51 protein-coding genes (1 of these 51 only partly in view) are annotated in these 56622 nt (G+C 73.7%); 27 read left to right on the top strand and 24 right to left on the bottom strand.

All coding sequences use genetic code 11. The features are described from left to right. The 5 genes from ACI79W_RS06755 to ACI79W_RS06735 form a co-directional block, all read right to left on the bottom strand. Positions 1-63, bottom strand: the beginning of a protein-coding gene (locus tag ACI79W_RS06755; protein ID WP_456561309.1) for a hypothetical protein. Its footprint begins 1845 nt before the window's first position; only the first 63 of its 1908 coding nucleotides appear in the window; it begins with the start codon at positions 61-63; the stop codon falls past the left edge of the window. After that, on the bottom strand, positions 60-1043 hold the full coding sequence (locus ACI79W_RS06750) for a PD-(D/E)XK motif protein (RefSeq protein ID WP_456561308.1): 984 nt from the start codon (positions 1041-1043) through the stop codon (positions 60-62). Before ACI79W_RS06750 ends, ACI79W_RS06755 begins: the two co-directional genes overlap by 4 nt. Then, positions 1044-3644: a Z1 domain-containing protein gene (locus tag ACI79W_RS06745; RefSeq protein WP_456561307.1), complete on the bottom strand. Its 2601-nt coding sequence runs from the start codon at positions 3642-3644 to the stop codon at positions 1044-1046. A 187-nt stretch (positions 3645-3831) separates the two neighbouring features. After that, positions 3832-4821, bottom strand: coding sequence for an HNH endonuclease (locus ACI79W_RS06740; RefSeq protein WP_456561306.1), 990 nt, complete (start codon positions 4819-4821; stop codon positions 3832-3834). Between the two features lie 406 nt (positions 4822-5227). After that, complete coding sequence (locus ACI79W_RS06735; protein ID WP_456561305.1) at positions 5228-5428, bottom strand: hypothetical protein; 201 nt, start codon at positions 5426-5428, stop codon at positions 5228-5230. A 68-nt stretch (positions 5429-5496) separates the two neighbouring features. Here ACI79W_RS06735 and ACI79W_RS06730 point away from each other — a divergent pair, with 68 nt between their 5' ends. The 3 genes from ACI79W_RS06730 to ACI79W_RS06720 all read left to right on the top strand — a co-directional run bounded on the left by ACI79W_RS06730 (position 5497) and on the right by ACI79W_RS06720 (position 7832). Then, the gene (locus ACI79W_RS06730) at positions 5497-5757 is read left to right on the top strand and encodes a hypothetical protein (RefSeq protein WP_456561304.1); all 261 of its coding nucleotides are present in this window, start codon (positions 5497-5499) and stop codon (positions 5755-5757) included. A gap of 2 nt (positions 5758-5759) precedes the next feature. Then, on the top strand, positions 5760-7076 hold the full coding sequence (locus tag ACI79W_RS06725) for an ABC1 kinase family protein (RefSeq protein ID WP_456561303.1): 1317 nt from the start codon (positions 5760-5762) through the stop codon (positions 7074-7076). Between the two features lie 135 nt (positions 7077-7211). After that, positions 7212-7832 carry an antibiotic biosynthesis monooxygenase gene (locus tag ACI79W_RS06720; RefSeq protein ID WP_456561302.1) on the top strand — a complete coding sequence of 207 codons (621 nt, stop codon included), beginning with the start codon at positions 7212-7214 and terminating at the stop codon, positions 7830-7832. 73 nt (positions 7833-7905) lie between these two features. On the opposite strand, the gene ACI79W_RS06715 is transcribed toward ACI79W_RS06720, so the two are convergent. Beyond that, positions 7906-8133: a hypothetical protein gene (locus ACI79W_RS06715; protein WP_456561301.1), complete on the bottom strand. Its 228-nt coding sequence runs from the start codon at positions 8131-8133 to the stop codon at positions 7906-7908. 310 nt (positions 8134-8443) lie between these two features. On the opposite strand from ACI79W_RS06715, the gene ACI79W_RS06710 reads away from it, so the two are divergent. After that, entirely contained in the window at positions 8444-8932 is a 489-nt protein-coding gene (locus ACI79W_RS06710; RefSeq protein ID WP_456561300.1) for a VanZ family protein, read from the top strand. A 120-nt stretch (positions 8933-9052) separates the two neighbouring features. On the opposite strand, the gene ACI79W_RS06705 is transcribed toward ACI79W_RS06710, so the two are convergent. Continuing rightward, entirely contained in the window at positions 9053-12619 is a 3567-nt protein-coding gene (locus tag ACI79W_RS06705; protein ID WP_456561299.1) for a TM0106 family RecB-like putative nuclease, read from the bottom strand. A gap of 362 nt (positions 12620-12981) precedes the next feature. Here ACI79W_RS06705 and ACI79W_RS06700 point away from each other — a divergent pair, with 362 nt between their 5' ends. Then, on the top strand, positions 12982-13605 hold the full coding sequence (locus ACI79W_RS06700) for an antibiotic biosynthesis monooxygenase (RefSeq protein ID WP_456561298.1): 624 nt from the start codon (positions 12982-12984) through the stop codon (positions 13603-13605). Between the two features lie 118 nt (positions 13606-13723). On the opposite strand, the gene ACI79W_RS06695 is transcribed toward ACI79W_RS06700, so the two are convergent. Next, the gene (locus ACI79W_RS06695; RefSeq protein WP_456561297.1) at positions 13724-14476 is read right to left on the bottom strand and encodes a hypothetical protein; all 753 of its coding nucleotides are present in this window, start codon (positions 14474-14476) and stop codon (positions 13724-13726) included. Between the two features lie 356 nt (positions 14477-14832). On the opposite strand from ACI79W_RS06695, the gene ACI79W_RS06690 reads away from it, so the two are divergent. The 3 genes from ACI79W_RS06690 to ACI79W_RS06680 are packed head-to-tail and all read left to right on the top strand — an operon-like array spanning position 14833 to position 15619. Then, positions 14833-15081 (top strand): hypothetical protein, encoded by a 249-nt coding sequence (locus tag ACI79W_RS06690; RefSeq protein ID WP_456561296.1) that lies wholly within the window; start codon positions 14833-14835, stop codon positions 15079-15081. A gap of 51 nt (positions 15082-15132) precedes the next feature. Beyond that, complete coding sequence (locus ACI79W_RS06685) at positions 15133-15366, top strand: hypothetical protein (RefSeq protein WP_456561295.1); 234 nt, start codon at positions 15133-15135, stop codon at positions 15364-15366. Positions 15367-15412: 46 nt separating this feature from the next. Then, a complete protein-coding gene (locus ACI79W_RS06680) occupies positions 15413-15619 on the top strand; it encodes a 2-hydroxymuconate tautomerase (protein ID WP_456561294.1) in 207 nt (68 codons plus the stop codon). Between the two features lie 21 nt (positions 15620-15640). Here ACI79W_RS06680 and ACI79W_RS06675 read toward each other — a convergent pair whose 3' ends face one another. Next, the gene (locus ACI79W_RS06675) at positions 15641-16027 is read right to left on the bottom strand and encodes a hypothetical protein (RefSeq protein ID WP_456561293.1); all 387 of its coding nucleotides are present in this window, start codon (positions 16025-16027) and stop codon (positions 15641-15643) included. 177 nt (positions 16028-16204) lie between these two features. Between ACI79W_RS06675 and ACI79W_RS06670 the strand changes: the two genes are divergently transcribed. From ACI79W_RS06670 to ACI79W_RS06650, 5 genes are all read left to right on the top strand, one after another. After that, entirely contained in the window at positions 16205-16966 is a 762-nt protein-coding gene (locus ACI79W_RS06670; protein ID WP_456561292.1) for an alpha/beta fold hydrolase, read from the top strand. 53 nt (positions 16967-17019) lie between these two features. Further along, complete coding sequence (locus tag ACI79W_RS06665; RefSeq protein WP_456561291.1) at positions 17020-17907, top strand: alpha/beta fold hydrolase; 888 nt, start codon at positions 17020-17022, stop codon at positions 17905-17907. 123 nt (positions 17908-18030) lie between these two features. Beyond that, on the top strand, positions 18031-19281 hold the full coding sequence (locus tag ACI79W_RS06660; RefSeq protein WP_456561290.1) for an MFS transporter: 1251 nt from the start codon (positions 18031-18033) through the stop codon (positions 19279-19281). Positions 19282-19365: 84 nt separating this feature from the next. Further along, positions 19366-21120, top strand: a complete 1755-nt coding sequence (locus ACI79W_RS06655) for a putative bifunctional diguanylate cyclase/phosphodiesterase (RefSeq protein ID WP_456561289.1) — start codon at positions 19366-19368, stop codon at positions 21118-21120. 119 nt (positions 21121-21239) lie between these two features. Further along, positions 21240-22478: a polyhydroxyalkanoate depolymerase gene (locus tag ACI79W_RS06650; RefSeq protein WP_456561288.1), complete on the top strand. Its 1239-nt coding sequence runs from the start codon at positions 21240-21242 to the stop codon at positions 22476-22478. Between the two features lie 19 nt (positions 22479-22497). Here ACI79W_RS06650 and ACI79W_RS06645 read toward each other — a convergent pair whose 3' ends face one another. The 4 genes from ACI79W_RS06645 to ACI79W_RS06630 form a co-directional block, all read right to left on the bottom strand. Beyond that, positions 22498-23460, bottom strand: a complete 963-nt coding sequence (locus ACI79W_RS06645) for an aromatic ring-hydroxylating oxygenase subunit alpha (RefSeq protein ID WP_456561287.1) — start codon at positions 23458-23460, stop codon at positions 22498-22500. A gap of 163 nt (positions 23461-23623) precedes the next feature. Continuing rightward, complete coding sequence (solA, locus tag ACI79W_RS06640; protein WP_456561286.1) at positions 23624-24775, bottom strand: N-methyl-L-tryptophan oxidase; 1152 nt, start codon at positions 24773-24775, stop codon at positions 23624-23626. Between the two features lies 1 nt (position 24776). Then, complete coding sequence (locus ACI79W_RS06635; RefSeq protein ID WP_456561285.1) at positions 24777-27206, bottom strand: GcvT family protein; 2430 nt, start codon at positions 27204-27206, stop codon at positions 24777-24779. Between the two features lie 155 nt (positions 27207-27361). Continuing rightward, entirely contained in the window at positions 27362-28135 is a 774-nt protein-coding gene (locus ACI79W_RS06630) for an IclR family transcriptional regulator (protein WP_456561284.1), read from the bottom strand. Positions 28136-28244: 109 nt separating this feature from the next. On the opposite strand from ACI79W_RS06630, the gene ACI79W_RS06625 reads away from it, so the two are divergent. Beyond that, positions 28245-28466: a FitA-like ribbon-helix-helix domain-containing protein gene (locus ACI79W_RS06625; RefSeq protein ID WP_456561283.1), complete on the top strand. Its 222-nt coding sequence runs from the start codon at positions 28245-28247 to the stop codon at positions 28464-28466. Continuing rightward, entirely contained in the window at positions 28463-28846 is a 384-nt protein-coding gene (locus tag ACI79W_RS06620; protein ID WP_456561282.1) for a type II toxin-antitoxin system VapC family toxin, read from the top strand. The genes ACI79W_RS06625 and ACI79W_RS06620 overlap by 4 nt, the downstream gene beginning before the upstream one ends. A 34-nt stretch (positions 28847-28880) precedes the next feature. On the opposite strand, the gene ACI79W_RS06615 is transcribed toward ACI79W_RS06620, so the two are convergent. Then, entirely contained in the window at positions 28881-32099 is a 3219-nt protein-coding gene (locus ACI79W_RS06615) for a DEAD/DEAH box helicase (RefSeq protein ID WP_456561281.1), read from the bottom strand. An 88-nt stretch (positions 32100-32187) separates the two neighbouring features. Between ACI79W_RS06615 and ACI79W_RS06610 the strand changes: the two genes are divergently transcribed. From ACI79W_RS06610 to ACI79W_RS06600, 3 genes are read left to right on the top strand one after another with little or no spacing between them, the layout of a single operon-like run. Further along, positions 32188-33549, top strand: coding sequence for a phytoene desaturase family protein (locus ACI79W_RS06610; RefSeq protein ID WP_456561280.1), 1362 nt, complete (start codon positions 32188-32190; stop codon positions 33547-33549). A gap of 12 nt (positions 33550-33561) precedes the next feature. After that, positions 33562-34668, top strand: a complete 1107-nt coding sequence (locus ACI79W_RS06605) for a hypothetical protein (RefSeq protein ID WP_456561279.1) — start codon at positions 33562-33564, stop codon at positions 34666-34668. A 60-nt stretch (positions 34669-34728) separates the two neighbouring features. Next, entirely contained in the window at positions 34729-35001 is a 273-nt protein-coding gene (locus ACI79W_RS06600; RefSeq protein ID WP_456561278.1) for a hypothetical protein, read from the top strand. A gap of 7 nt (positions 35002-35008) precedes the next feature. Here the strand turns inward: ACI79W_RS06600 and ACI79W_RS06595 are convergent, their stop codons facing one another. The 3 genes from ACI79W_RS06595 to ACI79W_RS06585 all read right to left on the bottom strand — a co-directional run bounded on the left by ACI79W_RS06595 (position 35009) and on the right by ACI79W_RS06585 (position 38070). Continuing rightward, positions 35009-35491, bottom strand: a complete 483-nt coding sequence (locus ACI79W_RS06595; protein ID WP_456561277.1) for a hypothetical protein — start codon at positions 35489-35491, stop codon at positions 35009-35011. A 131-nt stretch (positions 35492-35622) separates the two neighbouring features. Beyond that, a complete protein-coding gene (locus tag ACI79W_RS06590) occupies positions 35623-37422 on the bottom strand; it encodes an EAL domain-containing protein (RefSeq protein ID WP_456561276.1) in 1800 nt (599 codons plus the stop codon). A 114-nt stretch (positions 37423-37536) separates the two neighbouring features. Continuing rightward, positions 37537-38070 carry an NUDIX hydrolase family protein gene (locus tag ACI79W_RS06585; protein WP_456561275.1) on the bottom strand — a complete coding sequence of 178 codons (534 nt, stop codon included), beginning with the start codon at positions 38068-38070 and terminating at the stop codon, positions 37537-37539. A 116-nt stretch (positions 38071-38186) separates the two neighbouring features. On the opposite strand from ACI79W_RS06585, the gene ACI79W_RS06580 reads away from it, so the two are divergent. The 3 genes from ACI79W_RS06580 to ACI79W_RS06570 all read left to right on the top strand — a co-directional run bounded on the left by ACI79W_RS06580 (position 38187) and on the right by ACI79W_RS06570 (position 45034). Further along, positions 38187-40112, top strand: coding sequence for a primary-amine oxidase (locus tag ACI79W_RS06580; RefSeq protein WP_456561274.1), 1926 nt, complete (start codon positions 38187-38189; stop codon positions 40110-40112). Positions 40113-40278: 166 nt separating this feature from the next. Beyond that, positions 40279-40488 carry a tautomerase family protein gene (locus tag ACI79W_RS06575; protein ID WP_456561273.1) on the top strand — a complete coding sequence of 70 codons (210 nt, stop codon included), beginning with the start codon at positions 40279-40281 and terminating at the stop codon, positions 40486-40488. Between the two features lie 55 nt (positions 40489-40543). Then, entirely contained in the window at positions 40544-45034 is a 4491-nt protein-coding gene (locus tag ACI79W_RS06570) for an HAD-IC family P-type ATPase (RefSeq protein WP_456561272.1), read from the top strand. 128 nt (positions 45035-45162) lie between these two features. Here the strand turns inward: ACI79W_RS06570 and ACI79W_RS06565 are convergent, their stop codons facing one another. The 4 genes from ACI79W_RS06565 to ACI79W_RS06550 form a co-directional block, all read right to left on the bottom strand. Next, complete coding sequence (locus tag ACI79W_RS06565; protein ID WP_456561271.1) at positions 45163-45657, bottom strand: hypothetical protein; 495 nt, start codon at positions 45655-45657, stop codon at positions 45163-45165. Positions 45658-45872: 215 nt separating this feature from the next. After that, positions 45873-47282, bottom strand: coding sequence for a DUF4407 domain-containing protein (locus ACI79W_RS06560; RefSeq protein ID WP_456561270.1), 1410 nt, complete (start codon positions 47280-47282; stop codon positions 45873-45875). Positions 47283-47390: 108 nt separating this feature from the next. Continuing rightward, positions 47391-47699, bottom strand: a complete 309-nt coding sequence (locus ACI79W_RS06555; RefSeq protein ID WP_456561269.1) for a hypothetical protein — start codon at positions 47697-47699, stop codon at positions 47391-47393. 112 nt (positions 47700-47811) lie between these two features. Beyond that, positions 47812-48429: a TIGR03086 family metal-binding protein gene (locus ACI79W_RS06550; protein WP_456561268.1), complete on the bottom strand. Its 618-nt coding sequence runs from the start codon at positions 48427-48429 to the stop codon at positions 47812-47814. A gap of 21 nt (positions 48430-48450) precedes the next feature. Here ACI79W_RS06550 and ACI79W_RS06545 point away from each other — a divergent pair, with 21 nt between their 5' ends. Genes ACI79W_RS06545 through ACI79W_RS06535 form a run of 3 tightly spaced genes read left to right on the top strand, consistent with a single transcriptional unit; the run spans position 48451 to position 50452 of the window. Further along, entirely contained in the window at positions 48451-48870 is a 420-nt protein-coding gene (locus tag ACI79W_RS06545; RefSeq protein WP_456561267.1) for a DUF1810 domain-containing protein, read from the top strand. Positions 48871-48912: 42 nt separating this feature from the next. Then, entirely contained in the window at positions 48913-49947 is a 1035-nt protein-coding gene (locus ACI79W_RS06540) for a glutathione S-transferase family protein (protein ID WP_456561266.1), read from the top strand. A 49-nt stretch (positions 49948-49996) separates the two neighbouring features. Further along, positions 49997-50452 carry a hypothetical protein gene (locus tag ACI79W_RS06535; protein WP_456561265.1) on the top strand — a complete coding sequence of 152 codons (456 nt, stop codon included), beginning with the start codon at positions 49997-49999 and terminating at the stop codon, positions 50450-50452. On the opposite strand, the gene ACI79W_RS06530 is transcribed toward ACI79W_RS06535, so the two are convergent. The 3 genes from ACI79W_RS06530 to ACI79W_RS06520 are packed head-to-tail and all read right to left on the bottom strand — an operon-like array spanning position 50415 to position 54191. Next, on the bottom strand, positions 50415-51566 hold the full coding sequence (locus ACI79W_RS06530; RefSeq protein ID WP_456561264.1) for an acyl-CoA dehydrogenase family protein: 1152 nt from the start codon (positions 51564-51566) through the stop codon (positions 50415-50417). The genes ACI79W_RS06535 and ACI79W_RS06530 overlap by 38 nt on opposite strands. Continuing rightward, positions 51563-52612: an LLM class F420-dependent oxidoreductase gene (locus ACI79W_RS06525; RefSeq protein ID WP_456561263.1), complete on the bottom strand. Its 1050-nt coding sequence runs from the start codon at positions 52610-52612 to the stop codon at positions 51563-51565. Before ACI79W_RS06525 ends, ACI79W_RS06530 begins: the two co-directional genes overlap by 4 nt. A 46-nt stretch (positions 52613-52658) precedes the next feature. Continuing rightward, a complete protein-coding gene (locus tag ACI79W_RS06520) occupies positions 52659-54191 on the bottom strand; it encodes a class I adenylate-forming enzyme family protein (RefSeq protein WP_456561262.1) in 1533 nt (510 codons plus the stop codon). A gap of 153 nt (positions 54192-54344) precedes the next feature. Between ACI79W_RS06520 and ACI79W_RS06515 the strand changes: the two genes are divergently transcribed. The 3 genes from ACI79W_RS06515 to ACI79W_RS06505 all read left to right on the top strand — a co-directional run. Then, the gene (locus ACI79W_RS06515) at positions 54345-54929 is read left to right on the top strand and encodes a DUF6318 family protein (RefSeq protein ID WP_456561261.1); all 585 of its coding nucleotides are present in this window, start codon (positions 54345-54347) and stop codon (positions 54927-54929) included. Between the two features lie 428 nt (positions 54930-55357). Beyond that, entirely contained in the window at positions 55358-55846 is a 489-nt protein-coding gene (locus ACI79W_RS06510) for a hypothetical protein (RefSeq protein ID WP_456561260.1), read from the top strand. A gap of 93 nt (positions 55847-55939) precedes the next feature. Next, a partial coding sequence (locus ACI79W_RS06505; RefSeq protein WP_456561259.1) for a DUF222 domain-containing protein occupies positions 55940-56622 on the top strand: 683 nt, incomplete at its 3' end.

Here is a 56622-nt window from a genome sequence, read left to right as displayed (position 1 = left end):
ACCTTCACCGGCGAGACCGCCATGTGCGGCCCGCGGCTCAGCAAAATGGTCCAGCGTTATCACGTGGCAGCCATCTCCTTGAGGATATCCGACCGTGCCTCCGCCTCCAAGGGCACCGGCTCAGGGCCCGTGAGATCCAGACGGTAGCTAAGGGACAGGATTCCCTCAGGAACTCGACCACCGAGGAACGAGTCGGGGATGATGCGGGGAAAGCTGTCGCGGACGGTGAACCACCGTTCCTCGATCACTTCATACGACGGACTGTTGAGGTCTAACGGGACGCCGGCGGCGTTCAGACGCCCCCGCAGACTGACGGGGTCGACGCCTTGCGCTTCCAGACTTGTCACTAGTTTCCTCAAGTTGATGCCTTCCGACGCTTCACGGACTCGGAGGTAGACGAGGATCAACTTGTCCGAAGCGGCCACGGCAAGTTGATCAGCGCCATGGATCTCGACGATGCGCCCGTTCCGAGTGGTGGACGTCTTGACTTCTACGGCCACACGGCCACGCCGGAAATCATGCACGGCGTTGTCCGGACCCACCCAGTGATCCACGCGCCTCAGTGGGTCCTCGGCGACCATCTCTCTAAGCACCCAGAGCTCCCCGAAGAGACCTACCACCTGTCCGGGAGTGAGGGGTTCCTTGCCCGCCTCCAGAAGCTGCCGCCACCGCGACAAGGTTCGTCCCGGAATGACGAGGTAGTCCTCGGGTTCTGCAGCCACGCGCTCGCAGATCTCGACAGCTAGCCGCTCGAAGAGATCGTTCAAGGCCGGTTGCTGGCAGGCCACGTCGATGAACCAGCAGCGTTCGCCGTCGACGATCAGTTCACGGCGCTCAATGGTCACCGACCTGGAACGCCGGTCGGTCGCCACGGGCGTACCGATGGGGATCGGCAACAACAGGTGGCGCGTCCCGTCGTGGTCCACGGCAGCCGCAATTTTCCCCGCGGCCGTGTCCACTGACAGGTGCGACAACATGAGCAGCTGGCTCGCGGCGTGATACTGCGATAGCGCGTGAAAGGCAGCTGAAAGGTCGTCGCGCACTCAGGCCTCAATGCCGTCGAGGCTGGACTCCGTGTCCATGCTTTCGATGTCCGTGACCTCTGCCTCATCCACATCATCGAACTCCTCGACGTCCCCAAGCGGCAGACCGACCGCCTTGTAGGACACCGCCGAGTCCTTGACCGTTGCCTCGGGGAAGACGAATCCGACCCCCATGACATCCTCAACGGCGTCGAGGTCCGTCCGGACCTGCGGCTTGTCGGACGCTTGGGCCCTCTGTCTCGGCTTCGAATCCTTGTCGATGGGGTACAGGACAACGAGTCCCACCCCTGCCGGTCGAGACTCCTGTAGCTCAGCGTCCGACATCGCCTTTACCTTGGCGGCATCCATGTGGAGGTCGGCCACCCGATCCTCGTGTGACATCAACGACTTGATGTTGGCATGGGGCTTAGCGACGATCTTCATGGCCGCCCGATTAATGAGCCCAACGGGCGGCAAGCCACCGCCGAGATCGATCAGGCGACCGCCGTAATTCGGCCCTCGAGTCACGACTACGACGTTCCATTCCTTAAGCTCCCCGTATTCGTGCTGCCTGTGGATGTAGTCCGCGATGCGGTCAGACACGAGATCTTGGGCGTCTTGGTGGAACCTGTACTCACTCAGGAACTTAAGGATGAGCTCTGCGGGAACGCCGTCGTAGACGTACCGGTTGCTTCCCGTCTCCCGAGGCGCCGTGCCGATTGCGCGATGAGCCGCGGCCATGAGGTGACGGCTTGCTCGAAGATTATCGGCGAGCCAGTCACGGTCGCGGTGGTTGAACAGAATCGTCTGGATCCGCCTGCCGCTGTACGACACCGCGACGTCTTCGGCGGCTTTCATCTTGAGAGCCGAGGTGATCGCCAACTGGGGATGGGTCCGAACGCGGACAGCGAATTCGCTAGGCGTGAGGTCCTCACGCTCATACCGAGAAATATCCAGCCTTATCTCCGCTTCAACCGTGGCTAGGAACTGGAAATACTCGGCCAGGTCCTCGGTCATCCAGATGCGGGGTAGGTCCGAATAGCCGGGACGGTAACCGAACCACCGCCCCATCTGGAGGAGCGTGTCGTAGGCACTTGCCGTACGTAGGAAGTAGCTGACCACGAGGCCCTCGAGGGTCAAACCTCGCGACAGAGTGTTCCCGCCCAGGACGATGACTACCTGTGGGGTGTCCCCGTAGTCGAGTCGATCGGAACTCTGAAAGTTGTCGACCACAACCTTGACGTCGTCGAGCACTCCTTCGATCTCGGCGGCAACCTGCTCGAAATTGAGAGGAACCTCTCCGAGCTCCTCCGCAGGAACGCGAGCGACCTGCCTTTCCCAGACCTCGCGGAGCGCCGTCTGGGCGTCGGGGCGCCGGAGGCCTAAAACGACCTCCTCGATAGGGGCGCGGTAGCGGAAGTGGATCGACGACAACTGTGTGGTATGGATCAGCATCGATGAGTGCCGATTGACGTGTCCCCGGACACGGCGAGCGGCGGTCGCAAGTATGAACCAGCTGATTGCCTCTGCGAGAGTTGGCGTGATCTTGGGGTGCCAGGAGTCTCGATCGGCCTTCTTGCGCGGGGGCCGCAAATCCGCCGCCTCCTCCATCGGAACCGGCGATACCACGTCGAGCCCGTCCGACCCGGCCTCTGCCTCTTCCTCTGTCAACGGTTCGCGACCGAACAGGCGCTCGGCTCCGAAGTAGGCATCCGGACGAGGAAGGTCGACGATGAAGTCGCTGGGATAAAGGTCCTCAGGGACCGAGGGGTCGATGAAAATATTGGCAAAGGGTGTTGCCGTGTAGCCGACGTAGGCGGCCTTTGGCTGGTTTAGCAGCCGAAGGATCAGCTTGTTGATCGCCGCTCGGTCGGCTCCCCTGGTGTTCACGCTCGCCTGATCAGCCTCATCATCGATGATCAGGATTGGACAGTTCTGGCGTGTCGACTGTGACGCCGTCTCCAGCCACTCACACAGGTTGGTCAAGCGAGTCTTGTTCTTCTTGACCACGGCCAGCACTCGGAGCTGGTCCTGCGCCAGGAGCGCATCGGCATTGCCGGGATTGCCGAAGTCGGCAGCATTATTCGTCAGACCGATCCAGCGCTTGGGGTTAAGTGCCACGAGCTGCTCGTCCAGGCGTACCTGCGTCTGACGGCGGAGATTGTTGTGGATGCCCGAGAGGACGATGAAAAGGCGATACCCCGCGTCGGCCGCCTTGGAGATGACGGCGGTGAAGTTGGACGTCTTGCCGCTCTGCACGTAGCCAAGTACTAGACCTCGACCACGGAATTCCCGCCGCCATGGCGCTGGCAGGCTCGCGACGACCTTTGTGGATGCACGATCGAGCGACTCGAGACCGTCCTTTCCCAGCGATCCGGCCTCCGTGAAGGCGTGGTCCAAAGCCGGCCAGAAATCGTCGGCGGGGCGCGAGCCGGTGTACCAGGGAATGATCTTCTTCGGGTCCACCAAGCTGTTGGGGTCGCGGGCCGCGACGATCCCTTGTGCAGTCTCGTGGTACCGCTTGACCGCTGCCGTGACAACTTCCCCATCGGGGATCAGGTCCCGCATGGCGGCCTCGGCCGCCTCGGGGGACTGGTCCTGACGCAACAGTCCCACAAACATGCCGTATGCAGCTTGGACAGCATTGCTCGACGTACTCATTGATCCCTCGATTATTCTCTCGTCGCGCACAAATCAGTAACTGCATCGGAGACGATGACTGATGGATTGCGTGCCTGCGGGTGACCAGAGGTGCCACCACGGCTCTCTCATGGATAGAGCCGTGGCCGCGTCGGCACCCGAGATAAAGTCATGTCATGCGATGAGCCGCCCAATGCTCTGCGATCCAAGACATCTGTTGGCCTGTGAGCTGAACCTTTACGTTCTGATCGTGCAGGCGACCGTATTCAGGAAACCTGCGCAGGGCACGCCGTACGTCTACCCGCCGCGTCGCAGGATCGACTGCAATATCACCTAGGTCGAAGAGTCGATGGAGGTCTCGACGAAGCAGCAGTCCCCCGCCAGCATCGTGCACGCCCGCCAGGGCATAGCTGTAAAGGTGAGCAGCGTCAAGGGCAGCCGCTGGCATGGGGCCAGAGAAGGCACAGATCTCCCCTTGCTCGTGGAGCAGCCGGGCGCGAAACCGAGCCTGCCCTATACGGACTCTGGCTATCGCCCGCCTGTGCCCCCCTGGAACCCCGTCCCGATGGTCTAGGGCAGGGTGCTGGAGCAAGTCACGGGCGGCGGGCACCACTCGGTCGAGGACGTCAAGGAATTCGCGCTGCCGCAGCCTACGGAGGCTGTTTTGCGCCCGTGGGCTCTCACACAAAGCTCGTAGTTCGGCGCCGCCGAGGGCGCCGCCCGCGTCTACCCAGGCGGCTTCGTGATATGACCGAAATGTCTTCACGCGCTCATGTCGAACGACCGGTTCATCGAATTGATGGCCGCACTTGAAGCACAGGAATTTCGGCGTCACCGTTTCCCGAGCCTTGAAGCTTGCCTTCCCGCAGTGAGGGCACGTGTACCGCGCTTTTTCCTTTTCTGCGACTCTAATCTGCTGGATCACCGACACGCCCAGGAGCGTGAGTTTGTCCCAAACGGCGATCAGATCACCCGGCTGAAGGCTGGCACTATTGGGAACGGTGCTGTCCCAGCTATACCAAACGCTCGGGTTGTCGTCGTATCCATCATTGCCGCCATGCTGGCGCTTTCCGTCCACAGCGAGCACAAGCCAAGCCCCTCGGCCTTGCCCGCTGGGCAACGCCGACTCGATCTCGTTCGAGATCTTGATGCTTGACACTGCGCCTCCTAGCGAGCGGTTCCACTTGCAAACTAGGCCTCGCGACGCTCCAAGGCGATGACCCCAGTGATCGTGTCACGACTATGGGTGAGCGACGTTCTGACGTGCTGGGCTGCGGCGCTTTGCTGATCTTGTGTCTTGTCGGCTTAGCCGAACTGCGCGTCTGCACGCGCCGGGGTCGGTGCCGGAAGCGGTCGCAGAGTGGCGCGACCGCAGGCGGCATGGGAGGACGCGCAATCCCCATCGTCGAGAGTGACGCATGCTCCGCATCTGAGATGGGCGCTTAAGCAGCACGTCGGCAAGCTCCTCCCAGAGCCGCTCCCGCAGGCCGTCGTCCGCCGGCGCCGTGGATCGGCCGGCAACCACTGAACCAAGTCGGCCACCTCACCGTCTGTCCGGCACGGGGTCATACGGCGTTGCGGCAGACATCGATCACGGCCAAGGTGAGCTCGGTGGCGACGCCACCGAGCGCCGCCACGAGCGGACGGAGCGGCGGCATGCACGCTCGATCCACCACGATCAAGGCCGACCCCGACAACCTCGACGCCGGCATCGCGTTCACGCGCGACGAGGGGATGCCGGCGATCCAGCAGTTCGACGGCTGCATCGGCCTGTCTCACCGACCGCGAGAGCGGCCGCCGCATCGTCACCACCTCCTGGGCCGACGCCGACGCCATGCGCGCCGCCACCGAGGACGTCCACCCCATCCGGCTCAAGCAGGTCCTCGGCGCCCATGGCCTCGACATCCAGGAGTGGGAGATCGCCGTCCTGCACCGGGAACGACCGGCGGGGGACGGCGCCGGCGCCCAAGTCACCTGGGCCCGCATCCCGCCCAACCACCTGAACGAGCTCCTCGACGCCGAGTACCAGGACGTCACCCACCTGCGCACCCAGGCGCTCACCGAGGCCGTGCTCCAGCCGACCACCCCCTGGTAGCCGTGCCGGATCGGGACGAGGGAACGCCGGCGCGAGGCCGCCTGGCCCGGACGGCCCGACTCGCCGCGCTGCCGGCCGCGTACGCCGGCCGCACCGCGCTCGGTCTCGGCAAGCGCCTCGGCGGCCGTCCCGCGGAACTGGTGGCCGAGCAGGTGCAGCAGCGCACCGCCGAGCAACTGTTCGCCACCCTCGGCCACCTCAAGGGCGGCGCGATGAAGATGGGCCAGGCGCTCTCCGCCATGGAATCCGCGCTCCCCGAGCAGCTGGCCGGCCCCTACCGCGAGACGCTCGTCAAGCTGCAGGAGGCGGCGCCGCCCATGCCGGCCGCCCGCGTCCACGAGCAACTCGAAGCGTCGTTCGGTCCGCGCTGGCGTGAGCGGTTCCGCGACTTCGACGACCGGCCCGCCGCGGCCGCCAGCATCGGGCAGGTGCACCGCGCCACCTGGTCCGACGGCACGCCGGTCGCCGTCAAGGTCCAGTACCCGGGCGCCGCCGAGGCGCTGGTCGCCGACCTCGGCATGCTGCAGGGACTGTCGCCGCTGGTGAAGGCCGCGCTCCCCCACCTCGACGTCCGCCAGCTCTTCACCGAGCTCCGCGGACGGTTCGTCGAGGAGGTCGACTACGCCCGCGAAGCAGAGGCCCAGACCGCCTTCGCCGACGCCTACCGCGACGACCCCGACGTCCTCGTGCCCGAGGTGCTGGCCGTCGAGGGCGAGGTGCTCGTCGCCCGATGGATCGACGGCACTCCCCTGTCCCGCGTCATCGCCTCCGGCACCCAGGCCGACCGCGACCGCTGCGGCGAGGTCCTCGTGCGCCTCTTCGCCTCCGGCCCGGAGCGGGCCCATCGGCTGCACGGCGACCCGCACCCCGGCAACTTCCGGCTCATGGACGACGGCCGGCTCGGCGTCCTCGACTTCGGGTCGAACCAGCCCATGCCGCGCGGCTGGCCGCCGCGGCTCGGTCCCCTGCTCGCCGCCGGGCGGGACGGCGACGCCGCGGAACTGCACCACATCGCCGCCTCGGCCCACCTGCTCAGACCGGACGACGTCACGCCCGCCGCCCTGCTCACGCTCCTCGACCCCTACCTGCCTCCGCTGCGCACTGAGCGGTACACGTTCAGCCGCAGCTGGCTGCAGGGGCTGACACGGCGAGCCTCCGACCCGCTCGGCGCCGCTCAGCGCACCCAGCGGAAGCTGTCGATCCCCCCGCACTACGCGCTGCTGCAGCGGGTGGCCGCCGGGCTGGTCGGGGTCCTCTGCTCGCTGAACGCCACCGTCGCGGTGGACGGCGAGCTGCGGCGGTGGCTCCCGGTCTACTGACCGGCACAGGGCGCGACCGACCAGCACCCCGCCTTGGCGTCCGGAGGCCTCTGTTCCTCGGCCGCCGAGGGGAGCAGCATCGGCAGGGCGGCGACGCCGCCGGGGCGTCGCCCGCCATCCCGAGAGGAGGGCGGCATGTACGCCCGATCCACCACCGTCCACGCCGACCCGCAGCGGATCGACGAGGGCATCACGTACGTACGCGACGAGATCATGCCCGCCGTCCAGAGCATGCCCGGGTGTATGGGCCTGTCCATGCTCTGCGACCGCGACTCCGGCCGGTGCATCGTCACTACCAGCTGGGACTCCGAGGAGTCGATGAGCGCCAGCAGGGACGCGGTCATGCCCATGCGCGAGCGGGCCACCGAGGTGATGGGAGGCAGCTTCGAGGTCCGGGAGTGGGAGATTTCCCTCCTGCACCGCGCGCACCAGGCACCCGAGGGCGCCTGCTGCCGCGTCACCTGGACCCGTGGCGACCCCACCCGCATGGACGAGGCGACCGAGACCTTCCGCACCGGCCTCATTCCGCGCCTCGACGACATCCCGGGCTTCTGTAGCGTCAGCATGATGGGCGACCGGCAGACCGGCATGGGCGTCCTGACCGCCACGTACGACGACCGTGCGGCTCTGGAGAACTCCGCCCAGACCGTGCGCGGGATGCGCGAGCAGTTCACCCAGCAGCTGGGTGCGGAGGTCATGGACGTGGCCGAGTTCGAGCTGGCGATCCACCACCTGCGCGTCCCCGAGATGGCCTGAGGGACGACGGCCGGCGCGGCACCGACCGCGCCGGCCTCGGCCGGGCGCCCGCCGCCGCCGTGCTGCGCGGAGGTCAGCTCCCGGTGCGCGTGACGGGCACACCCGGCCAGCCCGGGCCCGGCCGGAAGACCTGACGGCGGGACGGCGTCGGCTCGGCCAGCGGCGGCACGACCCGCAGCGTCGGCTCCCGGCGCTGCTCGACCCGGCGCGGCAGGTTCTCGCGGCACCACCGCTCGCAGTCGGCCAGCAGGTTGCCGGTGGAGATCGCGCGGAGCATCCCGCTGGACGGCAGACCGGACAACGCTGTGCAGCTCCCTACGCGAGGACGACGATCTTCGACGTCCTCACCGGGCCGGCGGCGTCGTCACCCGGGCACGGCAGAACCGCGGTCGCGGAGGACCGGGTACTGCCGGAAGTGCGCCGGGAGACGGGGAAGGACGCACGATCGACCGTAGGTGCCGACGGCGCGGGAACCCGGGAGCCGGACGACGGCGCGCCCTCGCTCAGCTCGCCGAACGCCTCATCGACCACATCCGCGCCGGCGCTCCGACTGCATCGCGACGTCCGACGAGTCGCGCCGTCGGCGTCGTCGGACGGTCAGGATCCTGGGTGTGATCAGCACCGTGCTCGCCGAGCACCGATGGCTCGAGCCGACGGCGTTCCTCGTCCTCCTCATCGCCGCACCGGTGGCCGCCCGGTGGCTGGCCAACCGCCCGCGATCGGCCCGGTGGCTGGCGACAGCTGCCGTGGCGGTGGCCGCCGGCCTCACCCCCTGGCCCGACGACCGGAGGGCGTTCTCCTTCTGCGAGGTGGCCTGGAGCGTTCCGACCTTGTTCCGCGGCGACGTCGCCAACGTGATCCTGTTCCTGGCCCCGGTCGTGCTCCTCGCCACCGCGACCCGACGCCCCGTCCTGGTCGCCGCGGTGGCTATTGCCGTGTCGGCCGGTGTGGAGCTGCTGCAGGCCCTCGCACCATCATTGGGCCGGTCGTGCTCGACCAACGACTGGCTCGCCAACAGCATCGGCGCCGTCCTCGGGGCTGCCCTGGCCTGGGCCGGACTTCGTCTCGCCAGAGGGACCTTCGCACCAACGGCCCAGTGATTGCCCTGGCCGAGTGCCTGCTTCGTTCCACCCCGAGCGAGCGGAGTCCGCCGTGACGGTGCAGCTGCGCCGGACGACGACCAGCAACGCGAGACACACCACCTCGTCTCGCTGCCGCACTCAGCTGTCGACGACGGCCTTCCGAGCACTCACCGCTCGCGCGAAGCGGCTGGCCAGCTTGAGGTGCTCCGGCTGCGACACCGGCGGGAACACCGCGTCGGGGTGAGCCACGACGATCGCCATCAGCCGCGCCCGTGACAGCGCCACGTTGACCCGGTTGATCTCGTAGAGGAACGGCACGTCACCCGGCTTTTCCGCCGGCCGCCCCTGCGCGAACACCACGACGTGCCCCTCGCGCCCCTGGAACTTGTCCACCGTCCCCACCCGGTCGCTGCCGCCCAGCGCCGCCCGGATCCGGTTTACGTGGGCGTTGTGCGGCGCCACCACGAGCACGTCGTCGGGCGTCAGCCGCTGCGCCCGGCCGTCGACCGTCACCGAGGCCCGCCGCACCAGCTCCCCCACCAGCGATGCGACCAGCGCCGCCTGCGCCTCCTCGGCCGCCTCGGTCGGCAGCCACACGACCCCCGGCCGGAGCGGGATCCGGTGACCGCCGATGACGACGTCCGGCCCCGAGATGTCCCGCGCCGCCGCCGTCTCGTGCGCCTGCAGGGCGCCGTCGTACGCCAGCGCGCCCACGACCTCGCAGACCGCCGGGTGCATCCGCCGCGAGACGTCGAGGAAGGCCCCGGCCTCGGCCGGCAGCACCGCGCTCCCCCGCGCCAGGTGCTCCAGCAGCGACACCCGCACCGCCTCGCTGTGGCTGGCCTGTATCGGCGACGCCAGCTGCTGCGGGTCCCCCAGTGCCACCACCCGCGGCGACGACTGCGCCACCGCCACCGCATCGGCCAGCGAGAGCTGGCCGGCCTCGTCCACCATCAGCAGGTGCAGCGCCTCGGCCAGATCGGGCCGGGCCCACCCGAACTTGGTCGCCCCCACCACCGCCGGCCGCCCGGCCGAGCGGTGGCCGTCCAGCCACGGCCGCAGCTCCCGGCTTCCGCCGGAGATCGGCGCGACACCCGCACCGGTCACCTGGTCCCCGGACCCCACGTGCCCGACCGCCACGTCCAGCCCGCGCTCGGCCGCCAGCGCCGCGACGCCCTCCAGCAGGTGGTCGATCACCTTGTGGGAGTTGGCCACCACGCCGATCGCGGCCGAGCCACCGGTCGCCGCCACCCGCGCCACCTCGTCGAGCACCAGCCGCGCCGCGAGCCACGTCTTTCCCGTGCCGGGCGGGCCCTGCACGGGCAGCACCCCGGCGGTCATCTCCCCCAGCAGCCGGCGCGCCCGCTCCGCCGCCTCCTCCCCCGCCCGCAGCGCCATCCGCGCAGCCGCCAGCGGAGCGGCGCGGTCCAGCAGCCGCAGACCGGTCACCGCCTCAGCCGGTGGGTCGGCGACCAGCGCTGCCTCCCCCAGCCGCATCAGCGACTCCCAGACGGCGTCCGGGTCGTAGAACGGCGCCGCGACCAGCGGGCCCAGCTCGGCCGACACCTGCCCCCTCTTGAAGGAGAACGAGCCGGTCTTCGGGTCGTGGTCGAGAAGCCGCACCGCGAGCGGCTTGCGGTCCTGCCCCGCCGGCACGACCTCCACCACGTCGGCGCCGGCCCGCAGCTTCCACGCTCCCGGAGTGGCCCGGTACTCGCGCAGCAGCGCCTCGTTCTTGCGGCCGGTCACCGGCGGGTGCACCCTCTCCAGCACCACGTCGACCAGGCACGACTCGTGCTCGGTGCCGCGCCGGATCCGCGTCTCCTCGACCGGGACGCCGTTGAGCTCGGCGAAGTCCCGCGCCACCTCGGCCGCCGGCTCGGAGGTGGCGCCGTCGTGGTCGGCCGCCCAGTCCTGCAGCCGCAGGAAATCCTGGTAGGCGACGACGAACTCCCGCCGGTGCCACTCGAGCATCTCGGCCAGCATCCCGGCGCCGGCCGCCGACAACCCCGACGGCAGCGGGTCCGCCGCGGCGGCCACGAGCAGCCGCTCCTGCAGCTCCTCGGTGCGGGCCGCGCGCTGCAGCACCGAGTCCGGCGGCGTGTAGTCGTCCTCCGGCTCGGCCAGCAGGTCGTCTTCGGAGAGATCGGCAGCCAGCGCGCGCAGCCACAGGTGCACCGCGCGGGTCGCCTTCACGTCGTGCTCGTTGTAGGCGCGGATGCCCTCGAGCAGCGCCGCCCGGGCGTCGTCGTCCTCCACCGCCAGGTAGGCCTCGTAGGCCTTGATGCTGTCGTCGGCCTTGCCGACCGCGGCCGCCGTGGCGGTGCGGTCGTAGCCGGCCAGCTTCTCCACGATCTTCAGCGAGGTGCTGCCGTCCTGGGTGCGCAGGCCGGCCTCGACGCGGCGGTAGAGGTCGTCGAACCGGGTGGCGACGAAGTGCTCGACCTCGGCGACCAGCCGCTCGCGCTCCGCGGCACCCGGCCAGGCGGCGGCGATCCGCTCCAGCGAGGTGACCTCGTAGGAGTTGTAGTGGTAGACCCGCCAGTCACCGCCGAGCGCCTCCCGGCGGCGCAGCTCGTCGAGGAACCAGCGGAACGCCGCCTGCTCCCCCTCCACGTCGTGCGCCCAGCGGTGGAAGTAGGCGCCCTCGACGTCGCAGTAGGCCCAGAGGTAGTCCAGCGTCGGGATCGCTGCGTACGGGTCGCCCTCGAGGTCGAAGTAGACGTCCAGCGGGTGCGGCTCCGGCGTTTCGGCGATCCCGGTGACGCGCGGCTGGGGCCGCACGAGCACGAAGTCGTCAGCCCCTGCCTGTGCCGCCGCCTGGGCCCGCAGCCGCTCGAAGGTCACCACGCCGATGTCCTGCGGCCGGTCGTCGCCCGACGCAGCCGCCAGCGCCTGCACCGTCGAGATGCCGCGCTCCCTCAGCAGCGCGCGCTGCCGGCGGGAGAGGCGGTGCACGTGCCGCAGGTCGCCGGGGCCCCATTCGTCCTCGCAGCGCTCGGCCCACCGGCACAGCCCGCACGCGTCGACCGGGTCGGCCAGCGTCTCGACCGGATCGCGGTGGAAGGCGAGGAACCGCTCCCGCAGCTCCTCCAGGTACGGGACGGCGTCGTCGTAGGCCCAGGTGAACTCCTCGCCGGTGCCCAGCCAGACCACCAGCCGCGGCGGGGGGCAGCCCTGCAGGCTCTCCAGCATCGAGCCGTAGTGGGCCATCTGCACCAGCGCGTTGGCCGAGGGCTTGCGCGCCAGCTTGGTGTCGCGCACCTCGTAGGCGTGGTCGCCGAACCGGCTGGGCACGCCGTCGACCCGCACCAGGAAGTCGGCGTAGCCGAACCACGGCTCGTCGAACAGCGCGGCCTGGTAGACGACGTCCGCGCCGTCGCGCAGCGCCTGCTCGGTGGTGCGGGCCGCCTCGAGCAGCCCGTTCATGCCGGATGGCTGCGGGATCTCCACGACCTCCAGCCCGGCGGCCACCAACCGGTTCCGCATCGCGCGCTCGTGCTCGTCACCACGGACGTTCGCCGGCTCAGGGAAGTCCGCACCGGAGGTGATCGCCGCCGCACGCGCCTTCGATCGCTCGGCGAGCCACGCGGCGAGTTCGGCATCGCGGAGCGCCAACGCGTCGAGCCGGGAGGCGTGCGCGCAGCCGTGCCAGGTGAGCAGGTCCGTCGCCGAGTAGCGCATCCCGCCGTCGACCTGCTTCATCGATCCTCCGTCGTCCGTGAGCCCAAGAGGCCGTGCGGCCTCGGTGCGGATCAGACCGGACGGTAGTGACACGTTCCGGTCCGTATCACCCGGTCGGGCGACGGCGACCAGCCCGGCGCCCGGGTCACCGCAGCAGCGATCACCGGCCAAGCCCACCTGCGGCGGCCACGGTCGCCCAGCTCGGGCGGAGGCGTCCCGGCCGACCGACGACCGCGGGCCCCATTCCAGATGGTGCGGTCGCCCGGGAGCGGTCAGGCGCGGGCGGGTTCCGCGCCCGCTCCAGTTGACAGCGGGCGGCACGCGAGCACGATGACCTGGGCGGACGCCGCCGGGGCGCCGCGCGCCCCGGAAGGGAGGGCGTCATGCACGCCCGCACCACCACGATCACCGCCGACCCGTCCCGCATCGACGCCGGCATCGCCGACGTCCGCGACAACGTCATGCCCGCCGTCAGCGGCATGGACGGCTGCGTCGGGCTGTCGATGCTGTGCGACCGCGACTCCGGCCGCTGCATCGTCACCACCGCCTGGCAGAGCGAGGACGCGATGGCCGCGACCCGCGACGCGGTCCGCTCCATGCGCGAGCACGCGACCCAGCAATTCGGCGCCGAGGCACCCGAGGTGCGCGAGTGGGAGATCGTGGCGATGCACCGGCTGCACCCCGTGAACGACGACTCCTGCGCCCGGGTCACCTGGTCCCGTGTCGACCCGGCCACCCTCGACAAGGTCCTCGACGTCTTCCGCACCGACCTCATCCCGCGGATGGACGAGATGCCCGGCTTCTGCAGCCTCAGCCTGATGCTCGACCGGGAGACCGGCGACAACTCCCTCACCGCCGTCTACGCCGACCGCCGCTCCATGGAGGCCTCCCGCCAGCGGGCCATGTACATCCGCGACGAGTTCCGCCGCGCGCTGCGCATGTCGGCCACCGACGTCGCCGAGTTCGACGTCGTCCTGCACCACCTGCGGGTCCCCGAGCTGGTCTGAAAACCAGACGCCCCGGCGCCCGCGGAGACCGGTGCATCGACCACACGCGCGCCGGGGCGGCATGGCACGTCACCGCGCCGGGCCGGTGGCCGCGCGAGCCGGCTCGCGACGCCGGGCGTCAGCCCGCATCCAGCCGGTAGAGCGCGGTGTGGTGGACGTGCAGCACCGGCTCCTGGCCCGCGAGCACCAGCGCGTCGTACCGGACCTCGTCGTGGCGGCCACGCCGGCCCACGTCGGTGACCACGCCGTGCGCGGTCAGCTCCACGGGCAGCCGCGCGAGGCCGAGGAACCGGCAGTCGCTGGAGGTGTGGATCCACGGCCCCAGGGCGACGTTGCGCATGAGCAGCTCGTTGACCAGCCGCAGCAGCAGCCCGGGGTGGACCAGCGCCTCCCGCCGGTACGGGTGCAGGGGCTCGCCGATCGCATCCAGGTACCACTCGTTGCGCTCCGCGGTCCCTGCCTCGGAGACGCTGCCCATCGGGCCGACGACCGGGTCGGCCACCGGTTCGGGCGGGGCAGCGACCTGCCGGAAGCCGGTGAGATCGGGTCGGTCCGCGCCGAACCCGGCCGAGCCGACGCACCGCACCTCCCCCGACGGGTGGCTGACCGTGAGCCGGCCCTCGGCCGGATCTACGAGCAGCTCGTCGCCGTCGTAGGTGGGCCGCCGGAAGCGCAGGTCGATCCGGCCCCGCGACAGCCACTCGACTCCCCAGGCCGCCACCAGCGGCGTCGTGGTGCGCGCGAACAGCTCGACGCCGGGCACCAGCGCCCCGGAGAAGCCGTACCGCCGGGCGACGTCGTCCTCGTGGATCTTGTTGGTCGACTCCTCGACGACGCGGGCCACGAAGCGGTGTGGTTCGGGAACGGTCACGTCGCCGGATGCTGCCGTGCCGGCCACCCGGTGTCGACACCCCCGGCTGAGCACCCCGCCCGCCACCCGCTGCTCCACCCGGGTCACCACGGGCCTCGTGGGCGTGCTTTGCGCACTGGGCGCCCTGGTCACCGTGGACGACGAGGCACGGCGGTGGCTGCCGCGCTACGACTGAGGCGACCGCCCCGGACATGCGGGCGGCACCGGCCCGGTGACCCTCCACCGTCCGAGGACGACGGACCGTGTCGCCGCGCCCGTCGCGCTGCCCGCCGCGCCCGCGCCCCTGGGCGACAGACCGGCGGAAGGCCAGCATCGTGGTCCGTCCAGCCGCCACGGCGACGACCCAGGAGGCCCTGATGACCGTCCGACGCGCACTGATCGGCACAGCAGCGGCGAGCCTGCTGCTCGTCGCGCCGGCGACAGCCGCGTGGGCGGATCCCGGGTCGGGCGGGTGCAAGGCCTTCGGCCAGAGCGTCAGCACGCTGGCCAACACGGTGTTCCCGAGAGGCCAGTTCGGGGAGAACGCCTCCACGGTGGCGACGTCGGGGCCGCGAGCCTTCCCGGAGGTGATCGTCCACCCGGAGCAGGACGCCGCCTGCCCGTAGGGACCCGGCGAACCGGTCACGGAGCCTCGGCCGCCCGCCGATGAGGCAGCCATGACCAGTCGACACGTCGGTCCTGCGGAAGCGGCGCACGCCGCGGCGGCCAGCGCCATCCAGGAGCTCTACGACGAGGCGCTCCGCCACCTCGACGCCGTCGCCCGCTCCCTGGAGGCGGTCGCCCCGGCGGCGCAGGAGGCCGGCGAGCCGCAACAGCCCCACACGGATGGGAGCCACCCCACTCTGGAGCTCCCCCGCCGGCTGATCTCCCCAGTGGCCGCCGCGGCCTGACGAGCGCCGAGTGGTCGCTGGCGGCCGGCTGGGTCAAGGATGCGGCATGCCCTTCATCCAGATCACCATGATCGCCGGCCGAACCGAGGAGCAGAAGCGGGCCCTGCTCGCCGCGGTCAGCCAGGCCACCACCGACAGCATCGGCGCTCCGCCGGAGACGGTGCGGGCCTGGATCGTCGAGGTGCCGCCGACCGACATCGCGGTGGCCGGCGAGACGCATGCCGACCGCCGCGCGAAGGCCGACCAGACCTGAGGCGGCAGACGCCGGAGTGCTTCAGTCGTCCAGCGAGCGGATCCACAGCGCCGCCGCGCCGTAGGCCAGCGAGCTGACGACCGCCCGCGTGGTGGTCCGCCCGCCGGCCGTGCCCGCCGACGCCAGCGCGGTCAGCGTGTCGAGCAGGTTCATCGCCGCCACCGCGGCGAGCCCCCGGTCGACCTCCTCGTCGGTCTTCGCGGTCAGCGCCAGCGCGGAGACCACCAGCGCCCGGCTGCCGAACAGCCGCTGCAGCTGCAGCCCCGACGGCGACACCGGGACGCCGTAGCTCTTCGCCACCGTCCGCGGCGAGAGCACGCTGATCGCGCCGAACGCCGCCCCTACGGCGCCCAGCGCCTGCGCCATCGACTTCTTCGACGTCTCCGCAGCGGTCTTCTTCTTGGCCATCGTCAACTCCCGGAAACGGACTGTGGACGGCGTGGGCTCCACCGCACCGGCCACTCAACCAGCGTCGACGCCGGTCCGCAGCGCGAGCACCGGCACCGGCCGCTACCGTCCCCGACCATGACCGCCGGCCCCCGCAACCCCGGGTCGCACCCCCTCCCGACGCGCGCCCGGTAGACCGTGCTGCCGGAGATCGAGCTGCAGCACCGCCCCACCTCCTGGGGCGTCGTGCGCAGCCGGGTCGCCGGCACCGCACGATCCGGAGTCCCCGAGGTCGTCGTCGTCCACGGCCTGGCCGTCTCCAACTACCTCGAGCCCGCCGTCCGCGAGCTCGGCACCTGGACCCGCGCGCACCTCGTCGAGCTGCCCGGCTTCTCCGGCAGCGCCGACCCGCCGCACCCGATGGACGTCGCCGACCACGCCGACGCCGTCGTCGAGTGGCTGGCCGCCGCAGAACTGGGCGACGTCGTCCTCGTCGGGCACTCCAGCGGCACCCAGGTCGCCGCCCACGTCGCCGTCCGGGAGCCCCACCTCGTGCGGGCGCTGGTCCTCGCCAGCCCCACGATGGACCCCGCCTACCGCAGCATGCGCCGCGTCCTGCTCGCCTGGCGCCGCAACCACGAGCTCGAGCCCCCGGAGCTCGACGTCCAGCACACCCCCGACCGGCAGCGGGCCGGGTTGCGCCGGGTCCGCCACGCCCTCGCCGTCCACCTCCGCGACCGCCTCGAGGACACCGTCGAGCGCGTCCCCCAGCCGGTCCTCGTCCTGCACGGCGACCGCGACCGCCTCTGCACCGAGGCCTGGGCACGCGAGCTCAGCGAGCGGGCCAGGGACGGCCGGTTCCGCAGCGTCCCCGGCGCGCACAGCTTCGTCTGGACGGCGCCCGCCGCCTGGTCCGCCCCCATCGCCGAGCTCGCCCAAATGCCGCCCGACGCCGATTGACCCCCAGCGCGTCCACCGCCACGATGACCCGGACGGCGACCGGGAGGGGCACCATGAGCAGCACGGAGACGATCCAGATCCCGCACCTCGGTGGCTCCACCATCGGCCACCGGTTCGGCAAGGCCTACGATCCGTCGCTCCCGACCCTGGTGATGGTCAACTCCTTCACCACGTCGGTCGAGCTGTACCGGCCGCAGTTCGCCGACGAGCAGCTCGCCGGCACCGCCAACCTGCTCGCCATCGAGCCCTACGGGCACGGGCAGACCCGCGCCGCATACGCGCAGTTCACGTACTGGGACACCGCCATCGCCGGGCTCCAGGTGCTCGACGCCCTCGGCATCCCCGACGCGTTCGTCCTCGGCACCTCGCAGGGCGGCTGGATCGCCGCCCGCATGGCCATGCTTGCCCCCGACCGGATCAAGGGCATCGTCCCGCTCGGCACCTCGATGGACTTCGAGAGCCAGCGCAGCCGCGAGCTGGGCTGCTGGAACGGCGTCGAGTTCTGCACCCCCGCCATCGACGCCCTCGCCCAGCCCGTCGGCGACGACTGGGTCATCCCCACCGAGCTCGTCGACGCCACCCTCGCCGAGGGCATGGGCGACGACGTCCCGGACGACGAGCGCGCCTTCTGGCACCGGACGCACCAGGAGAACTACACCGGCGACGCCGGCCGCGAGCGGCTCCGCATCAGCAGCATCAACCTGCGCGACCGGGACGGCCTGCACGGCCGGCTGGACAGCGTGCGGTGCCCCGTCCTGTGGCTGCACGGCACCGCCGACCGCGTGTACTCGGTGCCGAACGCCGAGGCCGAGATCGGGCTCTTCACCGGCAGCGCCAAGGCCGAGCTCCGCGTGATCGAGGGCGGCCAGCACTTCCTCAGCGCCACCCACCCCGAGGTCGTCAACGCAGCAGCCGTGGAGTTCATCGACCGCTGGAAGTAGCGCGGCGCCGGATCGTGGACCCGCGCTAGGCTCGCGGGCGTCCCGAACGTCCGTGTGTAACTACCTGCTGCCGGCCCGACCGGCGGATCAAGGCGGCACGCCCGATCCGCAGCAGCAGAGGTCATGTTCCGCACGCGCCCCACCACCTCGGCGGTCATCCGCTCCGCCGGGCCCTCCTACTTCCCGCTCGCCTTCGTCGCGCGGCTTCCCTTCGCGATGATGACCGTGGGGGTGCTCACCCTGGTCGTCGCCGAGCGCGGCTCGGTCACCCTCGGCGGGCTCAACTCCGCCGTCGCCGGCATCGGCACCGCCTTCGCCGGCCCGCTGCTGGGTGCCGCGGCCGACCGGTTCGGCCAGCGCCGCGTGCTCGTCCCCGTCGGGCTCCTCCACGGCGCCCTGCTGGCCGCGTTCCCGCTCGTCGTCGCCAGCACCGCCGCCGACGCCGCCGTCCTCGCGCTCTCGGTGCTCATCGGGATGTCCGCGCCGCAGGTCGCACCCATGTCGCGCACCCGGCTGATGGCCGTCATCCGCCGCTCGGTGCAACGCGACCGCCGCCGGCGGGCGCTCGACGGGACGATGGCCTACGAGTCCGCCGCCGACGAGATGGTCTTCATCGTCGGCCCGTTCCTCGTCGGGCTGCTCGCCACCGCGATCGCCCCGTGGGTCGCCATCGCCGGTGCGGCCGCGCTCACCCTCGTCTTCGTCACCGCCTTCGCCCTGCACCCCACCGGCCGGCTCCAGCCCGGCGCCCAGCACACCAGCGGCAGCCAGGCGCCGGCCCGCGAGCTGGCCCGCTTCCCGCTGCTCACCGTCGTCGCCGGCACCCTCGGCGTCGGGCTCTTCTTCGGCGCCACCCTCACCTCGCTCACCGGCTTCCTCGCTGCGGACGACGGCGGCGGCGACCGGGCCGGGCTGCTCTACGGCGTCATGGGCATCGGGTCGGCCGTGCTGGCGCTGGGCACCGCGGCCCTCCCCCAGCGCTTCTCGCTCCGCGCGCGGTGGGCCACCTTCGGCACCGTCCTGCTCGCCGCCGCGCTGCTCTACGCGACCGCGCGCTCGGTGACGGCGCTCGTCGTCGCCCTCGCCGTCCTCGGCTGCGGCGTCGGGCCGACGCTGGTCACCCTCTACAGCGTCGGCGCGCTGCTGAGCCCGGCCGGCCGCTCGGCGACCACCATGACGATGCTCGGCTCCGCGGTCGTCGTCGGCCAGGCGCTCGCGTCCGCGGTCACCGGCGTCGTCGTCGACCGGTTCGGCCCCACCACCGCGCTCGCCGCCCCGGCGCTGGCCGCCGCCCTCGTGGTCGCCGCCGCGGCCTACGCGGCGACGCAGCCGCGGGCCGCTCCGCAGCCCGAGCCGGAGCCCGTCCCGGCCTGACCCAGGCGCCGCAGGTCGGCACCGAACCCCCCGGACGGGTCAGCGGACATCAACGGCCCGCAGGTTCCGGTCGATGTCGTTCCCATGAAGTGGTCCGACGTCCCCGAGGTGGCGACACCGCGGGTCATGACCCAGACCGCCGCCGTCCTCTACCTGGTCGGCGGCATCACCGGCATGCTCGCCACCCTCGGCACCGAGCCCGGCGACCCGTCGCGCACCCCCCTGCTCGCTCTCGCCGGAGGCGTGCTCGTCACCTCCGGCATCGCCTTCCGGTGGGGGCGGAGCTGGCCCCGGCAGGCCTTCCACGTCGCGATCGGCACGGCGACCACGGTCATCCTCGCCGCCGTCACCCTGAGCCCCGATCCGGTGACGGCGGTCGTGATCGGTTCCCTGGCCAGCTTCATCGCGATCGACGCCTGCTTCTTCAGCCTCCGGCTCGCCGTCGTCCACGTGGTCGCGGTCCTCGGCACCGTCACGACCGCCCTGCTGCTCCGCGGCGACATCGCCCTGCCCACCGCCCTGGTGCTCGACGCGGTCGCCATCGGGCTGAGCACGATCACCCGCGGTCTGGTGGTGCGCGCCTCCAGCGCCAACCGCGACCCGCTCACCGGACTGGCCAACCGCCGGGGCTTCGACCAGGCGATGGACCAGACGATGGCGACGGCTGCCCGCACCGGCCACCCCCTGTCGGCAGCGCTCCTCGACCTCGACCACTTCAAGGCCCTCAACGACTCCCAGGGCCACGACGCGGGCGACCGGGTGCTGCAGCGGGTGGCCGACGTCTGGCGCACGGCCCTGCCGGCACCGGCCGTCCTGGCCCGCCACGGGGGTGACGAGTTCGCCGTGCTGCTGCCCGGGCTGACCGGACCGGCCGCCCTGGACGTCGTCGACCGCGTGCGTGCGCTGCACCCGGACATCGGCATGTCCTGCGGCGTGGCCGAGCACCGCCCCGGCGACAGCGCCGCGCAGCTCATGCGCCGCGCCGACCTGGCCCTCTACGGCGTCAAGGTGGCCGGCCGGGGCGGGTGCCGGCTCGAGTGCGGGCCCACGTCCGACGTGGCCACCGACCTCGCCGCCGCGCTCGACACCGGCGCCGTGGCGGTGCACTACCAGCCGATCCTCGACCTGCGCACCGACGAGGTGATCGGCGTCGAGGCGCTGGCCCGTTGGACGCATCCCCGACGGGGCCCGGTCTCGCCGGCCGAGTTCGTCGCCGTCGCCGAGCAGCACGGCCTGATGCCCCGCCTCGGCGAGCACGTGTTCCGTACCGCCTGCACCGAGCTGGCCGCGCTGCACGCCGCCACCGGACGGCGGCTGCGGGTCGGCATCAACGTGTCCGGGCGCGAGCTGTCCGACCCGGCCTACGCGCAGCGGGTCCGCGCCGTGCTCACCGAGACCGGCTGGCGGGCCGGCGAGACCGTGCTGGAGGTGACCGAGAGCCTCGTGGAGGCGGAGTCCTCCACGGCGGTGGTCACGCTGCACGAGTTGCGCGCCCTGGGCTTCGTCGTCGCGATCGACGACTTCGGCACCGGTTACTCGTCCCTCAGCCGACTGGACACCCTGCCCCTCGACGTCCTCAAGCTGGACGCGTCGTTCACCGCGACGATCACCAGCTCCCCGCGGCGGGCCACGATGCTGCGCAGCATCGTGGGCATGGCCCACGGCCTGGGTCTCGACGTCGTCGCCGAGGGCGTCGAGACGGCGGAGCAGGACGCCGTGCTCCGCGCGGTCGGCTGCCGTTTCGGCCAGGGCTGGCACTTCGGCCGGCCCGCACCCCTGGCGGACGTCGTCGAGCGCCTGGACGGCCGGTCCGCCCGCACCCCGGCCCTGCGGGCCTGACCGCCGGACCGGATCCCGGGGCCGGGAGGTCACCTCCTGCGCGGCGTACCGCCCGCGGCCCGGTTACCTTCGTGTGACGCAGGTCTCACACTGCCCCGACGACGGAACAGGCGGATCGCATGCTCTACCGCGCCTACCAGTGGAACCGGCGGGCCACGGCGCCCGTCCTGACCGCATCGCAGCTGACCGCCCGGGCACTGCAGGCCGTCCCCGCCCCGCTGGCCGGTACGCCGGCCCTCCGCCACGTACGCGCGGCCTGCGACGTCCTCGGCCACGCCCGTCCGACGCACGACCGCCCGGCGTTCGGCATCGAGTCGGTGCTGATCGACAACGAGACGGTCGCCGTGCAGGAGCGCCCGACGATGCGGACGCCCTTCGCCACCCTCCTGCACTTCGAAAAGCCCTCGGTCGCCGGCCATCCGCGGGTGCTCGTCGTCGGGCCCATGTCCGGGCACTTCACGACGCTGATCCGCCCGACGATCCGCACCCTGCTCGCCGACCACGACGTGCACGTCATCGACTGGCACAACGCCCGCGACATCCCGGTCGAGCACGGCCCGTTCGGGCTGGACGAGTACATCGAGCACGTGATGGAGGCCATCCGGTTCCTCGGTCCGGGCACCCACGTCGTCGCCGTCTGCCAGCCGGCCGTGCCCGTGCTGGCCGCGGTGGCCCTGCTCGCCGCCGCGGAGGACGCCGCTCAACCCCCGAGCGTCACGCTCATGGCCGGACCCATCGACACCCGGGTGAACCCGAACCGGATCAACACCAGGGCCGCGACCAAGCCGCTCTCCTGGTTCGAGCGACGCGTCGTCGACACCGTGCCGAAGGGATACGCGGGCGCCGGGCGCCGGGTGTACCCGGGTTTCGTCCAGCTGACCGCCTTCATGTCGATGCACCCGCTCCGGCACCTGTCCGCCCACGGGCGGCTCTACCGCGACCTGGTCGCCGGCAACACGGAGCGGGCGGCCGCCACACGCGCCTTCTACGACGAGTACGGCGCCGTCATGGACGTCCCCGCGGAGTTCTACCTCGAGACCGTCGGCCGCATCTTCCAGGAGCACGCCCTGCCGACCGGCCGACTGTCCTGGCGGGGGCAGCGCGTGGACCCTCGCGCGATCAGCCGGACCGCCCTCCTCACCGTCGAGGGCGAGAACGACGACATCTGCTCACCCGGGCAGACGGTGGCCGCCCACGAGCTGTGCAGCGGCATCCCGCAGGAGCGCAAGCACCACCACCTGCAGCCGGGGGTCGGCCACTACGGCGTCTTCAGCGGATCCCGCTGGGAGGCGGAGATCTACCCGGTCGTCCGTGCCTTCATCGACCGCTCCTCCCAGCGGTTGGCAGCTCCGGCCTGAGCAGGCGCCCGGCCGGACGTCACCCCTCGCCGAGCCGCCCGCGCAGCCAGTCGTGGAACAGCGCGAGGTGGTGCTCGGCCGGGACCAGCACACCTCCGGCCGCGTAGGCCCGCGAGCTCATGCCCGGCTGGGTGCGCTCGCAGGCGGCGAAGTCCTGCTGGTTGACCCGGTGGAACAGCTCCACCGACCGGGAGACGTCCAGCCCCGCGGCGACCACCTCCGGCGCGTACAGCCAGTCGCACTCGACCACCGTCCGGTCGACGGCCAGCGGGGTCATCCGCAGCAGGATCACGTGGTCGGGCACCAGGTTGAGGAAGACCGCCGGCTTGATCGTGGCCGCGTAGTAGCGCCGGTCCCGGTCCGGGTCGATCCCCGGCAGCGCCGGGAAGCCGGCCGACCCGTCCACGGTGAAGCCTTCCGCGGCGGGGGCGAACTCCGCCCCGTGCCCGACGAAGGACTGCGCGGCGTACCCCCGGCTGAACTCCGGCAGGACGTCGGTCAGCTCCGGGTGGATGGTCGCGCAGTGGTAGCACTCCATAAAGTTCTCGACGACGAGCTTCCAGTTCGCCGCGACGTCGTAGCGGATCCGCCGGCCCAGGGCCAGCCGCCCCACGTCGTACTCCTCGATCGCCGCCGGGTCGCCGAGCCGCTCGGTCACCGCGCCGACGACGTCGCCCTCGAAGGACGGCGGGTCGTCGGCCAGGCACACCCACGCGTAGCCCAGCCACTCGCGCAGGTGCACCGGCACCAGCCCGTTGGCCACCCGGTCGACGTCGGGCATCCGTGCCAGGTTGGGTGCGGCGACCAGCTCGCCGTCCAGCCCGAACGACCACGCGTGGTACGGGCAGCGCAGCGTGCGGGTCACCTGCCCCGACTCCTCGCTGCACAGCTGCGCCCCCCGGTGCCGGCACACGTTGAGGAACGCCCGCAGCGCGCCGTCCCGGCCGCGCACCACCAGCACGCTCTCCCGCCCGACCTGCACCCGCCGGAAGCTGCCGGGGCGGCGACCTCGTCGGTGCGGGCGACGCACTGCCACATCACCTCGAACACCCGCTCCTGCTCGCGGGTGAACAGCGCCGGGTCGGTGTAGTACCGCCCCGCCAGGGTCGGCATCAGGCTCGAGGAGGCGGCGGGGAGGGTCGCGGTCACGAGGTGGCCTCCAGTGCGGGCCGGCGGGGGTCGAACAGGCCGATCGGGTGCTTCGTGGTCCCCGTGGTGGCGAGGTCGGCGAGGACCTCGCCGACCACCGGCACGAACTTGAAGCCGTGCCCGGAGAAGCCGCAGGCCACGGTCACCTGCGGGTGCTCGGGGTGCGGCGCGATGACGAAGTGCTCGTCCGGCGTCGTCGTGTACATGCAGGTGGCGGCCTCCAGGAACCGCCCCGGCAGGGTCGGCAGCACCCCGGCCAGGTGCCCGGCCATGGCCGCGACCTCCTCGGCGTGGACCTCCCGGTCGATCGTCCCCGGCGTGCACGGGACCCCCCGCCGGAAGAAGGCGACCTTCGCCCCGCCGTCCGGGCCGTCGATCGCCGGGAAGCCGTAGACCTGGGTGCCGTCGGCCGCCTCGTGGATGTAGATCGGGTGCCGGTCCGGCGTCCAGGCGCCGGTGCCGCCGGTCGGCTGGAACCAGTACATGACCTGCCGCTCCACCGTCAGCGGGACGCCGAGGTCGGCCAGCACCTCCGGCGCCCACGAGCCGGGGCTCACCACGAGCGCGCCCGCCTCGTGCTCGCCCGCCGCCGTCCGCACCCGCACCCCGCCGCCCGGGGTCGCCGTCCACCCCAGGGCCGGCTCGGAGAAGCGCAGCTCGGCACCGCGCGCCGAGGCGAGGCGGAGGTGCGCGGCCACGGTCGCCTCCGGGCGGGCGAAGCCGGCGGCCGCCTCCACCAGCCCGACCTCGTCGTCGGCCGGCGTCAGCGTCGGGAACCGGCGGCGGACCTCCGCCGCGTCGAGCAGTTCGTGCGCCAGGCCCCACTCGCGGGCGGACTGCAGGCTGCCGGCGACTGTCCGGGACTCCGGCCGGCCGAGGAACACCCCGCCGGTGCGCACCAGCACGTCGGTGCCGGAGTCGGCGCACAGCTGGTCCCACAGCTCGTAGGCGCGCAGCAGCAGCGGCACGTAGGCCGGGTCCTCGAAGTAGGCCTGCCGGACGATCCGCGAGCCGCCGTGGCTGGACCCCTGGTCGTGCGCCGGGCCGAACCGCTCCAGCCCGAGCACCCGCTGCCCGCGGGCGGCCAGGTGCGCAGCGGCCGCGCTGCCCATGCCGCCGAGCCCCAGCACGATCACGTCGTAGGCCATGTCAGCACCGCATCCGCGCGCCGGCGGGGTCGACCAGCGGCTCGGCGGTCACCGTCGCCGCGACCGGCTCCCCGAACCAGTCGATCGTCACCGCGGTGCCCGGTCCCGCCACCGAGGCCGGCAGCCAGGCGTAGGCGACCGTCCGGCCGATCGTGGCGCCGTACCCCGCGCTGGTGACGTGGCCGACCGGCGTCCCGCCGACCCGCACCGGCTCCCGGCCGAGCACCGTCGTCGCCGGGTCGTCGAGGAGCAGGCAGGCCAGCCGCCGGTCGTGCGGCCGTTGCTCGAGGGCCGGACGACCGACGAACTCCTTGTCTTTCCGGACGGCGAACGACAGCCCCGCCTCGACCGGGTCGTGCTCGGTCGTCATGTCGACCCCCCAGGCGCGGTAGCCCTTCTCCAGCCGCAGGCTGTCGAAGGCGCGCCGGCCGGCGGCGACCACCCCGTGCCGCTGCCCGGACTCCCACAGCACGTCCCACAGCCGCAGCCCGGTGGCCGCGTCGGTGTACAGCTCCCAGCCGAGCTCGCCGACGTAGGAGACCCGCAGCGCGGTCACCGGCACCCCGCCGACGGACAGCTCCCGCGCCCGGAAGTAACCGAATCCCTCGTGCGAGACGTCGCCGCTCGTCAGCGGCTGCAGGACGTCCCGCGCCCGCGGGCCCCACAGCCCGATGCCGCAGGTGCCGGCGGTGGTGTCGCGCAGCTGCACCGACCCGTCGTCCGGTGCGTGCTGCCGGAACCAGTCCAGGTCGAGCGGGCCGTTGGCGCCCACCTGGAACCGCTGCTCGCCCAGCCGGGCGACGGTCAGGTCGCTGCGGATCCCGCCGGCGGCGTCCAGCAGCAGCGTGTAGGTGACCCGGCCGACCGGCTTGGCGACGTCGTTGGTGGTCAGCCGCTGCAGGAAGTCGCACGCTCCCGGACCGGTCACCTCGATCCGGGTCAGCGGGGTCATGTCGTACATCGCCACGCGCTCCCGGGTGGCCAGCGCCTCGGCGGCCACGGTCGGCGACCACCACCGCGCCGCCCACGCGTCCCGGGGCGGCAGGTCCAGCCCCTCGGCCAGCTGCGCGTTGGCCTCGAACCACAGCGGCCGCTCCCAGCCGCCCGCCTCGGTGAGGACGGCGCCGAGCTCCAAGTGCCGTCCGTAGAACGGGCTCGTGCGCAGCGGGCGGAGCACCGCGGGCGGGTCCAGCGGGTGGACGACGTCGTAGACCTCGACGAACTGCTGCGCGCCCCGCCCGGCGACGTACTCCGGGGAGAGCTGGACGTCGGTGAACCGGTGCAGGTCGCACTCGTGCACGTCGGTGCGCGGTTGCCCCTCGACCAGCCACTCGGCCAGCGCCTTCGCCACGCCCGCCGAGTGGGTGACCCACACCGCCTCGGCGACCCAGAAGCCGGGCAGGTCGCGGTGCTCGCCGAGCAGCGGCATGCCGTCGGGGGTGAAGGAGAAGACGCCGTTGATGCCGTCGGCGACCTCGGTGGCGGCGAGCCCGGGGAGCAGGGCCAGGCTCTGCTTCCAGGCGTCGGCGAAGTCGTCGGGGGTGAAGGGCAGGCAGCTGTTCGCGTGCTGCTCGGTCTCGGCCGCGGTCACCGGCATCGGCCGGTGGCCGTAGGAGCCGATGCCGATCCGGTCGCCGTGCTCGCGGTAGTACAGGTCGGCGTCCTGGTGCCGCAGGATCGGCGCGCTGATCTCCCGCACCGCGCCGGCCAGCGCCGGCACCGGCGCCGTGGTGGCGTACTGGTGCGCCAGCGGCTGCAGCGGGACGGTCAGCCCGGCCAGCGCGCCGACGTCCGGGCCCCAGAAGCCGGCGGCGCAGACGACGACGTCGGCCGGCACGAAGCCCTGGTCGGTGTGCACGCCGGAGACCCGCCCGGCGGCCGAGGCGACGCCGGTGACGCGGTGCCGGGCCAGGAAACGGGCCCCCCGCTCCATCGCCCGCCGGGCCTGCGCCTCCCCGGCCGGCACCGCGTGCGCCAGCCCGTCGCTCGGCACGTGCAACCCACCCAGCACGGCGCCCGGGTCGAGCAGCGGGTGCAGCCGGGCGCACTCGCCCGGGTCGACCAGCCGGGCCTCGATGCCCCAGGAGGTGGCGAGGCCGTGCCGGCGGGCCAGGTCGGCCCAGCGCTCCGGCGTCGTCGCCACCTCCAGGCCGCCGACCGGCCGGAAGACCGGTGCGCCGTCGAGCGCGAGGTCGCCCAGCTTGCCGACGGTGTAGCTCGCGAACTCCGCGAGCGTCTTCGACGGGTTGGTCTGGAAGACCAGGCCCGGGGCATGCGAGCTCGATCCGCCGGCCGCGAACAGCGGGCCCCGGTCGAGCACGGTGACGTCGGTCCAGCCGCGCGCGGTGAGCTCGTCGGCCAGCGAGCACCCGACGATGCCGGCGCCGACGACCACGACGCGGGGCGACGTCCTGCGGGGAGCCATGTCCATGGCCACGCCCTTCGTCCGTTGCGGTCTCCGCAACTGCTGGCGGGATGCGCAACAGCGTCGGGAACGGCTCAGCGCCCCGTCAAGAGGCGGAAGCGTGTCGGCGCGAGTCCTGACACGGCGTTCACACCGGCGACACGGAGCGCCGCCCCGGTGCCTCAGCCGAGCTGCCGGCCGGTCTCCGTGGCGACGGCGCACAGCCGCTCCGCGACGTCGCCGAACCGGTCGCGGGGCAGGCGGTAGGAGGGCGCGGACACGCTGAGCGCGGCGACCAGCCGCCCGTCCGGCGCGCACACCGGCGCGGCCACCGCGTTGAGGCCCAGCTCGAGCTCCCCCTCGGTGGCTGCCCAGCCCCGCTCGCGCACCCCGGCCAGCACCTCGTCGAGGAGCGCGACGTCGGTGATGGTCGACGGGGTGTACCGCTCCAGCGAGGTGGCGGGCAGGGCCGCGCGCGCGGCCGCCGTCCCGAAGGCCAGGAGCACCTTGCCGCTGGAGGTGGCGTGCAGCGGGGTGCGCCGGCCGACCCAGTTGAGCACGCCCACCGAGGCGCTTCCCTGCACCTGGCTGATGTTGACCGCGCTGTCGCCGTCGAGCACCGCGAGGTTGACCGTCTCGTCGAGCTCGGCCGCCAGCCGCTCGCACGCCTCGCGTCCCAGCCGGCTGAGGTCCAGCTGGGCCGCGCTCGCCCCCGCCAGGCGCACCAGCCCGAACCCGAGCCGGTAGGTGCCCCGCTCCCCCCGCTGCTCGACCAGCCCGTGCGCCTCCAGGGTGGCCAGCAGCCGGGAGGCGGTGGACTTGTGCACGCCGAGCTCGGCGCCGAGATCGGTGGCACCGGCGCTGCCGCGGTCGGCCAGGACGGCGAGCATCGCCAGCGCGCGGTCGACGGACTGGACGAGCGCAGGCTGCCCGTCGCCGTCCGCAGCGTTGCGCATGACGCAACGCTAGCCGAGGACGGGACCCACCGGGAGGGTCGCCGCTGAACGAGGCGGCCGCGACCAGAACCTTGTCGCACCTTGCTAGCACTGAGCTAGCATCCTGTCCGTGCGGACCCTGTACCTGCGCAACGTCCCGGACGACGTAGCCGAAGCCCTCGAACGGCTCGCGGCACGAGAGGGCATGTCGGTGAGCGCGGTCGCGCTGCGCGAGCTCACGGAGGTCTCCCGTCGGGCGGACAACCCCCGGCTGCTCGCCTCCCTACCCGATCTCGGCGTCCCCACCGCCGACCTCCTCGCAGACATCGACGACGACCGCGCTGCGCGGTGATCGTCCTCGACGCGTCGGCCGCCGTCTCCGCGCTGCTGAACGACGGCCAGGCGCGAGCGGTCGTCGCCTCGGAGTCGCTGCACGTCCCGCACCTCATCGATCCCGAGATCGCGCAGGCGTTCCGCCGGCAGGTGGTCAACCGGACGGTGAGCCCCGACGACGGCTGGCGGGCGCTCGACACCTGGCGGCGGCTGGGCGTCACGCGCCATCCGGTCACCGGGCTGCTCGATCGGGTCTGGCAGCTGCGGGACAACGTCTCCGCGAACGACGCCTCCTACGTCGCGCTCGCCGAGGCGCTCGGCTGCGCACTCCTCACGGCGGATGCACGGCTCAGCCGTGTTCCGGGGCTGCGCTGCGCGGTCACCGTCGTCCCGCGCTGACCCACCGCTCCGGCGGTCGGACGGACGACGTCCCTCAGGCGAACAAGCCGCGGATGTCCTCGGCGGTCAGTGCCCCGGACAGCGTGCCGCCGTCGTCGTCCAGCACCCGGGAGAACAGGTCGCGCTTGCGGTCCTGCAGCGCCAGCACCTTCTGCTCGATCGTGTCCGCGGCCACCAGCCGGTAGACCAGAACCGTCTTGTCCTGCCCGATCCGGTGCGCGCGGTCGATCGCCTGCGCCTCCGCCGCCGGGTTCCACCACGGGTCGAGCACGAACACGTAGTCGGCCTCGGTGAGGTTCAGCCCGAACCCGCCGGCCTTGAGGCTGATCAGGAAGACCGGCGCCCCGCCCTCGCGGAACTCCGCGATCCGCCGCTCCCGGTCCCGGGTGCGCCCGTCGAGGTAGGCGTGGGGCAGCCGCGCCTCCTCCAGCCGCCGGCGCACGGTGGCCAGGAAGCCGGTGAACGAGCTGAACACCAGCGCCCGGTGCCCCTCGGCGACCACCTCCTGCAGGTGCTCGAGGAATGCCTCCGCCTTGCCCGACCGCATTCCGGCATACGCCTCGTCCACCAGCGACGCGTCCAGCGCCAGCTGCCGCAGCAGGGTGAGCGACCGGAAGATCGTGAACCGGTTGCGGTCGAGGTCGTCGACCAGACCGAGCACCTTGCGCCGTTCCCGCTGCAGGTGGGTGTCGTAGACCTTGCGGTGCTTCGGGTCGAGCACCACCTCGAGCACCTGCTCCTGCTTGGGCGGCAGCTCGGCGGCGACCTGCTCCTTGGTCCGCCGCCGCATCAGCGGCCGGATGCGGCGGCGCAGCGCGGCCAGCACCTCGGGGTCGCCGCCGCGCTCGATCGGGTGTCGGTAGTGCTCGGTGAACCGCTGCGGGCTCGGGAACAGCCCCGGCGCGACGATGGAGAGCATCGCCCACAGGTCCATCAGGTCGTTCTCCACCGGCGTGCCGGTGATGGCCAGCTTGAACCGCGCCGGCAGCCGCCGGGCGGCGGCGTACGTCTTCGCCTGGTGGTTCTTCACGAACTGCGCCTCGTCGAGCACCAGCCCCCGCCACGGCAGCGCCCGGTACTCCTCCTCCCCCAGCCGCAGCAGCGTGTACGAGGTGACCACCAGGTCCGCGCCCGCCACCGCCTCGGCCAGGGCGGTGCCGCGCTTGCGGCCGGTGGCCTCGATCGTCCGGACGGCGAGGCCCGGCGCGAACCGCTCCGCCTCGCGCGCCCAGTTCGCCACCACGCTCGTCGGCGCGACCACCAGCACCGGAGCGGTCAGCTCGCCGGCCTCCTTGGCCCGGCAGACCAGCGCCAGGGTCTGCAGCGTCTTGCCCAGCCCCATGTCGTCGGCGAGCACCCCGCCGAGCCCGGCGTCCCAGAGCACCGACAGCCACTGGTAGCCCTCCAGCTGGTACGGCCGCAGCCGCGCGGCCAGGCCCGCGGGTGCGGTGGGCGGCGCCGCGTCGTCGACGTCGAGCAGCGCCCCGACGTCCCGTGCCCACCGCTCGCTCTGCTCGGCGACCACCCCGAGCTGCACCAGCTCCTCCCAGAGCCCCGCCTGGTACCGGCTGATCCGCAGCCCCGGCCGGTCGGCGTCCTGCAGCGCCCGCGCCTCCTCGATCAGCGCACGCAGCCGGTCGAACTCCGGGCGGCGGACGTCGAACCAGGTCCCGCTGGGCAGCAGCAGGTGCTCCTCCCCCGACGCCAGCGCCGCGAACAGCGGGGCGAACGGGATCTCCTCGCCGTCCACGCTCACCGTCACGCCGAGGTCGAACCAGTCGCCGTCCTCCCCCTCGGTCGCCGAGACCGCCACCACCGGCGCGGCCTCGGACCGCCGGTAGACCACCGGTTCCCCGGTCTCCTCGACCTCCACGCCGGCGTCGGCCAGCCGGGGCAGCAACTCGGCGACCAGGACGACGACGTCCATCCCGGCGACCTCGGCGCTCTCGATCGGCCGGGGCCGCGGGCCGACGTGCCAGAGCCGCAGCAGCCGCTCGGGCGGTGCGGGCAGGGCGCGCAGCAGCTCCTCCTCCGCGGCGACGTCCCGCCCGGCGTCGGGCGCGGCACCACCATCGCGCGCCAGCGGCAGCCGGGGGCCGTCGTCGCCGTAGCGCACCGACCAGGTCAGCCGCGCCCGCTGGCCGGGCAGGTGCTCGACGGTGAGGCCCAGCCGGGGCGTGACCAGCTCCGGCAGCTCCACCGACCGGTCCGACGAGCGCACCGGCAGCGCGCGGCGCAACGCCGGGTAGAAGGCGGTCAGGAAGCGCTCGCGGTCGCCCGCCGGTACCCGCACCGGTCCGCTCTCCACCAGCCGCCCGGCGCTCCGCGGCACCTGCTGCAGCGGCACGAGCACGAGCCCGTCGCGCGGGACGAGCCCTGCCGCGACGCCGGGAGCGAGGGCCGCGCCGTGCGGAGGGCTGCCCAGCAGCAGCACCGACTCGGCCGGGACCCGCACGTCGTCGCCCAGCTCCACCACCGCCTGCACCCGCAGGCCGCCGCCCTCCTCCCGGACGTCGACGGCGAGCTCCCCCGGCGCCCCGACCCGCACCGGGCCGCCCTTCTTCGTCAGCAGCGGCACGCCGTTCTCCACCGCCTGCCGCAGCGCCGGCCAGAGCGCCGGGCCGAAGTCCTGCAGCAGCACCGGCGGCTCACCGGGCCCGTAGTAGTAGCCGGAAGTATCCGCGGACTGGTGCAGCATGCGCAGCGCGGTCACGTGCGCGGGGTCCCGCGGGGAGAAGTAGTCGTGCTGCAGGTCCCGCCACGACACCCCGGTGCGGACCCAGCGGCCCCGCGCGCCGGGAACGACCGGCCGGAGCCGCACCGAGGCCGGCACGGCGCCGCCGCCCTCGACGTCGAACTGCAGGCCCACCGGGGTGCCGCCGACGGAGGACTCGGCCTCCACGAGGTCGCCGAGGACGAGTTCCCAGTCGGGGGTGCGCGCGACCGGCAGTGGTGCTGCCGCGCCCTGCCGGGCGACCGTGAGCAGCGCGGCGACGTGCTTGCAGTCGTACCCGACGGGGCAGCTGCACTTGCCCCACCACCGGGCGGCCGCTGCGTCGTACTGCGCGACGGTCTGGTAGATCCGCCCCTGGCTGCCGACGACGACCGCCGAGACCTCGGGCCCCGTGGGTGAGCGCCAGATCTGGGTGATCCGGCCGTCCCGCGCGTACGCCGCGCCGCGCCGCCACGCGTCGTCCCCCACCGACCGGCGGAGGACCGCATCGGTGAGCGCCGGGCGCAGCTCGTCGAACACCGTTCGAGGCTATCGACGTCGGCGCCCGTCCCCGCCCGTCGTCCACAAGCGGTTTCGCTCCCCCGCGCAGCAGGGCAGTGCCACACCCATGGCTGCACACGACGTCGTGATCATCGGGAGCGGGATCAACTCCCTCGTCGCCGGCGCCACCCTCGCCAGGGCCGGGCGGGACGTCGGCATCTACGAGCGCGCACCGCGCCTCGGCGGGGCGATCCGCACCGAGACCGACACCCCGGCGCCGGGCTTCACCACCGACCTCCTCTCCTGCTGGCACCCGCTGTTCGTCGGCGGCCCCGCCTACCCCTCGCTCGCCGACGACCTCGCCGCCCGCGGCGTCGTCTACCGCAACACCGACCTGCCCGCCGCGGCCGCGCTGCGCGACGGGTCGACGGCGGTGCTCTCCACCGACGCCGACGTCACCGCCGCCGACTTCGACCGGCTCTCCCCCGGCGACGGCGACGCCTGGCGCACCTTCCTCGAGGACTTCGGCAGCAGGGCCGGCATTGCCTTCGGCGCGCTGGGCACCGAGCTGCTCTCCCTGGACGGGCTGAAGCTCGCCGGCCAGGCGGTCCGGCAGCTCGGCCCCCGCGGGCTGCAGCAGTTCGGCGCCGAGGGGCTGGAGTCCGCCCGCACCTGGCTGTCGGGCACGTTCGACTCCCCCACCGTGCACGGGTTGCTCTCGCCGTGGGTCGGCCACGAGGGGCTGGGGCCGGACGACGCGTTCAGCGGGTTCATCAACAAGGTGATCGCGCTCGCCCTGGCCCAGGGCGGCTGCCCGGTGCCCGAGGGCGGCGGGGTGCGGCTCGTCGAGGCGCTGGCCGGCATCGTCACCGACGCCGGCGGCACCACCCGCACCGGTGCCGACGTCGTCGCGATCCAGACGGCCGGCGGGCGGGCCACCGGCGTCCGGCTGGCCGACGGCGAGGTGGTCACCGCCCGCGAGGCGGTCCTGGCCAGCGTCACCCCGCAGCAGCTGTACCTGGGCCTGCTGGACGGCGTCGCGGCGGTGCCCGACCGGGTGCGCGAGGCGGCCCGCGGTCCGCGAGCGGTACGCCGACCGGGTCGTCGAAGAGCTCTCCCGGCACGTGACCAACCTGGACTCCGCACTGATCGCGCGCCGGGTGCTCTCCCCCGCGGACCTGCAGTCGTGGAACCGCAACCTGGTCGGCGGCGACCCCTACGCCGGCGCCTGCACCATCGACCAGTTCCTGCTGTGGCGGCCCACCCCGCAGACCCGCGGGCACCGCACCGCCGTCGACGGGCTGTGGCACATCGGCGCCTCGACCCACCCCGGCCCGGGCCTGGGCGGGGCGAGCGGGCTGCTGGTGGCGCAGCAGGTGATCCGGGCGGCGAAGCCCGGGCTGCTCGCGGCCGGCCGCCGGGCGCTGGGCGGCTGATCGGCGGGCGCACCAGGGGCCGGCGCAGCGGAACGGTCGGCAGGAACCCGTAGCGTCCGCCGGCGATGGCGAAGAACAGGAAGCGGGCCCGGCCCCGGCAGCAGCAGCGGCGGCGCACGACGCCGGAGATCGGCCTGCTCGACACGCTGGGCGCGGGCGTCGACGCACCGACCCCGGGTCCTCTGCTGGCGGTCGTGAGCTGGGCGCTCGCCGTCGCCGCGGCCGATGACGACCCCGCAGGGGCGTTCGGCAACCTGGTCCGCAGCTTCTCCGCCGCGGACCGGGTCGAGACGTCGGCCGCCCTGCTGGCGATCGCCACCCTGACCGTGGATCCCGACCTGCGCCGGCGTGTGCGCCGCGAGATCGCCGAGCGCGGTCACGTCGTGCCCCAGTGGCTCGCCGAGCTGCACCGCTCCCAGCCGGTCGACCGGGCCGTCGAGGTCAGCTCGGTGTTCCGGGACGTCGACGAGCTGCTCGTCGCGGTCACCGTGCCCGGCGGCGGGCCGCTCACCGCCGTCGTCGCCGTGGACAACGAGCGCGGCGCCGTCGCCACCGACGGGTACGTCGTCGCGGCACCGCTCGACGAGGTCGCCGGCCTGGTGGTCGAGGGGGACGACCCCGACCGCCGCGTGAGCGACATCGACCCCGCCGACGCCCGCGCCCGCCTCACCCACGCCCTCGCGGAGATCGACCTCGGCCCGGGGTGGGTCACCTCCGAGCAGCTGGTCGAGGTGCGCCCGCTGGTGGAGTGGATGCTGTCGCTGCTCCCAAAGGGCGGCCAGGACACCGGGCTGCAGGACCTGTCCGAGGAGGAGCTCGCCGAGATCGCCGAGGCGTTCCTGGCCTCGCCCTTCGGCCCCGCGTGGGCCCGTGGCGGCCTCCGCCCGCTCGTCGACGAGGTCGTGACCGCGGGGAGCGGCAACGGCATCGGCGATCCCCTCGTCTGGAGCAGGGGGAACGTCCGGGCGCTGCTCGACCTCGACCGGGGCGCCCTCGACCCCGCCGTGCTGCAGGTCGAGCGGGCCCCGGAGCTGCTCCGCGACCTGATCCGGTACGGGCACGCCGAGCGCGGTCTCCGCCCGCAGCTCACCGCCGACGCGCTGGCCGAGGTCGACTCGCGCGCCGACGCGTTCCGGGCGGCGTTGCGCCCTCTGGAGGACGACGAGGCCTGACCGGGTGGGCGACGGCGAGTCCACGCTGCACCCACGGACCCTCGCGCCGTACGGTCGGGCATGGCCGCTCGTCAGGTGTCCCGCGAGTTCGAGGAGCTGCTCGCCCGGCGGGTCCAGGCGGACCTCATCCAGCGCGAGACCGCGCTCCGCCGGGACCTGCTCAAGCTGGCCCGCACCCACCCGGGCAAGGCGTCGTCCGTCGTCGAGCGAGCCGTGCGCGGCGCCGTCCGCCGGAGCAAGCTCCCCCTCACGACCGCGACCGTGCGGAGCCTCGCGGAGCTGATCCGCCAAGGGGACGAAGCCGCCCCACCTCGACGGCGCGGCTGGTTCTGACCGGACCTCAGGCCCGCACGGAGCCCGAGTAGGTCCCGCCCGCGCCGGCCGTCGCCTCGACCCGCAGCAGCCCGTCCGCGTCGCCGGAGAGCGCCATCAGGCCGCGCACCTCGCCGCCGGGCCGGGTGATACCGGTGTAGACCAGCCGCGCCTCGGCCGGCTCCCCCGCCACGGTGCCGGTGAAGGTGCCGGAGAAGAGGAAGACGTCGGCGAACGTGCCGGGCGGGACGGCGAACGCCTGGTCGCACGGCGCGTCGACGGCGATCCGGATCGTGCCGGGCGCGGTCCCCTCGAGCGTGCCGTCGAGGGTCAGCGTCACCGGGACGGTCGCGAGGCACCGGTCCCCCGGCATCGGCCGGAGGTCGGGCGCACCGGTGATCGCGACCGTGAACCCGCCGTCGGCGAAGACCAGGGTGCCCGCCGCGGCCGGGGCGGCACCGACCCCGATCAGGGCGGCGCAGAGGACGAGGGACAGCAGCAACCTCCGCATGGCCGGACGCCAGGAGCCGCGCCCGGCCGGCCGAAGGGCCCTAGGACCCCGCCGGCAGCAGGGCTCCGCGTGTCGCCCTGCGCCACGCCGGGACCAGGCGCATCGACCGACCGGCGCAGGGCACCGGGCGGTCAGGACGACGGGAAGGGGGTCCCCAGCTCGCGCAGCGGCGCCGCCCGGGAGAACAGCCAGCCCTGCGCGTACCGGCAGCCCATGGCGCGCAGCGCCTCCCGGTGCTCGTCGGTCTCCACGCCCTCGGCGGTGACCACCAGGCCGGCGCCGTCGGCGAAGTCGACGAGCAGCTGCACCAGCGCCCGGTCGCGGTCGTCGGTGAGGATGCCCTGCACGTAGGAGCGGTCGATCTTCAGGCCGTCGGCGCGCACCTCGCGCAGGTGCCGCAGCGAGGTCCCGCCGGCGCCGACGTCGTCGAAGGTCACCTTGTACCCGGCGGCGCGCAGCTCCTCGAGCGGTCCGACGGCGGCGTGCAGCTGGTCGACCAGCAGCGACTCGGGCACCTCCACGCGCACCAGCGCCGGGTCGAGGCCGGCCGCGGCGGTGGCGGTCGCCAGCACCGCACCCAGCCCCGGGGTGAGCAGCCGGTCGGTGCTGACGTTGACGTTGAGCGCCACGCAGCCGGCGCCGGGGCCGCGCTCGCCCCGCCAGCCGGCGAACTCCCGGGTCGCGGTGCGCAGCACCCAGTCGTCGAGGTCGGTGAGCTGCCCGGACCGGGCGGCCGAGGCCAGGAACGTGTCGGGCGTGAGCAGGCCCAGCCGCGGGTGCTGCCAGCGCACCAGCGCCTCCACGCTGGCGAGCCGGCCGTCGGCCAGCGACACGATCGGCTGGTACAGCAGCAGGAACTCCCCGCGGGCGACCGCCTCGGCGACGCTGGTCCCGACGAGGGGATCGGCATCGACCGCCGTCGTCACCAGGACCGGGCCGGTGACCTGGTCCCCGCCGTCCCGCTTGCCGGTGTACATCGCCAGGTCCGCGGCCCGGACCAGCTCGGCGGGGTCGACGGAGCCGCCCGCGCTCACCGCGAGGCCGGCGCTCACCCGCACCCGCTGCGCGAGGCCCTCGGAGCGGCTGATCGAGGCCACCGCCTGGTGCATGCGCGCGGCGATGGAGCGGGCGATGTCGGTGTCGGGCGTGCCGTCGCGGCGGGCCGGCGCGGCGTCGATGTCGAGGCACACGGCGAACTCGTCGCCGCCCAGCCGCGCGACCAGGTCGGCCGGGCGGGCCTCCTCGGTCAGCGCGGCCGCGACCTCGCGCAGCAGCGCGTCGCCGCGGTCGTGCCCGAGGTCGTCGTTGACCAGCTTGAACCCGTCGAGGTCGAAGTAGACGACGGCGGTCTGGTGCCCCGGCTGGGTGGCGCTGCGCCGGCAGGACTCCTCGACCCGGCCGAAGAACGCGTGCCGGTTGGCCAGCCCCGTGAGCGGGTCGCGCAGCGCCTGGCCGGCGAGCGCGCGGGCCAGCGCGGAGAGCAGGACCGGCATGGGGACGGCGCGGATGCCGCCGGCGCCGTGGACGAGGACGTGGTCCTGGACGTGCTCGGCGTCGCGGGTGATGGCACGGCTCGACGCCTCGACCACCGTCGTCGACGCGGGCAGCGTCAGGGCGTCCCACTGGGCGACGTCGGCCAGCCCGCGCCGCCCGTAGAGGGAGCGGCCGTAGCCGTAGGGCCCGCTCATGAACGCCTCGAACCGCCGGCGCTCGACCAGCCCGACCACGCCCTCGACGTCGGGGTGGGTGACGACGGCGCAGCCGGCGTCGTGGGCCCGCCCGAAGACGCGGTCGAGGTCCTCGCAGCTGCTGGTGCCCGGGAGGACGGGCACCGCGCGGGCCAGGCTGTCGAGCGTGACGCTCCCGGCCGCATCGGTGTCCGGGTGCAGCGCGCCGAGTCCGTCCTCGACCGTCCGCAGATGGGTGATCACGAGAACACCGTCGGCGCGACGACGCCTCCTGCCGGAGACCGGAGGCCGCCGCACTCACCCCGTCGGGTGGCTGACCTGCACGTTCGCCGTGGTGCGTGTCACTTCCGGGCCGCCTCAGACCCCGACGTGCGCCAGCGCCTGGAGCAGCAGCGCGCTCTGCCCGTTCGCCAGCTCCGCGAGCACGGTCGCCTCCCGGACCTCCTCCGGGCTGAACCAGGTCAGCTCGAGCGCGTCCTGCTGCGGCGAGCAGTCGCCCTCCACCGGCACCACGTAGGCCAGCGACACCGCGTGCTGCCGCGGGTCGTGGAACGGCGTCACGCCCGGCGTCGGGAAGTACTCGGCGACGGTGAACGGCTGCGGCGCGGGCGGGATCCGCGGCAGCGCCAGCGGCCCGAGGTCCTTCTCCAGGTGCCGCAGCAGCGCCGCGCGCACCCGCTCGTGGTACAGCACCCGCCCCGACACCAGCGCCCGCTTGATCTGACCGTCCTCGCCGGCCCGCAGCAGCAACCCGATCGAGGTGACCGTGCCCTGCTCGTCGACCCGGACCGGCACCACGTCGACGTACAGGATCGGCAGCCGCTCGCGGGCCGCGTCCATCTCCTCGCGGGCCAGCCAGCCCCCGCCTGTCGCCGTCGTCAGCTCGGTCATGGCACCTGTCTAGCCGACGCACCCGGCAGGCGGCACCCGTCCGCCCGGACGGACGACGTGTCCCCCGTCACGCACGCCCCTTCCGCTCCCGCACCCCGCGGAGTAGGCAGATCACCATGACCGCCGTCACCACCGGTACCGCCACCCACCCGCTCGCCCGGCTCACCGCCGAGGAGGTCACCGCCGCGACGGGCATCGTCCGCGCCGCGGGGCTGTGCGGGGCCACCGGCAACTTCGTGTACGTCGGCCTCGAGGAGCCGCACAAGGCGCAGGTGCTGGCCTGGCAGCCCGGCGACGCCGTCGACCGCCGCGTCCGGGCGCTGCTGCTGGACCGCGCCACCGGCGCCGGCCGCGACGTCACCGTCTCGCTGACGACCGGCGCCGTCGTCCGGGACGTGGAGCTGGACGCGGTCGCCGACGGCCAGGTGCCGATCCTCGACGCCGAGTTCGAGGTGGTCGAGCGGATCCTCGCCGCCGACGATCGCTGGGTCGCCGCGATGGCGAAGCGGGGGCTCGAGGCCGCGGACGTGCGCGCCGTCGCCCTGTCGGCCGGCTCCTACTTCCCCGACGAGGCGGGCCACCGGGTCGTCCGCGTGCTCGGCTTCCACCAGGCCGATGCCGACGACCTGCCGTGGGCGCACCCGGTCGACGGCGTCGTCGCGTTCGTCGACGTCACCGCCGGCGTGGCGACGGCGGTGCAGGACCACTTCGACCTGCCGGTGCCCACCGAGCGCGCCGACCTCACCCCCGACGTGCACCCCGCGCCGGTGCGCGAGCTCAAGCCCATCGAGATCACCCAGCCCGAGGGGCCGAGCTTCACCGTCGCCGACGACGAGGTGACCTGGGCCGGCTGGCGGTTCCGCATCGGCTTCGACATGCGCGAGGGGCTGGTGCTGCACCAGGTCTCGATCGACGGCCGGTCGGTGATCCACCGCGCGTCGATCGCCGAGATGGTCGTGCCCTACGCCGACCCCTCGCCGGTGCGGTTCTGGCAGAACTACTTCGACACCGGCGAGTACCTCTTCGCCCGGTACACGAACTCGCTCGAGCTCGGCTGCGACTGCCTCGGCGAGATCCACTACCTCGACGCGACGATCGCCGACGAGGAGGGCGCCCCGCGCACGATCCGGAACGCGATCTGCATGCACGAGGAGGACTACGGCGTCCTCTGGAAGCACACCGACCCGTTCAGCGCCATGGCCGAGACCCGGCGGCAGCGCCGGCTGGTGGTCAGCTTCTTCACCACGATCGGCAACTACGACTACGGCTTCTACTGGTACCTCTACCTCGACGGCACCATCCAGCTGGAGAGCAAGGCCACCGGCGTCGTCTTCACGTCGGCCTACCGCGGCGAGGAGCACCCGTACGCCACCGAGGTCGCCCCCGGTCTCGGGGCGCCGTTCCACCAGCACCTGTTCTCCGCCCGGCTGGACATGGCCGTCGACGGCGTCGACAACACCGTCTACGAGGTCGACGCCGTCCGGCAGCCGGTGAGCGACGTCAACCCGTACGGCAACGCCTTCACCCGCCGGATGACGCCGCTCACCAGCGAGGCCGAGGGCGCGCGGCTGGCCGACAGCAGCGTCGGCCGGGTGTGGCACGTGGTCAACGAGTCCAGGCGCAACCGGCTGGGGCAGCCGGTCGGGTACGCCCTGCACCCCGAGGGCGGGCCGGTGCTGCTGGCCGACGAGAGCTCCTCGGTGCACGCCCGGGCGACCTTCTCGACCAGGCACCTGTGGGTCACGCAGTACGACCCGGCGGAGCGGTACGCGGCCGGCGACTTCGTCAACCAGCACCCCGGGTCGGCGGGGCTCCCGGCGTTCGTCGCGGACGACGCGCCGCTCACCGACACCGACGTGGTGCTGTGGCACACCTTCGGCCTCACCCACTTCCCGCGGCCCGAGGACTGGCCGGTCATGCCGGTCGACCACGCCGGCTTCACGCTCAAGCCGGTCGGCTTCTTCGACCGCAACCCCTCGCTCGGCGTGCCGCGGTCGGCGTCCGCGCACTGCGCACCGGGGAACGGCGGGCACTGCTCCTGACCGGGGACGGGCACCTGCTGCTGGAAGACGGCTGGTCGGCAGCGTCGGGCCGACCGCGCACCGTGCCGCGGTTCGACCGGCCGCCGGGCGGTGCCACGTCGCATGCACGCTGAGCTGAACCGCCGCGACCTTCCACCGGGCCCACCGCGCTGCTAGCCATACCGGTATGCCGTTCATCCGGATCACCATGGGGCCGGGCCGCACCGAGCAGCAGAAGCGCGACCTGCTCGCCGCGGTGAGCAGGGTGACCGCCGAGACCACCGGCGCACCGCTGCAGGCGGTGCGGGCCTGGATCGTCGAGGTACCGCCGACGGACATGGCGATCGCCGGCGAGACCCAGGCCGACCGGCACGCGGCGAAGCACGCCTCGTCCTGAACCACCGCACGGCCGGGCACCCTGCGGTACACCGGCCGTTCACGTAGCGTTTCCCGTGACCGTCGTCACGGGGGGCGCCATGGCTCTGCTCCACCGGCTCGGCTCCGCCGCCCGCCAGGCCACGCAGGTGGCCACCGGCGCCGCGGCGCTGGCCGCCCTGCCGGTGGTCGTGGGCGCCGGCCTCGTGGGCGGGACGACGCGCGCCGCGCGCGCCGGCGTCTCCGGCTCCCTGCACCTGGCGCACGCAGCCGCCGTCTCGGGCACCCGGGCGGTGGGCACCCTGGTCACCGGCGCCGACCCGCTGCCCAGCGGCCACCTGCATGACCTGGTGGACGCCGCCCGCGGCCTGCTGGAGCCCCCGCCCGCCCGGCACACCCGACGGGTGTGGCGCGACGGCGACCGGCTGCAGGTCGAGGTCGAGGACCCCGCCGACGACGACGCCCCCGCCGCCCGCGCGGCCCTGCGCCGCCACCTCGAGCGGCTCGAAGGCGTCGAGTGGGCCACCGTCAACGACGTCGTCGGCCGGGTGCTGGTGGCGGTGGACTCGCGCCGGGTGGGCATCGAGGACGTCGTCGGCGTGGTCACCGAGATCGAGCAGGCCCGCGGCGGCACCGGCGTCTTCCCGCAGCGCCCCGACCACCCCGCCGACGTCGAGCCGCTGCTGGCCGCCGCCCTCGCCGCCGCCGTCGACGTCGCGGCGTTCGGGTTCGCCACCGCCGCGAAGTACCTGCCGATCCCCGCGGTGCACCGGCACGCCACCCTCGTCATGGCGCTGCTGGACACCCAGCAGTGGCTCAAGCGCGCGCTGACCGACCGGATCGGCCCGGTCGGCACCGACCTGGTCTTCGAGGGCACCGGCGCGCTGCTGCACTCGCTGACCCAGAGCCCGGTCGTGCCGGCGCTCAACGCCGCCGCCGCGCTGCAGCGGGCGCTGGAGGTCCGCGCCCGCCGCCAGGTCTGGTGCCGGCGCGAGCGCGAGCTGTGCGGCCCGGAGCCCGACGACGACCGCACCCCCGCGCCCCCGCCCGGCCCGCGGCCCGGCGAGCTGCCGCGGGGCCCGGTCGAGACCTACCGCGACCGCCTGGGGCCGACAGAGCTCGGCGCGGCGCTCGGCCTCCTCGCGCTCACCGGCCGCCCCGGCCGCTCGGCCGACCTGCTCCGGGCGCTCACGCCCAAGGCCGCCGTGCAGGGGCGGGAGTCCTTCGCCGCCACGCTCGACCTGCTGCTGTGCCGGCAGGGCGTGCTCCCCCTCGACGGCTCGGTCTACCGGCGGCTCGACCGGGTGGGCGCCGTCGTCGTCGACGCCGCCGCGCTGTGCACCGGCCCGCCGGTGGTCGTCGAGTCGGCCGCGGAGGCCGATGGGTGGGACGACGCCGCCGTCTGGTCGGCCGCCACCCGCCTGCTCTCCGGGGACGGTGAGGACCGGCTGCGGCTCGGCCCGGTGCGCCGGAGCGACGACGCGCCCGGCGGCGAGGTGCGCTCGCTGCTGCAGGGCCGCCGCCGCGTCGGCAGGGTCACCGTCGCCGCCGAGCTCGACCCGCACGCCGAGGCGCTGCTCACCACGGTCGCCGACGCCGGCCTGCGGTTGGTGCTCACCCGGCACGCCGGGGCCCGCGACGTCACCGGGCTGGCCGACGAGGTCGCCGACGCGGGGACGCCGCTGGTCGACGTCGTGCGGGGGCTGCAGGCCGACGGGCACGGCGTCCTCCTCGTCTCGGCCATCGACGGGCCCGCGCTGGTCGCCGCCGACGTCGCGGTGGCGCCGGTCCTGCCGGGTCGTGCCCCCGTCTGGGGCGCCGACCTGGTCACCGACCCCGGGCTCGCCGACGCCTGCCGCATCGTCGCCGCCGTCCCCGACGCCAAGGCGGTCAGCCGCCGGGCGACCGGGGCCGCGCTGACCGGCAACGTCCTCGGCGGGCTGCTCGCCGCCGTCGGCAGCCCCCGCGTCGGCCAGGCCCGGGCGACGTCGCCGGGCAAGTGGGCGACCGCCGGCACGATGGCCGCCGGCACCCGCGCCGCCGTCCGGGCCGCCCGCCGCCCCGTGCCGGCGCCGACCGCGCACACCCCCTGGCACGCGCTCGACCCCGACGACGTCCTGCGCCGGCTGGCCGACCTCCCGACCGCCGACGAGCGCCCGCCCGGCCGGCTGACCGCCCTCACCCGCCGGGTCACCGCCGCACCCGCCGTCCGGGTGCCGGCCCGGTTCGGCCGCACCGTCGCCGTCGAGCTCGCCGACCCGCTCACCCCGATCCTGGCCACCGGCGCCGCCGCGACCGCAGTGCTCGGCGAGGTGACCGACGCGGTGCTGGTCGCGAGCGTGACCGCGATCAACGCCGTCGTCAGCGGGCTGCAGCGGATGCGCGCCGAGAGCGCGCTGGAGTCGCTGCTGCTGGAGCAGGCGCACTGCGCCCGCCGGGAGACCGACGGCGGCACCGAGGAGGTGCCCACCACCGCGCTCCGCGTCGGCGACGTGCTGCTCGTCGAGCCCGGCGACATCGTCGGCGCGGACGCCCGGCTGCTCGACGCGGAGGACCTGGAGGTCGACGAGTCGAGCCTCACCGGGGAGTCGCTGTCGGTCGCGAAGTCGGTGCCCGCCACGCCGGGGGCCGAGCTCGCCGACCGCACCTGCATGCTCTTCGACGGCACCACGGTGGTCGCCGGGCGCGGGCGGGCCGTCGTCGTCGCCGTCGGGCCGGCCACCGAGGCCGGGCGCGCCGCCCGCGCCGCCGGGGGTGCGGCGCCACCGGCCGGCGTCCAGGCGCGGCTGGCCGAGCTGACCCGTGCGGTCCTGCCGCTCACGCTCGCCGGGGGCGGCGCGGTCACCCTGCTCGGGGTGCTGTGGGGGCGGCCGCTGCGCGAGTCGGTCGCCGCCGGGCTGGCGATCGCCGTCGCCGCGGTGCCCGAGGGGCTGCCGCTGGTCGCCACCGTCGCCCAGCAGGCCGCGGCCCGGCGCCTCTCGCGACGCGGTGCGGTGGTGCGCAGCGCCCGGGTGCTCGAGGCCCTCGGCCGGGTGGACACCGTCTGCTTCGACAAGACCGGCACGCTGACCGAGAACCGGCTGCGGGTGACCCGGCTGCTGCCGGTGGACGGCGGCACCGAGGACGAGCTGCTGCGGCTGGCCGCCGCCGGCATGGGCAACGGCGACGACGGCGCCCACGAGACCGACCGCGCGGTGCTGGAGGCCGCCGGCGACGCGTGGCACGGCCCGCCCGACGCGAGCCTGGCGTTCGCCGCCGGCCGCGGCCTCTCCGTCGCCGTCCGCGAGGGGCGGCTGGTCGTGAAGGGGGCGCCGGAGGTGGTGCTGCGACGGTGCGGCGACACCCCGGAGCTGCGCGACCGGGTGCGGCAGCTGGCCGGTGAGGGGCTGCGGGTGCTCGCCGTCGCCGACCGCACCGTCGACGGGACGCCGGACGACCTCGACGAGGCGGCCACGGACCTGACGCTGCGCGGGCTGGTCGGGCTCTCGGACACCCTGCGCGAGTCGTCGGTGCGCGCCGTCGAGCAGCTGCGGGCGGCCGGCGTCCGGGTGGTGGTGGCCACCGGTGACCACCCCGAGACCGCGAGCGCGATCGCCGCGCAGGCCGGCGTCCCCGGCGCCGACCGGGTCGTCACGGGCGCGCAGCTGGCCCGGGCCACCGACGCCGAACGGGCGCGCCTGGTCGCGGAGACCGCCGTCTTCGCCCGGCTCTCCCCCGAGCAGAAGGTCACGCTGGTGCAGGCGCTGCGCCGGGCCGGGGCGACGCTGGCCATGACCGGAGACGGGGTGAACGACGCCGCCGCCATCCGGCTGGCCGACGTCGGCGTCGGCGTGGAGGGCGCGGAGTCACCCGCGGCCCGCACCGCCGCCGACCTGGTGCTCACCGACCTCGACCTCACCCGGCTGGTCGACGCGATCGCCGAGGGCCGGGCCATGTGGTCGCGGGTGCGCGACGCGGTGTCGGTGCTGGTCGGCGGGAACGCCGGCGAGGTGGCGTTCACCGTGCTCGGCACCGCCGTCGGCGGCCGGGCCCCGGTGAACACCCGCCAGCTGCTGCTGGTCAACCTGCTCACCGACATGTTCCCGGCGCTCGCCGTCGCGGTGGCCGCGCCCCGGCAGGTCCCGGCGGGCGACGACGACGGTCCGCTGGCCGGGCACCCGCTCGCCGCCGTGCTGCGGGCCGGCCCGCACCGCGGCTTCACCGCTGCGGTGGAGCGGATGGTGCTCGTGCGGGGTGCGGCGACGACGACCGGCGCCACCGCGGCCTGGTTCATCGGCCGGGCCACCCCGCTGTTCCCCGGCCGCGCCAGCACGATGGGGTTGGCCGCGCTGATCACCACCCAGCTGGCGCAGACCGCGTGGTCGGGGCGGCGCAGCCCGCTGGTGCTGGTGACCGTGGCCGGCTCGCTGGCGGCGCTGCTGGCGATCGTGCAGACTCCCGGCGTGAGCCGGTTCTTCGGCTGCACGCCGCTGGACCCGGTCTCCTGGGCGGTGGTGCTCGGCTGCGCCGCCGCCGGGGCCGCGGGTGCCGAGCTCGTCCCGGCGCTGGTCGCCCGCCGATCGTCCTGACCACCCCACCAAGCACCGCGCCGCGCAGCCGGCGGGCGTCGGCAGGAGAGGACACCGAACCGTCCGATCCCGCTCACGCCGCGAGCCCCGCACCCGGGTCGGGTGCGGGGCTCGCGGCGGTGCTGGGGTCAGTCGCCGGTGTAGGCGGCGACGCCGAAGTGCTGCTCCCCGTCCCCGTCCACCTGGACCAGCACGGTGTAGGCCTGGCCGCCGATGATCGCCGCGCAGGTGTCCCTGTCGCACTCGATCGTCTCGACCTCGCCGCCCTGCTCGGCCAGCGCCCGGGTGACGGCGGCCTCGGTGGCGGCGTTGTCGTCGTCGATGCCGCCGCGCCAGAGGATGAGCCCGGCGATGGCGATCGCCGCGACGACGACCGCGACCAGCGCGGCGATCAGCAGCCCGCTGTTGCGCGACGCCCAGCCGGGTCCGCTCCCCTGCTGCCCGTCCGGCGCGGGCGCCACGCCGCCGGGGACGCCCGCACCCGGGACGACCCCGCCGGGGAGGACGCCGGTGCCGGTGCCGTCGGTGGGCCCGGCGGCGGCCGGCACGGGCGGGACGACCGTCGGGTCGGGGTGGCCCGAACCCGCCGTGGCGCCGGTCGGGTTCGGGTTGTCGGTGCTCATGGGAGGACGTCCTTCATCTGCGGGTGCGAGTTCCCGGGTCCGCGGCAGGCGGGCACCCCGGGAGCCGGCGGCGGAGGGCCCGGCCGGCTGACGGGGAAACCCTGCCACAGGGGAGCGCCCGCGCCGCGGCACGGGCGGTGGTGCACAGGGAACTGCCAGCGGACGCACAGCGCCCCGGACCTCGCGGAGGTCCGGGGCGCCGGGGCGGTGCGGGATCAGACCGTGGTCGGCGTCCGGTCGGCCGGGCGGCGGCGCACCGAGCGCACCGTGCGGACGGCGGCACTGCGGGCGAGCTCGCGGATGGGGCCGGTGTCCCACAGCTGGCGGGGCGCCTCGGCCGGCTCCTCGGCGGCGGGCACCTCCGGCTGCGACCGCGCGGCCTCGGTGCGGGCGGCGACCTCGGCCAGCGCCGCCCGGCGGCGGGCCAGGATCGCCTCCTTCTGCCGGTCCACCCGCTCGCGCTCGGCGAGCACCAGCAGCTCCTCCTTGGCCTGGGCCACGGTGCGCCGCGACTCCTGCGCCATCTCCTCCAGCTCGACGTCGCCGGAGTCGCGCAGCTGCACCAGCCGGTCGTAGGCGGTCCGCGGGCTGAAGTTGAGCAGCAGCTTCATGAGCACGGGCAGCACCTCGACGCACATGAACAGCAGCGAAAGCATGAACTGGGCGGCGGCGAGCGTCATGTTGCGGTCGCCGAGGCGGTCCAGCGCCTCCAGCCGCAGCAGGATGCCGCCGGAGTCCTCGTTCTCGGCGTCGAACGCGGCCTGCTGCCGGTCGAGCTCGGCGGTCAGCCGGGTCAGCTCAGCCCGGTCGGCGTCCAGGGAGGAGCCGGCGAGGGCGGCGCTGCGCCCCTCGGCGGCGGTGACGGCGGCGACGGCGGCGTCGAGCTCGGCGCGCGCCGCGGTGACGACGCCCGCCTGCGCGTCGGCCGCGGCCCGCGCCTGCAGGTAGGCCTCCCCGGTCCCGGCGTCGCCGGTGCCGCAGGTGCCGTCCAGCTCGCACTGGGCCTTGGCGTCGAGCTCGCGCTGCAGCGTCACGGCCCGGTCGAAGGCCGCCTGCTTCTCGGTGACGCCGCTGCGCACCACCGCCAGGCCCGGGTCGGCCGCTCCCCCGCTGGCGACGACCGCCTCCTGCGTGGCGATGCGCTCGCGCAGCGCGGGGAGGCCGGCGAAGCGGCTGTCGGACTCGAGGGCCACGCGGTGGGCGTCGGCGGCCTCGGCCTGCATCGTCACGATCTCGGCGTCGATCTCCTTGGCGAAGACCTGCAGCGTCAGCGGCGTGGCGACGACGACGCCCAGCACGAGCGCCAGCCCCACCCGGGGCACGGCCATGACCAGGTTCCGCTTGAGCGAGGAGTCGTGGGCCATGCCGACCAGCAGCATCCGGTCCAGGTTGACCACGACCGCGCCCCAGCCCAGCCCCACGAGCGCCGCCAGCGGCCACCAGACCCCCAGCGCCATGCCGACGGCGAAGGCCGCGGAGACCGCCGCCAGCGCGCCGGTGCTCAGCAGGACTCCGCCGAGCGCCACGAACCGCGACCGGGCCCCCGGTGCGGCGGCCAGCACGTCCGGCCGCGCTCCGGCCAGGACGGCCAGCCCGTCGCCCATGCGCCGTCGTCGCTCGCTCATTGCAGTGCACCCCCGGGCGACGGGGATCGCTGTGGACCGTCACCCACGAGTGCTCATCGGCAGGCCGAGCCGGTCACGGCACCGTGACCCGGCTCGCCCCGCCGGGGATCACATGCCTTCCTCGGTGCTGGGGGTGCCGTCCTCACCGTCGACGCTGTTGTCGTCGGTCTGCCCGGGCGGGACGTCCTCCTCGAGATCGGTGTCGTCGTCCTCGTCGATGCCGCCGGTGCCCGGGTCGGTCCCGTCGGGGTCCTCGTCACCGCCGTCCACCGGGTCGGACGAGCCGACCTCCTCCTCCTCGAACTGCTCCTCCGTCACGCCCTCGTTGACGTCGACCTCGTCGTCGCCCCCGCAGCCGCTGAGCCCCAGTCCGGCGGCGAGCAGCGCGCCGGCGAGAGCTCGCGTGGTCCTGCGCATCGGTGTTCCTCCCTCGGTCCGTGTACGTCCTCCACCGGTGCCCGCCGGCGCCACCGGGACGCGGCGCCGGCGGCAGATGACACGGCTTCGACATGTGGACCGCGCGGTGCGGTCATCCGGGCGGGCGCCACCCCGGGTCGCGGCCGGTGCGGCCGAGCAGCCGGTGCAGGGCAGGCGCGTCGTCGGGCACCGGCACGACCGGCCCGAACAGCCCGTCGGGCTCGCCGGCCGGGTCGCTGCGGTCGCCCACGAACCCGGTGCACGCCTCGACCGCGGCCGGGTCCGGGTGGTAGGGCTGCCCGGTGGCGGCGGCGAGGTCCCAGCCGTGCACGAGCACCTCGTCCAGGGCCACCAGCGCCATGGCCGCCGCAGGCATCCGCACGCCCGCCACCTCGGCCTCGCCCCGGCAGGCGTCCGGACGCCGCCACGCGGTGGCCAGCGCCTCCAGCCGGGCGGGCAGCAGCGTGCGCCAGTCCGGGGCGAGGGCGGCTGCATCCGCCGACGGGCCGCCGGTGGACGGCGCCTTCTCCGCGGCCAGCCGGAACGCCAGCGCCAGCCCGAGCAGGTGGTCGAGCAGGCCGGCCACCGGCATGCCGGGGCAGGGCGTCGGGTCGCCGAGCTGGTCGTCGCGCACGCCGGCGACCACGCGCGCCAGCTCGGCCGTCGTCGGTCCCAGGTCCAGGGTCGTCGTCTCCATGTGGATCGGACGGCCGGGGTCACCGGAACTCATCGCGTGCGGCAGGCTGGACCGGTGAGCGACCCGTTCGACCTCCGCCGTTTCGTCGATGCCCAGGCCCAGACCTACGACCAGGCGCTCGCCGAGCTGCGCGCCGGCCAGAAGCGCACCCACTGGATGTGGTTCGTCTTCCCGCAGGTGGAGGGCCTGGGCCGCAGCGGCATGGCGCAGCGCTACGCGGTCTCGGGGCTGGACGAGGCCCGGGCGTACCTGGCGCACCCGGTGCTCGGGCGGCGGCTGGTCGAGTGCGCGCGAGCGCTGACCGCGCTCGACACCGAGGACGCCGTCGCCGTGCTGGGCCCGACCGACGCCCAGAAGCTGCGCTCGTCGATGACGCTGTTCGCGCACGCCGACCCGGACCAGCCGGTGTTCCGCGAGGTGCTCGACCACTACTTCGACGGCGTGGAGGACGACGCGACGACCAGCCGGCTGTGACCCGCGCGTGTGAGCCGGTAGCGCACCGGGCAGGCTGCACCGGTGAGTGAAGACAACAGCGGGTCGGGATACGTCGAGGCCGAGTACTCACGCGACTCCAAGTACATCTCCGACCGCATCACCGCCGACGGCTCCAGCCCCTGGCCGGTCGAGCCGGGGCGCTACCGCCTCGTCGTCGCGCGGGCGTGCCCGTGGGCGAACCGGGCGGTCATCGTGCGCCGGCTCCTGGGCCTCGAGGACGCCATCTCGATGGGGCTGTGCGGGCCCACCCACGACGAGCGCAGCTGGACCTTCGACCTAGACCCCGGCGGCCGCGACCCGGTGCTCGGCTACGAGCGGCTGCAGGAGGCGTTCTTCGCCCGCGACCCCGGGTACTCGCGCGGCATCACCGTGCCGGCGATGGTCGACGTCCCCAGCGGCGCCGTCGTCACCAACGACTTCCCGCAGATGACCCTGGACCTCTCCACCCAGTGGACCGCCCACCACCGCGAGGGCGCCCCCGACCTCTACCCCGAGCACCTGCGGGACGAGATGGACGAGGTGATGGAGCGCGTCTACCAGGAGGTCAACAACGGGGTCTACCGGTGCGGGTTCTCGGGCTCCCAGCGCGCCTACGACAAGGCCTACGACCGGCTGTTCACCGCGCTCGACTGGCTCAGCGACCGGCTCGAGGACCGCCGCTTCCTGATGGGCGGGCAGGTCACCGAGGCCGACGTCCGGCTGTTCACCACTCTCGCGCGGTTCGACACCGTCTACCACGGCCACTTCAAGTGCAACCGGCAGAAGCTCAGCGAGATGCCGGTCCTGTGGGCCTACGCGCGCGACCTGTTCCAGCTGCCGGGGTTCGGCGACACGATCGACTTCCCGCAGATCAAGGAGCACTACTACGTCGTCCACGCCGACATCAACCCGACGCAGATCATCCCGCAGGGCCCCGACACCTCCGGCTGGCTGACGCCGCACCACCGGGAGGAGCTCGGCGACCGGCCCTTCGGCGACGGCACCCCGCCCCCGCCCCCACCACCGGCCGAGCGGGTGCCGGCCGACCACGGCCCCGGGGGCATCGGCCACCGCTGACCTGTGGACAACCCCGTGGCCGGCCCCGCGACCTGCCACGGTGTCGGGCATGACGACGTCCCCGCTCGCCGATGCCCGGGTCCGCTCCACCGCCGAGCTCACCGACCGCTGGCGGTCGGTGCTGCACCCCGCCACCTTCCCCGCCCGCAGCCTCTGGCTGACCTGGTTCGACGCCGGCGGCCGCCAGCTGCCGGTCGTCGTCCCCGTCGAGGACCTGCCGGCCCTCCCGGAGCCCGCCCTGCTGGTGGGGCTCCGGGAGGTGCACGGCTCGGTCGTCGACGACCAGCTCGGCGGCGCCGGCCACCTGGCGCTGGCGTTGTGCCGGCCGGGCGAGCCGGTGGTGACCGCGGAGGACGAGGCCTGGGCCGAGCAGCTGCGGTCGGTGCTGGACGACGACCTCGTCGCGGGCACCTGGAGCCTGCACGTAGCGGCCGCGGGTGCCGTGCTGCCGCTGGTCGACGGGGCCGTCAGATCGGGTGGCGGGCGATCCACTGCGCGGCGATGACCGTCCGCTGGATCTCGTTGGTGCCCTCGCCGAGGATCATCAGCGGCGCGTCGCGGAAGTAGCGCTCGACGTCGAACTCCTTGGAGTAGCCGTAGCCGCCGTGCACCCGCATGGCGTCGAGGGCGACCTGCATGGCGGCCTCGGAGGCGAACAGCTTCGCCATGCCGGCCTCCATGTCGGCGCGGGCGCCGCCGTCGAGCTTCTCGGCGGCGTCAGCGGTGAGCAGCCGGGCGGCCTGCACCTTGGTCGCCATGTCGGCCAGCAGGTTGCCGACCGACTGGTGCTTCCAGATGGGGACGCCGAAGGACTCCCGCTCCTGCGCGTACCGCGTGGCCGCGGCGAGCGCCGCCTGCGCGACCCCCACCGCGCGGGCGGCGACCTGCACGCGCCCGACCTCGAGACCGCGCATCATCTGCACCCAGCCGCGGCCGGGCTCCCCGCCGAGGACGGCGTCGTCCGGGACCCGCATGCCGTCGAAGGTCAGCTCGCACGCCTCGACGCCGCGGTAGCCGAGCTTGGGGATCTTCGCCGAGATCTCCAGCCCCTCCCCGGGCTCCACCAGCAGCACGCTCATGCCGGTGTGCGCCGGGACGGCGTCCCGGTCGGTGCGGCAGAGCAGTCCGATGAGCTGGGAGTGCTGGGCGTTGGAGATCCACGTCTTGCTGCCGGTGACCGCCCACCCGTCGTCGGTGCGGACGGCGTGCGTGCGCATCGCCTGCAGATCGCTGCCCCCGCCGGGCTCGGTGAGCGCCATCGTGGCGCGGACCTCGCCGGTGGCCATGCGCGGCAGGTAGCGGGCCCGCTGCTCGCCGGTGCCGGCGGTCGCGAGCAGGTGCGAGATGACCGAGTGCCCGCCGATCGCGCCGGCGAGGCTCATCCACCCGCGGGCGAGCTCCTCGGTGATGCGGGCGAAGCAGGCGGTGCTCACGCCGCTCCCGCCGTGCGCCTCGGGCACCAGCAGGCCGAAGAGGCCGAGGGCCTTCATCTCCTCGATGAAGTCGTCCGGGTAGCGGTCCTCGGCCTCGAACTCGGCCACCCGCGGGCGCACCCGCCGGTCGACGAACTCCGCGGTGAGCGCGACGAACTCCTGCTCGTGGGCGGGCAGCGCCGTCACGCGAGCGCCTTCAGCGTCTCGATCGCCCGGACCCGCTCGGCGTGCTCCGCGGCCAGCGGCGTGACGTTCAGCGTGGTGACCCCGGCCTCGCGGAAGGCGGCGAGCCGCTCGGCGACGTGCCCCCGCGGGCCGACCAGCGCCACCCCGCGGACGAACTCCTCGGGCAACGCCGCGGCGGCCTCGTCCTTGCGGCCGTCCAGGTAGAGGTCCTGCACCCGGGCCGCCTCTCCCGCGAAGCCGTAGCGCACCGCCAGCTCGTTGTAGAAGTTCTTGCCGCGGGCGCCCATGCCGCCGACGTAGAGCGCGAGCTTCGCGCGGACCCGGTCGAGCGCCGCCGCCTGCTCGTCGGCGTCCTCGCTGATCAGCAGCTGGGTGTCGGCGGAGATGTCGAGCGGGCCGAGCGCGGGATCGCGCCGCGCCGTCCCCTCGGCCAGGGCGTCCCCGAACGCCGCGGCGCTGCCCTCCGGGAGGAAGAACGCCGGCTGCCACGCCTCGAACAGCTCGGCGGCCATCGCGACGTTCTTCGGCCCGATGGCGGCCAGGAGCATCGGGATGCGTTCCCGCACCGGACGGTTGATCAGCTTCAGCGGCTTGCCCAGGCCGTTGCCACCGCGCTCGCGGGTCAGCGGGATGTCGACGTGCGCCCCGTGGTGGTCGACCTTCTCCCGCCGCCACACCGCGCGGCAGACCTCCACGACCTCGCGGGTGGTGGCCAGCGGCGCGGTGTAGGGCACGCCGTGGAAGCCCTCGACCACCTGCGGTCCCGAGGCGCCGATGCCGAGGGTGAAGCGGCCGCCGGAGAGGAAGTCCAGGCCGGCGGCGGTCATGGCCAGCAGCGTCGGCGTCCGGGAGTAGATGTTGAGGATGCCCGAGGCGATCTCCACCGTCGTCGTCCGCGCGGCCAGGTAGCCGAGGTGGCTCACGGCGTCGAAGGAGTAGGCCTCGGCGACGTAGACGGTGTCCAGGCCCGCCTTCTCGAAGTCGGCGATGACGGCCGTGGTGCGGTCGTAGCCGCCGTCGTAGGAGATGGGCATGCCGATGCGCACGGGGTGCTCCTGTCGCCGAGAGGTCGGGCCTCCCCGCAACGTAGCGCTACCGGGGGACGGCCACCCAGCCCTCCGCCTCCCGCAGCGGCGCCTTGAGCACCTTGCCGCCGGCGTTGCGCGGCAGCGGGCCGTCGATCACCCGCACGAACTGCGGGCGCTTGAAGTCGGCGAGCCGCTCGCGGGCGAGGGCGGAGAGCCCCGCGACCAGCTCGCCGGCGTCCGTGCCCGGCCTCGGCAGGACGACGGCGCCGACCTTCTCCCCCATCACCGGGTCGGGGACGCCGACGACGGCGACCTCGAGGACGTCGGGGTGCTCGGCGAGGGCGTTCTCCACCTCGACGCTGTACACGTTCTCGCCGCCGCGGTTGATCATGTCCTTGGCCCGGTCGACGATCCGGACGATGCCGTCGGTGATGGTCGCGAGGTCGCCGGTGTGCAGCCAGCCGTCGACGAACGTCTCCGCGGTCCGCTGCGGGTCGCCCCAGTAGCCGGCGACGACGTTGGGCCCGCGAACGAGCAGCTCACCGACGCCGGTGGCCGGGTCGGACCGGTGCAGGTCGACGTCGTTGACCGGCGTGGGGAAGCCGACGGAGTCGGCGTGGGTCTCGGCGTACTCGTGCGGGAGGAAGGTGGCCAGCGCGCTGGTCTCGCTCAGGCCGAACCCGTTGCCGAGCCGGGCGTTCGGGAACGCCGTCCGCAGCCGGTGCACGAGCTCCGGGGCGATCGGGGCGCCGCCGTAGCTGAGGGTGCGGACGGTGGAGACGTCCGTCGTCGCGAGGTCGGGGTGGCGCAGCACCAGCTCGTAGATGGTCGGGACGCTGGTGAGCAGCGTGATGCCGTGCTCGGGGATGGCCGCCAGGAAGGCCGTCGCGTCGAACTTCGGCATCAGCACGCTCGTGCCACCGAGCGCGATCTGGGTGAGGAACTGGGAGTTGCAGCCGGTGACGTGGAACAGCGGGACGGAGATCAGCGTGGCGTGGGACGCCTCGGGGTCGCGGCTGAGCTCGCGGCAGCGGATGACCGACTCGATGTTGCTGAGGAAGTTCTCGTGGGTGGTCATGGCGCCCTTGGGGCGGCCGGTCGTGCCGCTGGTGTAGAAGAGCGCGGCGACGTCGGTGTGCTGCGGGTCGGGCACTTCCCCCGGCTCGCCGTCGGGCAGGGCCTCGCCCGGGCGGACGACGAAGGCGGCGCCGCAGTCGGCGAGGATGAAGTCGGCCTCCGCCGGGGCGAGGCGGGTGTTCATCGGGACGACGACGGCGCCGGCGAGCTGGGCGCCCCAGAAGGCGAGCACCCAGTCGACGCCGTTGGGCAGCTGGACGGCGACGCGGTCGCCGGTGGTGACGCCGGCATCGCGCAGGCCGCCGGCGACGCGCATGGCGCGCTGCCAGAGCTCGGCGTAGGTGAGCCGCCCACCGCCGAGCTCGACGATCGCGGTGCGGTCGCCGTGCCGTCGGGCCTGCCCGGCCAGCACCCGGACGATGTTCTGCGGCAGGCCGGTGTAGCGGCGGATGCCGTCGGCGCCGAGCTCGATGCCGCTGGTGTCGAAGGGGCTGTGCCCCGTCGTCTGCTCCGTGCTCATGCGCTCTCCCCCCGCCCGCGGTGCTGTCGGCTCCGGATTGTGCGCCGGTGAGCCAGGTCTCCTGCGTGGGGGCGTCACCCGATCCGGCGGCGCGTGCGGTCCTGTCCACAGTTACGGAACCGGATGCCGCCAAACTCTGCGTAGTCTCCCGCTGTGCGTGATCTCCGTGGGGGCCTGATCCGGACGACGCTCGGCTGCCTGCTGGCCGGGACCGTGCTGCTGACCGGGTGTGCGGAGAAGCAGGAAGCCAGCACGAGCCTGCCGACGACGGAGGCCGCGCCGACCACCGAGTCGCTCCCACCCCTGGGCCCGGCGGACATGCCCATGCCGAAGGAAGCCCGCACCCAGGACGCCGCCGGCGCAGAAGCCTTCGTCCGCTACTACGTCAATCTCATCAACCGGACTTCAACCGTCATGGACGCGGAGCCGCTGCGGCGACTCAGCGACGGATGCCGCGACTGCGATCGCATCGCCTCAGGCACGGAGGAGGCCGCGTCGGCGGGGCAGGACTATGAAGGCGGAGAACTAACCATCGTCGAAGTCGGCGCCCCTGTTATGAAGAACGGCGCTGCAGACTTCCCAATCGTCGTGGATCAGGCCGAATTCGTGGTTCTGGATGCCTCAGGCAAGCCCACTCATGGTGGTTCCGCCGCCTACTTCAACGTCACCGGAGGCGTGGCGGTCGTGTGGGACTCCACTCGACAGTCATGGCTTATGCGCGACCTCACTTTCGGCTGATGCGCAGATTGCGCATCCTCGTTCTTATTGGCGTCGCAACAGCGTTCCTGACTCCATCGTCGGCGGCCGCAGAGCATGTGGAATGCGGCCGCGTCGTCTGTCCGCACGTCGAAACCGCTCCCGGCGCACTCACGGCGGCCTTGGTCGAGCAAACTGCGGGCGGTGGGTGGTTCGCTAGCAATGCCGCTCCCCACGAGCATCCGTACACCTACCGCCTGTCCCGACCATGCGTCGTCAGTGACCGCGAGAACGGCGGATGCCGACCCAGCGACTTCTTCGAGTGCCCAGCGCCCCCCGATCGGGTCATCGAGGACTTGGTGATGGAGCAACGACGTCTCGCGATAACTGCGCCAGACGGTGGGACTACGACGGTGGACGGGTTCGATAGCGGCGGAGCGCCAGTCGGCACCCAGGTGGGCCCCTGGATCGTGGGGACGCGGGCCTGCATTGACATCACGGCGCTGGACCCACCACCGTCTCCCGACGAAGTCTTCCGCTACTTCCAGAGGCTGCCGCTCCCTCAGCTGACGACCCGGCACCAGCCGCCGGGGAACGCCCTGACGGGGTTGCCGGTCATCTTCTACACCGACTCCCCCACGAGCCAGACCTTCACGGTCGACATTCGCGGCTTCACCGTCGTCATCGAGGCCACCGCCGAGCGGTTCACCTGGCACACCGGCGACGCGACCGGCCAGATCACGACCACCGACCCCGGTGCGCCCTACCCCGACCACACCATCGAGCACGACTACCGGTCGGGCACCTACACCGCGCACCTCACCGTCACCTGGGGCGCCACCTTCACCGTCGACGGCGGTGCCGAGGCCGACGTCCCCGGGACCACCACCACCGACGGCCCACCGGTCACCTTCGACGTCCTCCAGGCCCGCACAGTTCTCACCAATCCCTACGACTGACCTGCGGGAACTGTCAGTGGTCGGTTCTACGGTGCAGGTGTGTTCATCGGTGAGCCACCCCGTGCGCCGGAGGACGGCGTTCCGATCCCCTGGGTGCCCGACACCGATGGCGGGGGGTCGAGCGACCTGGAGCTGGTCGCCGACATCTGGGCCGCTGACGCCCGCGAGGCCCGGCACGCCGCCCAGCGCGCCGAGGCGATCGCCGCGCTCGCCCGCCGGCGCTCCATCGAGCGCGACCGCGACTTCGGCCCCCTCGGTGGTCCGGGGCTGGACAGCCGGCTGCGCCGCTCCCAGGTCCTGGCCCAGGTCAGCGAGACCTTCGTGGCCGAGCTGGCGCTGATCCGCAACTGCTCGGAGGCCGAAGCCGAAGCCCTCGCCGTCGAGTCGATCCTGCTCACCACGCTGCTCACCGGCACCTGGGACGCCCTCTACGCTGGGCGCATCGACGTGCGGAAGATGCGCGCCCTGGTCGACCTGCTGTCCACCGCCGCCCCCGAGGTCATCGCCGAGATCGAACGCCGCGTGCTGCCCCACGCCGGCCGGCTGACCGTGCCCCAGCTGCGCGCCCGGGTACGCCGTGCCCTGGCCCGCCTGGACGCCGACGCCCTGGACAAGCGCCGCAAGGAAGCCGCCGCGCGGGCCGACGTCGCCGTCCGGCGCACCGGTGACGGCATGAGCCAGCTCGTCACCGACCTGCCCGTGCACCTGGCCGCCGCCTGCGCCGACGCCATCGACCAGTACGCCCAGCTGCTGCGCGCCGACGGCGACACCCGCCC

It is taken from the genome of Blastococcus sp. SYSU DS0533 (genome assembly GCF_054050775.1).
This window is presented reverse-complemented; position numbering and strand designations above follow the sequence as displayed.

What these genes read in the sequence shown, in the direction of transcription:
- ACI79W_RS06610 (WP_456561280.1), top strand. Translation starts at nt 32,188, where the DNA reads ATGGCTGCACACGACGTCGTGATCATCGGGAGCGGGATCAACTCCCTC.
- ACI79W_RS06680 (WP_456561294.1), top strand. Translation starts at nt 15,413, where the DNA reads ATGCCCTTCATCCAGATCACCATGATCGCCGGCCGAACCGAGGAGCAG.
- ACI79W_RS06560 (WP_456561270.1), bottom strand. Translation starts at nt 47,282, where the DNA reads ATGAGCGAGCGACGACGGCGCATGGGCGACGGGCTGGCCGTCCTGGCC.
- ACI79W_RS06595 (WP_456561277.1), bottom strand. Translation starts at nt 35,491, where the DNA reads ATGCGGAGGTTGCTGCTGTCCCTCGTCCTCTGCGCCGCCCTGATCGGG.
- ACI79W_RS06720 (WP_456561302.1), top strand. Translation starts at nt 7,212, where the DNA reads ATGTACGCCCGATCCACCACCGTCCACGCCGACCCGCAGCGGATCGAC.
- ACI79W_RS06580 (WP_456561274.1), top strand. Translation starts at nt 38,187, where the DNA reads ATGACCGCCGTCACCACCGGTACCGCCACCCACCCGCTCGCCCGGCTC.
- ACI79W_RS06635 (WP_456561285.1), bottom strand. Translation starts at nt 27,206, where the DNA reads ATGGACATGGCTCCCCGCAGGACGTCGCCCCGCGTCGTGGTCGTCGGC.
- ACI79W_RS06735 (WP_456561305.1), bottom strand. Translation starts at nt 5,428, where the DNA reads ATGCAGCCGTCGAACTGCTGGATCGCCGGCATCCCCTCGTCGCGCGTG.
- ACI79W_RS06520 (WP_456561262.1), bottom strand. Translation starts at nt 54,191, where the DNA reads ATGAGCACGGAGCAGACGACGGGGCACAGCCCCTTCGACACCAGCGGC.
- ACI79W_RS06550 (WP_456561268.1), bottom strand. Translation starts at nt 48,429, where the DNA reads ATGAGTTCCGGTGACCCCGGCCGTCCGATCCACATGGAGACGACGACC.
- ACI79W_RS06555 (WP_456561269.1), bottom strand. Translation starts at nt 47,699, where the DNA reads ATGCGCAGGACCACGCGAGCTCTCGCCGGCGCGCTGCTCGCCGCCGGA.
- ACI79W_RS06730 (WP_456561304.1), top strand. Translation starts at nt 5,497, where the DNA reads ATGCGCGCCGCCACCGAGGACGTCCACCCCATCCGGCTCAAGCAGGTC.
- ACI79W_RS06600 (WP_456561278.1), top strand. Translation starts at nt 34,729, where the DNA reads ATGGCCGCTCGTCAGGTGTCCCGCGAGTTCGAGGAGCTGCTCGCCCGG.
- ACI79W_RS06650 (WP_456561288.1), top strand. Translation starts at nt 21,240, where the DNA reads ATGCTCTACCGCGCCTACCAGTGGAACCGGCGGGCCACGGCGCCCGTC.
- ACI79W_RS06585 (WP_456561275.1), bottom strand. Translation starts at nt 38,070, where the DNA reads ATGACCGAGCTGACGACGGCGACAGGCGGGGGCTGGCTGGCCCGCGAG.
- ACI79W_RS06605 (WP_456561279.1), top strand. Translation starts at nt 33,562, where the DNA reads ATGGCGAAGAACAGGAAGCGGGCCCGGCCCCGGCAGCAGCAGCGGCGG.
- ACI79W_RS06630 (WP_456561284.1), bottom strand. Translation starts at nt 28,135, where the DNA reads ATGCGCAACGCTGCGGACGGCGACGGGCAGCCTGCGCTCGTCCAGTCC.
- ACI79W_RS06655 (WP_456561289.1), top strand. Translation starts at nt 19,366, where the DNA reads ATGAAGTGGTCCGACGTCCCCGAGGTGGCGACACCGCGGGTCATGACC.
- ACI79W_RS06535 (WP_456561265.1), top strand. Translation starts at nt 49,997, where the DNA reads ATGACGACGTCCCCGCTCGCCGATGCCCGGGTCCGCTCCACCGCCGAG.
- ACI79W_RS06575 (WP_456561273.1), top strand. Translation starts at nt 40,279, where the DNA reads ATGCCGTTCATCCGGATCACCATGGGGCCGGGCCGCACCGAGCAGCAG.
- ACI79W_RS06685 (WP_456561295.1), top strand. Translation starts at nt 15,133, where the DNA reads ATGACCAGTCGACACGTCGGTCCTGCGGAAGCGGCGCACGCCGCGGCG.
- ACI79W_RS06745 (WP_456561307.1), bottom strand. Translation starts at nt 3,644, where the DNA reads ATGTTTGTGGGACTGTTGCGTCAGGACCAGTCCCCCGAGGCGGCCGAG.
- solA (WP_456561286.1), bottom strand. Translation starts at nt 24,775, where the DNA reads ATGGCCTACGACGTGATCGTGCTGGGGCTCGGCGGCATGGGCAGCGCG.
- ACI79W_RS06700 (WP_456561298.1), top strand. Translation starts at nt 12,982, where the DNA reads ATGCACGCCCGCACCACCACGATCACCGCCGACCCGTCCCGCATCGAC.
- ACI79W_RS06675 (WP_456561293.1), bottom strand. Translation starts at nt 16,027, where the DNA reads ATGGCCAAGAAGAAGACCGCTGCGGAGACGTCGAAGAAGTCGATGGCG.
- ACI79W_RS06660 (WP_456561290.1), top strand. Translation starts at nt 18,031, where the DNA reads ATGTTCCGCACGCGCCCCACCACCTCGGCGGTCATCCGCTCCGCCGGG.
- ACI79W_RS06565 (WP_456561271.1), bottom strand. Translation starts at nt 45,657, where the DNA reads ATGAGCACCGACAACCCGAACCCGACCGGCGCCACGGCGGGTTCGGGC.
- ACI79W_RS06705 (WP_456561299.1), bottom strand. Translation starts at nt 12,619, where the DNA reads ATGAAGCAGGTCGACGGCGGGATGCGCTACTCGGCGACGGACCTGCTC.
- ACI79W_RS06690 (WP_456561296.1), top strand. Translation starts at nt 14,833, where the DNA reads ATGACCGTCCGACGCGCACTGATCGGCACAGCAGCGGCGAGCCTGCTG.
- ACI79W_RS06665 (WP_456561291.1), top strand. Translation starts at nt 17,020, where the DNA reads ATGAGCAGCACGGAGACGATCCAGATCCCGCACCTCGGTGGCTCCACC.